This is a genomic window from Streptomyces sp. NPDC057638 (assembly GCF_042800315.1).
GTDB lineage: Bacteria > Actinomycetota > Actinomycetes > Streptomycetales > Streptomycetaceae > Streptomyces.
Genome location: NZ_JBHVHF010000026.1, coordinates 1 through 43694, shown reverse-complemented (window position 1 = coordinate 43694; position 43694 = coordinate 1). Strand labels below are relative to the sequence as shown.

7 protein-coding genes and 1 pseudogene are annotated in these 43694 nt (G+C 72.6%); 5 read left to right on the top strand and 3 right to left on the bottom strand.

Annotated features, from left to right (window positions below; translation table 11 throughout):
• Positions 1-74: 74 nt before the first annotated feature.
• The 3 genes from rfbB to ACFVIM_RS06340 are packed head-to-tail and all read right to left on the bottom strand — an operon-like array spanning position 75 to position 3723.
• Positions 75-1094, bottom strand: coding sequence for a dTDP-glucose 4,6-dehydratase (rfbB, locus tag ACFVIM_RS06350; protein WP_384299195.1), 1020 nt, complete (start codon positions 1092-1094; stop codon positions 75-77).
• Positions 1095-1111: 17 nt separating this feature from the next.
• Positions 1112-2128, bottom strand: coding sequence for an aldo/keto reductase (locus ACFVIM_RS06345; protein ID WP_384299193.1), 1017 nt, complete (start codon positions 2126-2128; stop codon positions 1112-1114).
• The gene (locus tag ACFVIM_RS06340; protein WP_384299191.1) at positions 2125-3723 is read right to left on the bottom strand and encodes an NDP-hexose 2,3-dehydratase family protein; all 1599 of its coding nucleotides are present in this window, start codon (positions 3721-3723) and stop codon (positions 2125-2127) included. Before ACFVIM_RS06340 ends, ACFVIM_RS06345 begins: the two co-directional genes overlap by 4 nt.
• A gap of 233 nt (positions 3724-3956) precedes the next feature.
• On the opposite strand from ACFVIM_RS06340, the gene ACFVIM_RS06335 reads away from it, so the two are divergent.
• The 5 genes and pseudogenes from ACFVIM_RS06335 (at position 3957) to ACFVIM_RS06315 (ending at position 43602) form a co-directional block, all read left to right on the top strand.
• The gene (locus tag ACFVIM_RS06335; RefSeq protein ID WP_384299188.1) at positions 3957-5216 is read left to right on the top strand and encodes a DegT/DnrJ/EryC1/StrS family aminotransferase; all 1260 of its coding nucleotides are present in this window, start codon (positions 3957-3959) and stop codon (positions 5214-5216) included.
• Positions 5217-5308: 92 nt separating this feature from the next.
• Positions 5309-16207, top strand: a complete 10899-nt coding sequence (locus ACFVIM_RS06330) for an SDR family NAD(P)-dependent oxidoreductase (protein ID WP_384299186.1) — start codon at positions 5309-5311, stop codon at positions 16205-16207.
• Positions 16208-16289: 82 nt separating this feature from the next.
• A pseudogene (locus tag ACFVIM_RS06325) lies at positions 16290-21017 on the top strand (SDR family NAD(P)-dependent oxidoreductase); the annotation flags it as partial.
• A gap of 432 nt (positions 21018-21449) precedes the next feature.
• A complete protein-coding gene (locus tag ACFVIM_RS06320; RefSeq protein WP_384299184.1) occupies positions 21450-32216 on the top strand; it encodes a type I polyketide synthase in 10767 nt (3588 codons plus the stop codon).
• 1 nt (position 32217) lies between these two features.
• Positions 32218-43602 (top strand): type I polyketide synthase, encoded by an 11385-nt coding sequence (locus ACFVIM_RS06315; protein WP_384299181.1) that lies wholly within the window; start codon positions 32218-32220, stop codon positions 43600-43602.
• Positions 43603-43694: the final 92 nt, after the last annotated feature.

Here is a 43694-nt window from a genome sequence, read left to right as displayed (position 1 = left end):
GTCCATGGGTCCCTCCCATGGACCGGCCGGGCCCCTGACCTGAGCTGACCTGCCCTGGCGGGGTCGGGCCGTCCTCAGCCCTCCGACGGGCTGTCGCGCAGTGGCTTCCACCAGTGAGGGTGGTCGGCGTACCAGCGGACCGTCGCCGCCAGGCCCTCGTCGAAGCCCGTCGCCGGACGGTAGCCCAGCGCCCTGAGCTTGCCGTCGTCCAGCGAGTACCGCCGGTCGTGGCCCTTGCGGTCGGCTACCCGCCGGACCAGCTCAGGACCGGCGTCCAGGGCCCTCAGCAGCCGCTCGGTCAGCTCCCGGTTGGTCAGCTCGGCCGTGCCCGCGATGTGGTACACCTCGCCCGCCGCGCCGCGCTCCGCCACCAGCTGGATGCCCCGGCAGTGGTCGTCCACATGGATCCAGTCCCGGACGTTCAGCCCGTCCCCGTACAGCGGAACCGGGCGGCCCTCCAGCAGATTGGTCACGAACAGCGGGATGACCTTCTCCGGGTACTGGTACGGGCCGTAGTTGTTGCCGCAGCGGGTGATGCGGACATCCAGCCCGTGGGTGCGCGCGTACGCCAGCGCCATCAGATCGCCGCCCGCCTTGGCCGCCGCGTACGGGGAGTTCGGCGCCAGCGGGGAGTCCTCCGTCCACGAACCGGTGTCGATCGAGCCGTACACCTCGTCCGTGGAGACATGCACCAGACGTGTGCCCGCGTCCAGGCAGGCCGAGGCCAGCCGGTGCGTCCCGACCATGTTGGTCAGCGCGAACACATCGGCCCCGGTGATCGACCGGTCCACATGGGTCTCGGCCGCGAAGTTGACGACCACGTCATGGCCCGGCACGACCGACGCCAGCAGGGCGGTGTCGGTGATGTCGCCATGGACGAAGGTGTACCCGCCCGCCACCGGTTCCAGATTGGCCAGGTTCCCCGCGTACGCCAGCTTGTCCAGGACCGTCACCTCGGCGTCCGCCCAGGCCGGATAGCCCCCGCCGAGGAGGGTGCGCACATAGTGCGAGCCGATGAACCCGGCTCCGCCCGTCACCAGGACACGTGTCACCGCGCCCGAACCTCCGGTCACCTTGTCCGTACCTCCGGTCACCGCGCCCGTACCTCCCGTCACCATGCCCATGCCTCCGGACCCGGGCCACCGTTGCCCAGCGGCGGGAACAGCTCTTCCAGCTCGGCCAGGAAACCCTCGTCGAGCCGCAGTTCCAGCGCCCGCCGGGCGCCGTCGAACTGCTCGGCCGTACGCGGCCCCACCATCACCGACGTCACGCCCGGCCGGTTCAGCACCCAGGCCAGACCCACCTCCGCCGGATCCAGACCCGCCTCCGCGCACAGCTTCTCGTACCGGGTCACCGTGTCGCGGTGCTGCTCCAGCGCCACCATCGCTCGGCCCTGCGCCGTCTTCACCGCCGTACCCGCCGCCAGCTTCCGCAGCGCACCGCCCAGCAGACCACCGTGGAGCGGGGACCAGACCAGCACCCCGATGCCGTACGCCTGCGCCGCCGGTATCAGCTCCAGCTCCACATAACGGGTCACCAGGTTGTACACACACTGCTCCGAGACGACACCCAGGAAATGCCGCTTGCTCGCGGCCTCCTGCGCCTGCGCCAGATGCCAGCCCGCGAAGTTGGACGAGCCGACATAGCGCACCTTGCCCTGCTGGACCAGCACCTCCATGGCACCCCACACCTCCTCCCAGGAGGCCGTGCGGTCCACATGGTGCATCTGGTACAGATCGATCCAGTCCGTACCCAGCCGCCGCAGCGAGTCCTCACAGCTCGCGATGATGTGCCGCGCCGACAGCCCCCGGTCGTTGGGCAGCTCGCTCATCGGGTTGAACACCTTGGTGCCCAGCACCACCCGCTCACGGCGGCCGCCGCCCTGCGCGAACCAGTCGCCGATCAGCTCCTCGGTGAACCCGTTGTGCTGCTGCCAGCCGTAGTGGTTGGCGGTGTCGAAGAGGTTGACCCCGCACTCCAGCGCCTCGTCCATCAGGGCGAACGCCTCGTCGCGGGTGGTGCGCACCCCCAGACTGAGGGTGCCCAGACCCAGCCTGCTCACCTGGAGCGCCGTCCGTCCCAGACGGGTGTACTCCACGGTGCCGCCGTCCTCTGCCGTACCAGTCATTCTCCCGGGACCTCCTCGCCCTTGCCGTTCGCCCCGGAGCCGCCGGTCAGAGCGTGCAGACAGGCGATCAGGCTGCGGGCCTCGATGTTCATGTAATGGCCGTGCCGGAGCAGTCCGGCCAGCTGGTGGAAGGCGACCCAGCGGAACGCCTCGTCCTCGATCTCATGACCGCCCCGCCAGTCGACGATCACATAGCGGTTGACCGCGTGGTGGAAGCGGCCGCCCTCCTCCGAGAGCCTGGTGTCGAAGCGGATCCGGTCCGCCGACGCCCCCAGGACCTCGTCGAGGAAGCGCAGATGCGACGGGCGCGCCCCCGGCGGATAGTTCGACGGCACGCACTGCACCGTCGGCCCCAGCTCCACCTTGTCCACCAGACCCGGCTGGGTACGGGCGTTCACCAGGACGTGCACCACCCCGCCGATCTCGGTGACCAGGAACGCCACCACGCCCTCGGCCACCGGCTCGATCAGCGGCTGGGTCCACCGCCGCACCTCACGGCCCGCCGTGCGGATGTCCACCCCGATGACCCGGAAGTAGCGGCCCTCCTCGTGGACCACTGCGTCATCGGTGCGCTTCCAGCCGCGCAGCGCGTCGAGGGGCACCCGGCGGACCGCGAGACCGGTACATGAGCGCAGCCCGGCCAGCCAGCTCAGGATCTCCCCGGTGGTGTGGAGGGCGCCCGCGGCGTCGGCGCAGGAGCGGAGCAGTGCCGCGGCCAGGCCGCCGCCTCCGCCCCGCCGGACGTTGGTGCCGTCGGTGTCGGTGTCGGTGTCGGCGGCGTCAGCGTCTGCGGTGTCGTCGGCCGAGGGCGCGGTGGTCAGTGGTACCGCGGGCATCTCCGCCGGGTCGGCGCCGCCGAACGGCAGACAGGCCAGGACCGACCGGGAGTCCATGTTGATCGCGTTGTCCTCGGCCAGCAGCCGGTGGATCTGGCCCAGGGTGAGCCAGCGGAAGCCCTCCCGGACCTCCACCTCCTCCGTGACCTCCACCACGATGTTCCGGTTCCGCTTCCGGGCGAACCACGACCCCTGCTCCGACTGGAGCGAGTCGGCCAGCACCCGCCGCCCGGCGGTGTCCTGGAAGTACTCCACATAGGGCACCGCGCCGCCCTGGTGCACCCGGGTGTAGTTGCTCCGGGTCGCCTGCACGGTGGGGGAGAGCTGCACCCCGTTGGGATTGCCCGGCTCGTTCTTCGCCTGCATCAGAAAGTGCAGCACCCCGCCGAACTCCCGGGCGAGCAGCCCCAGGATGCCGATCTCCGGCTGCCGGATCACCGGCTGGTCCCAGCCCGGGACCACACCGTCCACATCCTCGGCGCTCAGCCCCTCCACCGAGAAGAAGCGGCCCGAGTCATGCACGATGTCGCCGGTCTCCGGCACCGAGCCCCACCCGGTCAGCTCACCCAGCGGGATCCGGCGCACCTCCGCGACATCCTCGCGGAGCCGTCGGGCATACCACTCCCACATCTCCCGGTCGCTGGTGGCCACGCCCCCCACCGCGAGCGCCGACACCGCGATCCGGGCGGCGGTCCGCACCGCGTCCTGCCGGTCGGGTGGTCTCAACGGCGATGCCGACGCGGGAAATAGCTGAGCCATGGGAGTTCCCCTCCGGTCGTGCTTTCCCTTTCACCGGCGAGCCTAATAATGGGAAGCGGTGCTGGGAATGCTCTGCACCCCCGTGAATACCTCCAGCCATTCCGGGCAGCATGTTTGTGGCGGATGATAGGGGGGTGGCCCCGACCGTTCCGCCGCCGCTGTGACCAGTGACAGTCATGCATAGGGGTGCGTCCGGTCCGGGTAGGGGTTTTCGATGTACCCATCCGCTCTTTATGCTCCCCTCCGTGTCCCGACTTCCCGTATTCCATGAGCCGTTGCATGTAGGACGCCCCAATATTGGCGACCGTGAAAAACTCCGGGAAAAAATAGACGCCGCACTCGACCGGCGGTGGCTGAGCATGGGGCCACTCGTGCGCGAACTGGAGGAGAAGGTCGCCGAGCTGGCCGGTACCGCGCACTGCGTGGCCACCTGTAACGCGACCATCGCCCTCCAGATCGCCGCCCGCGCCGCGGGCGTCCGTCCCGGTGCCGAGGTGATCGTCCCGGCCTTCACCTGGGTGGCCACTCCGCACGCGCTCGACTGGATCGGCCTCACGCCCGTCTTCTGCGACGTGGACGAGGAGACCGCCAACATCGACCCGCGGCACGCGGAGAAGCTCATCAGCCCCCGTACCGGCGCCATCCTCGGTGTCCACGCCTTCGGCCGCCCCTGCGCGATCGAGGAGCTGACCGAACTGGCCGACCGCCATGGGCTGCCCCTGCTCTTCGACGCCGCCCACGGCATCGGCTCCACCTACCGGGGCCGGCCGATCGGCTCCTTCGGCGACGCCGAGGTCTTCTCCTTCCACGCCACGAAGTTCATCAACAGCTTCGAGGGCGGCGCCCTGGTCACCAATGACCCCGAGATCGCCCGGCGCGCCCGCGCCATGCGCAACTTCGGGATCGACGAGGGACGCGACATCGTCTCCTCCGGCACCAACGCCAAGATGGGCGAGGGCAGCGCCGCCATGGGACTGGTCTCCCTGGAGCTGATCGACACCCTGATCGAGCACAACGCCCACAACCAGCGGTGCTACGAACAGGGCCTGGCCGGGGTGCCCGGTGTCTCGGTGCGCCAGCAGGAGCCCGGCGAGCGCGCCAACCACCAGTACCTCGTCATCGAGGTCGACCAGGAGCGCGCGGGCCTGCACGCCGACGATCTGTTCGCCGTCCTGGAACGCCACAACGTCCTCGCCCGCCGCTACTTCCACCCCGGCTGCCATGAGCTGGCGCCCTACCGGGACCGGCCCGACCTCCACGCCCCGCTGCCACTGCCCCACTCCGAGGCCCTGGCCGAGCGGGTGCTCGCGCTGCCGACGGGTGAGGCCGTCGGCGCTGACGAGATCGACGGCGTCTGCCGCATCATCCGCTGGGCCGTGGAGAACGGCGGCCGTGGTGCCGGTGCTGGTGGCGATGCCGGGAGCGGTGCTCGTGCCGGGAACGGTGGCGACGGTGCCGCCGTCCGGAGCGCCCACGGCGACACAGCGGACTGAATCAACGGGAATCCCGGCTGCACGAGGCGGCCGTGCCACGACGGGCCGGGTCCGCGACACCTGGCCCCCTTACGTACCAACCAGGTTTAGGTGTGCGGATGTCGAACGAAGAGAAGCTTCTCGATTACCTCAAGCGGACCACGGCCGACCTCCGCGAGGCCCGTCGGCGTCTGCACGAAGCCGAGCGGTCGGAGCGCGAGCCGCTCGCGATCGTCGGCATGAGCTGCCGTCTCCCCGGCGGTGTCACCACCCCCGACGAGCTGTGGCGGCTGGTCGCCGACGGCCGGGACGGCATCACCCCCTTCCCGCGCGAGCGCGGCTGGGACGTCGACGGCCTGTACGACCCCGACCCCGACAAGCCCGGCAAGAGCTATGTCCGTGAGGGCGGCTTCCTCGACGGCGTCGCCGACTTCGACGCGGGCTTCTTCGGGATCAGCCCCCGCGAGGCCCTGGCCATGGACCCGCAGCAGCGGCTGCTGCTGGAGGCGTCCTGGGAGGCGCTGGAGGGCGCGGGCATCACCCCCGCCTCGCTGCGCGGCAGCCGCACCGGAGTCTTCGGCGGCGTCATGTACTGCGACTACGGCTCGGGCCCGACCGCCATCCCCGAGGACCTGGAGGCCTACCTCGCGGCGGGCAGTGTCGCCAGCATCGTCTCGGGCCGGGTCTCCTACACGCTGGGCCTGGAGGGTCCGGCGGTGTCGGTGGACACGGCGTGCTCGTCGTCGCTGGTCAGCCTGCATCTGGCGGGTCAGGCGCTGCGGCGGGGTGAGTGCTCGCTCGCCCTCGTCGGCGGTGTGACCGTGATGACCCAGCCCAACATGTTCGTGGAGTACAGCCGCCAGCGGGCCCTCTCCGCCGACGGCCGCTGCAAGGCGTTCTCGGCGGGCGCGGACGGCACCGGCTGGTCGGAGGGTGTGGGCGTGCTGGTGCTGGAGCGTCTCTCCGACGCCCGGCGCAACGGTCATGAGGTGCTGGCCGTGGTACGCGGCTCCGCCGTGAACCAGGACGGCGCCTCCAGCGGCTTCACCGCGCCCAACGGCCCCTCGCAGCAGCGGGTGATCCGTCAGGCGCTGGCGTCGGCGGGCCTGTCGGCCGCTGATGTGGATGTGGTCGAGGCGCACGGCACGGGCACCTCGCTGGGTGACCCGATCGAGGCCCAGGCCGTCATCGCCACCTACGGCCAGGAGCGGCCGGAGGACGGGACCCCGCTGTGGCTGGGTTCGCTGAAGTCGAACATCGGGCACGCCCAGGCGGCGGCGGGTGTCGCGGGTGTCATCAAGATGGTGATGGCGATGCGGCACGGTGTGCTGCCGAAGACGCTGCATGTCGATGAGCCGTCGCCGCATGTGGACTGGTCGGCGGGCGCGGTCGAGCTGCTGACCGAGGCCCGGGAGTGGACCGCGAACGGCCGGGCGCGGCGGGCGGCGGTCTCCTCGTTCGGGATCAGCGGTACGAACGCCCACGTGATCCTCGAAGAGGCTCCCGTGGTTGAGACGACCTCAGAGGGTGCGGAGAGCCCCGAGGCCCCCGAGGTGCCGTCGTCCGTGCTGCTTCCGGCGGTGCCGGTGGTGCTGTCGGGGCGTACGGAGGGTGCGCTGAGGGCGCAGGCCGAACGCCTGGCCGACTTCGTGACCGCGCGGGAGGACCTGGCCCCGCTGGATGTGGCGTTCTCGCTGGCGACCACCCGGTCGGTCTTCGACCACCGGGCCGTGGTCGTCGGCTCCGACCGTGATGAGCTGGTGCGGGGGCTGGCGGCGGTCGCCACAGGGGAGCGCGACGGTGGTACGAGGACCAGCGGTCGTACGGCTGTGGTGTTCTCGGGCCAGGGGAGTCAGCGGGTGGGGATGGGCGCGGAGCTGTACGCGTCGTTCCCGGTGTTCGCCGAGGCGCTGGATGAGGCCATCCAGGCGCTGGGGCTGCCGCTCAAGGAGGTGATGTGGGCTGAGGGCGACACCGACGAGCGTTTGAACCGGACGGGGTTCACTCAGCCCGCGTTGTTCGCGTTCGAGGTGGCGTTGTACCGGCTGTTGGAGTCGTGGGGTCTGCGGCCGGACTTCGTCGCCGGGCACTCGATTGGTGAACTCGTCGCCGCGCATGTGGCGGGTGTGCTGTCGCTCAAGGACGCGGCGGTGCTGGTGGCCGCGCGTGCCCGGCTGATGGACGCCCTCCCCGAGGGTGGTGCGATGGTCGCCATCCAGGCCACCGAGGACGAGGTACGGGAGTACCTGACCGAGTCGGTGAGTATCGCGGCTGTCAACGGCCCCCGCTCGGTTGTCATCTCCGGCGACGAGCAGGCGGTCATGGAGATCGCGGGCCGCTTTGAGCGTTCCACCCGGTTGAAGGTGTCGCACGCGTTCCACTCGCCGCTGATGGACCCGATGCTGGCCGAGTTCCGCAAGATCGCCTCGGAGTTGACGTACGCGGACCCGCGTATCCCGGTCGTCTCCAACGTCACCGGCCAGCTGGCTGAGGTGACGGACGCCGAGTACTGGGTCCGCCATGTCCGCGACGCCGTCCGCTTCCATGACGGTGTGCGCACCCTCGAAGCGCAGGGTGTGACCACCGTCATCGAGGTCGGCCCCCAGGCCGTTCTCTCCGGACTGGTCCGCGAGACCCTCGCCGACAGCGCCGAGGTCATCGCCCTCCAGCGCCGCGACCGCCCCCAGACCACCGCGCTCCTTCAGGGACTCGGCCGGCTCCACACCCGTGGCCTGGACATCGACTGGACCGCGTTCTTCACCGGAACCGGCGCCCACCGCGTCGACCTCCCCACCTACGCCTTCCAGCGTGAGCGTTTCTGGCTCGACGCGTCGGCGTCCACCGGTGACCCGTCCGGGCTGGGGCAGCGCCGCGCCGAGCATCCGCTGCTCGGGGCCGTGCTCGCGCTGCCCGGCAGCGACGGTGTGGTGATGACCGGCCGGCTGTCGCTCGCCACCCATCCCTGGCTCGCCGACCACGCCGTCCTCGGGACGACCATCCTGCCCGGAACCGCCTTCGTCGAACTCGCCCTGCACGCGGGCGACCAGACCGACTGTCCCGTCCTGGACGAGCTGACCATCCAGGCCCCGCTCGTCCTCCCCGACCACGGCGGTGTCGCCGTGCAGGTCGTCGTGGACGGCCCCGACGAGTCCGGTAACCGCCGTCTGCTGATCCACTCCCGCCCTGACTCGGCCTCCGTGGACGAGCCGTGGGCCCGTAACGCCACCGGTGTGCTGACTCCCGTCGCCCCGGCCGGGGCGACGGACCGGCCCGATCCGGGAGTGTGGCCGCCACAGGGCGCGGTCCCCATGTCCGCCGACGGCTTCTACGACCGTCTCACTGAGCGCGGCTTCGGCTACGGGCCCGTCTTCCAGGGCCTGCGGGCCGCCTGGCGGCGCGAGGGCGAACTCTTCGCCGAGGTGGCCCTCCCGGACAGCGCACTCGATGACGCGGCCGCCTTCGGGCTGCATCCCGCGCTGCTCGACGCCGCGCTGCACGTCAGCATCCTCGTGGAGCAGGAGGGCGAGGAGAGCCCGTCGATCCCGTTCTCCTGGAGCGGTGTCCAGCTCCACGCCACCGGGGCCGCCGTGCTGCGGGTGCGGGTCTCCCCGGACGGCCGCTCCATCAGCGTCGCCGACACCCAGGGCGCTCCCGTCGCCGACGTACGCGACATCACCGCCCGCCCGGTCTCGGCGGATCAGCTCGGCGGCGGCGGTACGGGGGAGGAGCGCGAGGCCCTGTACCGGGTCGAGTGGCTCCCGCTGCCCGGCCGGATCACGGCCGCCACCTCCTGGGCGACCCTCGGTGACGACCGTCTCGGTGTGGGCGACGACATCCCCGCCTACCCGGACGTGGCCACCCTCGCCGCCGCCATCGCCGGGGGCACCCCCGCCCCCGAGGCCGTCGTCCTCGGTGCCCGCCACCTCGGTGACACGCCCGACGCGACCGCGTACCTCCCCGACCGGACGCGCTCCTTCACCAGCCGGGTGCTGCCCTTCCTCCAGGAGTGGCTGGCCCATGACGTCCTCGCCACCACCCGGCTGGTCGTCGTCACGAGCGGCGCCGTCGGCGCGGGTCCCAGCACGGCCGACGTGGACGATCTGGCGCAGGCCCCCGTCTGGGGCCTGGTCCGGGCCGCCGCCGAGGAGATGCCCGGCCGGTTCGGACTCCTCGACCTCGACCCCGGTACGGAGGAGCCCGCCCCGGCCCTCCTGGCCGAGGCCCTCGGCAGCCACGAGGGTGAACTGGCCCTGCGCGACGGCCGACCGCTCATGCCCCGGCTGACCACCGTCGAGTCGGCCGTCACCACCGACGACGGCCCCACCCGGCCCGCCTGGGACCCCGCCGCCACCGTGCTGATCACCGGCGGCACCGGCGGGCTCGGCTCCCTGGTCGCCCGCCATCTCGTCGCCCAGCAGGGGGTGCGCCATCTGCTGCTCGTCAGCCGCAGCGGCCTCGCCGCCGACGGCGCGGCCGAACTGGCCGCCGACCTGACCGCGGCCGGTGCCGAGGTCCGGATCGAGGCGTGCGACGTCACCGACACCGACGCCCTGGCCGCCCTGCTCGCCACCGTCCCCGCCGACCGTCCGCTGCGCGGTGTCGTGCACACCGCCGGTATCGCCGAGGGCGGTCTCGTCACCACCCTCTCCCCGGAGTCCATGAAGCGGGTCATGCTGCCGAAGGCCGACGCGGCCTGGAACCTGCATGTCCTCACCCGGGACCTCGATCTGACGGCGTTCGTGATGTTCTCGTCCTCCGGCGGGCTGATCCTCGCCGCCGGACAGGGCGACTACGCCGCCGCCAACGTCTTCCTCGACGCCCTCGCCCAGCACCGCCGCGCCGCGGGCCTGCCCGGTACCTCCCTCGCGTACGCCACCTGGGACCCGCCGGTCGGCCTCACCGCCCAGCTCACCGAGGTGGACCTCAACCGCATCCGCTCCCTGGGCGTACCGGCCATCACGCCCCAGCAGGCGTTCGCCCTGTTCGACCAGGCCCTCACCACCGAACACCACCTGCTGGCGCCGCTCGTCCTCAACACCTCCATCCTGCACACCCGCCGCCGCGGCGCCTGGATCGGCGGCGGCACCGAACTGCCGCCGCTGCTCCGTCCGGCCACGGCCATCGCGCGCCGACCCGCCCGTACGGCGGCGGGCGCCGCGCCCGCCACCGGACCGGGCGGTACGGGCGGCGGACTCGCGGGACAGCTCGCCGCTCTTCCCGAGGCCGAGGCCCGCGCCACCCTGCTGGATCTGGTCCGCAGCCACGCCGCATGGGTGCTCGGCCACTCCTCGCCCGACCCGATCGACCCGGACCGGCCGTTCCTGGAGCTGGGCTATGACTCGCTGACCGCCCTGGAGCTGCGCAACCGGCTCAAGATCGTCAGCGGGGTGCCGCTGCCGACCACCGTGGTCTTCGACTACCCGAGCGCCCGCGCCATCGCCGATCATCTGCTGGAGGAACTCGTCGGCGGCCGCGACGCCCCCGCCACGGCGGGGATTCCCGGGGCGGGCCCGGACGGGTCCGCCGCCACCGATGACGACCCGATCGCCATCGTCGGCATGGCCTGCCGCTACCCCGGCGGCGTCACCGGCCCGGACGACCTGTGGCGACTGGTCGAGAACGGTGTCGACGGCATCTCCGAGTTCCCGGCCGACCGTGGCTGGGACGTGACCAACCTCTACGACCCCGAGCTGTCCCGCCCCGACACCAGCTACGTCCGGCACGGCGGCTTCCTCCATGACGCCGCCCAGTTCGACCCCGGCTTCTTCGGGATCAGCCCCCGTGAGGCCCTGTCGATGGACCCGCAGCAGCGACTGCTGCTGGAGAGCTCCTGGGAGGCCCTGGAGCAGGCGGGCATCCGCCCGTCCACGCTGAAGGGCAGCCCCACCGGTGTCTTCGCCGGGGTGATGTACCACGACTATCTGACCGGCCGCAGCTCCGGCAGTGTCATCGCGGGCCGGGTCTCCTACACCCTGGGCCTGGAGGGCCCGGCCATGTCCGTCGACACGGCGTGCTCGTCGTCGCTGGTCAGCCTGCATCTGGCGGGTCAGGCGCTGCGGCGGGGTGAGTGCTCGCTGGCTCTTGCCGGTGGTGTGGCGGTCATGGCGACACCTGACAGCTTCGTCGAGTTCAGCCGTCAGCGCGGCCTCTCCGCCGATGGGCGCTGCAAGGCGTTCTCGGCGGGCGCGGATGGCACCGGCTGGTCGGAGGGTGTGGGTGTGCTGGTGCTGGAGCGTCTCTCCGACGCCCGCCGCAACGGGCACGACGTCCTCGCCGTCATCCGTGGCTCCGCTGTGAATCAGGATGGTGCGTCCAATGGTCTGACGGCTCCGAACGGCCCCTCGCAGCAGCGGGTGATCCGTCAGGCGCTGGCGTCGGCGGGCCTGTCCACCGCTGATGTGGATGTGGTGGAGGCGCATGGCACGGGGACGACGCTGGGTGATCCGATCGAGGCCCAGGCGGTGCTTGCGACGTATGGTCAGGAGCGTCCTGAGGGTCGGCCGTTGTGGCTGGGTTCGCTGAAGTCGAACATCGGGCACGCCCAGGCGGCGGCGGGTGTCGCGGGTGTCATCAAGATGGTGATGGCGATGCGGCACGGTGTGCTGCCGAAGACGCTGCATGTCGATGAGCCGTCGCCGCATGTCGACTGGTCGGCGGGCGCGGTCGAGCTGCTGACCGAGGCCCGGGAGTGGGAGGCGGACGGCCGCACACGCCGGGCGGGTGTCTCCTCCTTCGGCTTCAGCGGGACGAACGCGCACCTGATCGTGGAGGAGGCTCCCGAGGTCCCCGAGGCCCCTGAGGTGCCGTCGTCTGTGGTGCTTCCGGCGGTGCCGGTGGTGCTGTCGGGGCGTACGGAGGGTGCGCTGAGGTCGCAGGCGGCGCGGCTGGCTGATCTCTTGACCGAGCGCGCGGGGCTGGCCCCGCTGGATGTGGCCTACTCGCAGGCGACCAGCCGGTCGGTGTTCGAGCAGCGGGCGGCCGTGGTCGGTTCCGGCCGTGAGGAACTCCTGGCGTCGCTCGCGGCGGTCGCTGATGGCTCGGTGGCGGGGGTTACGCCTGTCTCGGGTCGTACGGCTGTGGTGTTCTCCGGCCAGGGAAGCCAGCGGGTGGGCATGGGCGCGGAGTTGTACGCGTCGTTCCCCGTGTTCGCCGAGGCTCTGGACGAGGCGATCGAGGCGCTGGGCCTGCCGTTGCGTGAGGTGATGTGGGCTGAGGAGGGTGATCTCAGGCTGCATCGGACGGGGTTCACCCAGCCCGCGTTGTTCGCGTTCGAGGTCGCCCTGTACCGGCTGCTGGAGTCCTGGGGTCTGCGGCCGGACTTCGTCGCCGGGCACTCGATCGGTGAGCTGGTCGCCGCGCATGTGGCGGGTGTGCTGTCGCTGGAGGACGCTGCGGTGCTGGTCGCCGCCCGCGCCCGGCTCATGGAGGCCCTCCCGGCCGGTGGTGCGATGGTCGCCGTCCAGGCCACGGAAGACGAGGTACGGGAGTACCTGACCGAGTCGGTGAGTATCGCGGCTGTCAACGGCCCCCGCTCGGTTGTCATCTCCGGCGAGGAACAAGCGGTCATGGAGATCGCGGCCCGTTTTGAGCGTTCCACGCGGTTGAAGGTGTCGCACGCGTTCCACTCGCCGTTGATGGATCCGATGCTGGCCGAGTTCCGCAAGATCGCCGCGGACCTGACGTACGCGGAGCCGCGTATCCCGGTGGTCTCCAACGTCACGGGTCAGCTGGCTGAGGTGACGGACGCCGAGTACTGGGTCCGTCATGTCCGCGACGCGGTGCGCTTCCATGACGGCCTGGACACCCTCGAAGCCCAGGGTGTGACGACCGTGATCGAGGTCGGCCCCCAGGCTGTCCTCTCCGGTCTCGGTACCGACCGTAACGCCCAGTTCATCCCCGCCCAGCGGCGCGACCGCCCGGAGACGACCGAACTCCTCACCGCCCTCGGCCGCCTCCACAACCACGGCGTCACCCTCGACTGGACGGCGTTCTTCGCCGGAACCGGCGCCCACCGCGTCGACCTCCCCACCTACGCCTTCCAGCACAGCCGGTACTGGGTCAACTCCCTTGACTCGTCCGCCGATGTCGCGGGCGCCGGGCTGGAGTCGGCGGGGCATCCGCTGCTGGGTGCGGTGGTGGCCATGCCGGAGAGCGACGGGGTGATTCTCACCGGGCGTCTCTCCCTGGAGACGCAGCCCTGGCTCGCCGACCACGCCGTCCTGGGGACCGCGCTGCTGCCCGGCACGGCCTTCGTGGAACTGGCCGTGCGCGCGGGTGACGAGGTCGGCTGCCCGGTCGTCGAGGAACTGACCATCGAGGCCCCACTGGTGCTTCCGGACCGTGGCGCGCTGGTCGTCCAGGTCACGGTGGGCGAGCCCGACGCCTCCGGGCTGCGCCCGCTCGCGGTCCACTCCCGGCCCGAACAGGACGGCCTCGACGCGTCCTGGACCCGGCATGCCGGAGGCGCCCTCGCCGCGACCGCCGCGACTCCCGCGCCGTGGGCCGTCGAGAGCTGGCCGCCGCCGGGTGCCACGGCCCTGCCGCTGACCGGCCTCTACGCCGCACTCTCCGAGCAGGGACTCCAGTACGGGCCCGCCTTCCAGGGGCTGCGTGCCGCATGGCGACGCGACGACACCCTGTTCGCCGAGGTCGAACTGCCCGACCACGTCATCGACGGCGGCGCGTACGGGCTGCACCCGGCGCTCCTCGACGCGGCCCTGCACGCCAACCTGGCCGATCCCGGTGAAGGTGGTCAGGACGGCCCCTCGGTGCCGTTCGCCTGGAACGGAGTCCAGGTGCGCGCGGCGGGCGCCACCGCGCTGCGCGTCCGCATCTCCGGTGCGGGGTTCGAGGCCGTCGACCCCTCCGGCGCGCCCGTCGTCTCCGTCGGCTCCCTGTCGACCCGCCCGCTCCCCACGGACCCGCGCCCGTCCGGTGCCGCCGACGGTTCCGGCGACGGCGGGGCCCTGTACGAGGTGACCTGGGTTCCGGCGGCGGACGCCGGTGCCGTGGATACACCTGGCCAGGGCGCCGAGCCGACCTGGGTGACCGTGGCGGCAGCGTCCGAGGGGGCTTTCGCGACAGCGGACGCCCTGGTGGAGGCCGTGGTGGCGGGCCAGGTGCCCGCACCCCGTGTCGTCCTGCTGCCTGTGGCCGGTCACCACCAGGAGTCCGGTTCCGCTGGAGCGCCGGTGGACGTCACCCAGGCGACGCGTACGGCCGTACGGAGCACCCTCGCCGCCCTGCGTACCCTCCTCGCCGAGGAACGGCTCGCCGGTTCCGTCCTGACCGTCCTGACCCATGGCGCGGTCGACACGGGACTGCGGCGGGAAGACGCGTCCCCGACGGCCGGACCGGTTGGTCTGGCCGAGGCGGCGGTGTGGGGGCTCGTACGGTCCGCGCAGGAGGAGGAGCCCGGCCGGGTGGTCCTGCTCGACCAGGACGCCCCCGGCACACCCCCGGCGGCGCTGGCCCTCGCCGCCCTCCGCGGTGAGCCCCAGCTCGCCCTGCGCGGTGACACCGTCCTCGTACCCCGGCTCGCCCGCACCGACGGGACCGACGGGGCTGACAGGGCTGACGGGACGGTGGGTATCGGCGGCTGGGACCCGGACGGAACGGTGCTCATCACGGGAGGCACGGGCGACCTCGGACGTCTCGTCGCCCGCCACCTCGTCACCGAGCACGGCGCGCGCGATCTGCTGCTCGCCGGTCGCCGGGGCGCCACCGCGCCCGGCGCGGCCGAGCTGGTGGCGGAGCTGACCGGGCTCGGCGCCCGGGTCCGCGTCGCGGCCTGCGACACATCCGACCGTGACGCCCTCGCCACCCTGCTGGCCGGGATCCGCGCCGACCGCCGCCTCACCGCCGTGGTCCACGCGGCCGGTGTGCTCGACAACGCCCTGATCGGTGATCTGACCGACGAGCAGATCGAGACCGTGCTGCGCGCCAAGGCCGACAGTGCCTGGCATCTGCACCAGCTCACCCACGCGGACGACCTGGACGGTTTCGTCCTGTTCTCCTCGGCCGCCGGGGTGCTCGGCACCGCGGGTCAGGGGAACTACGCGGCCGCCAACGCCTTCCTGGACGCCCTCGCCCGGCACCGTCAGGCCCTGGGCCTGCCCGGACAGTCCCTTGCCTGGGGGCCCTGGCTGGGCGGTGTCGGTATGGCCGGAACCCTGGCGCAGGCCGACCGCACCCGGATGCGCCGTGGCGGTGTCGGGGCGCTGACGACCGAGGACGGTCTGCGGCTGTTCACCTCGGCCGTGGCGACCGGCCGCGCCGAACTGCTGCCGGTACGCATGGACCCGCGCGCCCTGCGTGCCGCAGGCCCGGACGTCCAGGCCATCCTCCGGGGCCTGGTCCCCGCCACCACCCGCCGTCGCACCGGCACCGGCGGTACGGGCGCGGGCGGCGCCGACGGCCGCGCCCTGGCCGGGCGTCTCGCGGGCCAGCCCGCCGCCGAACGGCTCCACACCGTCGGCGAACTGGTGCGTGCCCATGTCGGAGCCGTCCTCGGCCACGCGGGCGCGGACGCCGTGGACCCCGAGGTGACGTTCCAGCACCTCGGCTTCGACTCCCTGGCGGGCATCGAACTGCGTAACCAGCTCAAGGCCGCCACCGGGCTCCACCTCTCCGCCGCCGTGGTCTTCGACCACCCCACCCCGGCCGCCCTCGCCCGCCATCTGCTGGAGGAGCTGGCCCTCGACGAGACGGCCGCCGACGGGACGGCCGCCGTCCATGCCGTGCCGACCGCCATCGACCAGCTGGAAGCCGCCCTGGCCGCGCTCGCCGGGGGAGCGCTCACCGAGGGCGACCGCACCAGGATCACCGGCCGTCTGGAGGCCCTGGTCCGCACCTGGCACGACAGCGACGGCGCTCGCGGCGGTGCTGGTGGTGCTGGCGCTTCCGTCGGTTCCGTTGCGGGCGAAGCCGACGGCGAGCGGACCGGCGACGACCTCACCGCCGCCACGGACGAGGAACTCTTCCAGCTCCTCGATGACGAGCTGGGGCTCTGACACACCTGTGGCACCTGTGGCACCTCACGAAACGGTAGGACCGATGTCCAACGAGATGTCGAACGCGACGTCGACCGCGACGTCCAACGACGACAAGCTGCGCGACTACCTCCGGCGCGCCACGACGGACCTGCGCGAGACGCGGCGCCGTCTGCGCGAGGCCGAGGAGCTGCGGCACGAGCCGATCGCCGTCATCGGCATGGGCTGCCGGATGCCCGGCGGCATCCGCACCCCCGAGGACCTGTGGGACGTGGTCGCCGAAGGCCGTGACGCCATGTCCCCGTTCCCGGCCGACCGCGGCTGGAACCTGGACGGGCTCTACGACCCCGACCCCGGCAACCCCGGCACCAGCTACGCCCACGCCGGAGGGTTCCTCGACGACATCGCCCACTTCGACGCCGGGCTCTTCGGCATCAACCCGCGCGAGGCCCTGGCCATGGACCCGCAACAGCGGATCCTGCTGGAGCTGACCTGGGAGTCCCTGGAACGCGCCGGACTCGACCCGCTCGCCCTGCGCGACACCCGTACCGGTGTCTTCGCGGGCGCCATGTACCACGACTACAGCACCCGGCCGATGAAGGTCCCCGACGATGTCGAGGGATACCTGATGATCGGCAACTCGGCCGCCGTGCTGTCGGGCCGCGTCGCCTACGCCTTCGGGTTCCAGGGCCCCGCGGTCACCATCGACACCACCTGCTCCTCCTCCCTGGTCACCCTCCACCTGGCGGCCGCCGCGCTGCGCCGGGGCGAGTGCACCCTCGCCGTCGCGGCGGGTGCCACGGTGATGTGCACCCCCGACGTCTACGTCGAGTTCAGCCGCCAGCGGGCCCTCTCCGCCGACGGCCGCTGCAAGGCGTTCGCGGCCGGTGCGGACGGCACGGGCTGGTCCGAGGGCGTCGGCCTGGTCCTGCTGGAGCGCCTCTCCGACGCCCGGCGCAACGGGCATGAGGTGCTGGCCGTCATCCGTGGCTCCGCCGTCAACCAGGACGGTGCCTCCAACGGCCTGACCGCGCCCAACGGGCCCGCCCAGCGCCGCGTCATCCTGGACGCGCTGCGCGACGCCCGGATGAGCCCCGACGAGGTCGACGCCGTCGAGGCCCATGGCACCGGTACCTCGCTCGGTGACCCGATCGAGGCCCAGGCCCTGCTCGCCACCTACGGTCAGGGGCGTCCCGCCGACCGGCCGCTGTGGCTGGGGTCGGTCAAGTCCAACCTGGGTCACACCCAGGCGGCGGCGGGTGTCGCGGGTGTCATCAAGATGGTGATGGCGATGCGGCACGGCGTTCTGCCGAAGACACTGCATGTCGATGAGCCGTCGCCGCACGTGGACTGGTCGGCGGGCGCGGTCGAGCTGCTGACCGAGGCCCGGGAGTGGACCGCGGACGGCCGTGCGCGCCGCGCGGGTGTCTCCTCGTTCGGGATCAGCGGTACCAACGCCCACGTCATCCTCGAAGAAGCCACGACGGAACAGGGCCAGGCCCCTGCGGCGGCATCCGAGGAGTCCGGGGACGCCCCCGCCCTCGCGTGGGTCGTCTCCGGGCGCACGGACGCCGCCCTGCGCGCCCAGGCCGCCACCCTCGCCGAACATCTGGAGGCCCACCCGCAGCTCCTTCCGGCCGATGTCGGATACACCCTGACCACACGGGCGGCGCTGGAGCGGCGTGCTGTGGTGGTGGGGTCCGGGCGTGAGGAGCTGCTCCGGGGGCTGGCGGGAATCGCTGATGGCTCGGTGGCGGGGGTTACGCCTGTCTCGGGTCGTACGGCTGTGGTGTTCTCGGGTCAGGGGAGTCAGCGGGTGGGGATGGGCGCGGAGTTGTACGCGTCGTTCCCGGTGTTCGCGACCGCGCTGGATGAGGCCATCCAGGCGCTGGGGCTGCCGCTCAAGGAGGTGATGTGGGCTGAGGGCGACACCGACGAGCGCTTGAACCGGACCGGGTTCACCCAGCCCGCGTTGTTCGCGTTCGAGGTGGCGCTGTACCGGCTGTTGGAGTCGTGGGGTCTGCGGCCGGACTTCGTCGCCGGGCACTCCATCGGTGAACTCGTCGCCGCGCATGTGGCGGGTGTGCTGTCGCTGGAGGACGCGGCGGTGCTGGTGGCCGCCCGTGCCCGGCTGATGGAGGCCCTTCCGGCCGGTGGTGCGATGGTCGCCGTCCAGGCCACGGAAGACGAGGTACGGGAGTACCTGACCGAGTCGGTGAGTATCGCCGCCGTCAACGGCCCCCGCTCGGTGGTCATCTCCGGCGAGGAACAAGCGGTCACGGACATCGCGGCCCGTTTCGAGCGTTCCACCCGGTTGAAGGTGTCGCACGCGTTCCACTCGCCGTTGATGGATCCGATGCTGGCCGAGTTCCGCAAGATCGCCGCGGAGCTGACGTACGCGGACCCGCTCATCCCGGTCGTCTCCAACGTCACCGGTCAGCTCGCCGACGTCACGGACGCCGAGTACTGGGTCCGCCATGTCCGCGACACCGTCCGCTTCCACGACGGCGTGCGCACGCTCGCCGAACGCGGTGTGCGCCGCTTCGTGGAGGTCGGCCCGGGGCCGGTGCTGTCCGCTCTCGTCCATGAGTGCCCGGAGGCCGAGGGCGCCGTGCGGGTGGCCAGTGTCCGTGGGCGGTTCGCCGAACCCGTGGCCCTGATGCGCGCCCTCGGGGAGCTCCACACCAGCGGGCTCCCGGTCGACTGGCGGGCCGTGTTCACCGCCACCGGCCCGGTCCGGCGGGTCGCCCTGCCCACGTACGCCTTCCAGCGCAAGCGCTACTGGCTCGACGCGATTCCGGCCGAGGGCGCGGAGCCGACGACCGGCCCGGACCCGTTGCGCTACCGGGTCGACTGGCGGCCCGTCGCCCCCAGCCGTGCGGCGCCCGACCTCAACGGGAGCTGGCTCCTGGTGGTTCCCGCCGCGCACAAGGACCACCCCGTCGTCCCCGCCCTCGTCGGCGCCCTCACCCGGCGCGGCGGTCAGCCCTCCGTCCTCGCGGTCGACACCACCGCCGCCACGCTCGACCCCGGGGCCCTCGACGGCCGCGCCGGGGTGCTCTCCCTGCTGGCCCTGGACGACGCGGAACACCCCCGCCACCTCGGTCTCTCCCGAGGTACGGTCGCCACGCTCGCGCTGGTCAGAGCGGTGCGCGGGGTGGCTGACCCCACCGTGCTGTGGACCCTGACCCGTGGTGCGGTCGCCGTCGCGGAGACGGAAGCGGCCAACTGCGAGCAGGCCCAGCTCTGGGGCATGGGCACGGTCCTCGCCCTGGACCACCCGGACAGCTGGGGCGGTCTCATCGACCTGCCCGCCGACGACGCTGCCCCCCTGGCCGACCTGGCCGACCTGGCCGCCGGGGTGCTGGCCGACCCGGGTGGTGAGGACCAGCTCGCCGTACGGGCCGGCGCCGTCCTCGGCCGCCGACTGGTCCCGGCGCCCCGCACCCGGCGGGACGCACCGGCCTGGCGGCCGGACGGCACCGTACTCATCACCGGCGGTACCGGCGCCCTCGGCGCCCACACCGCCCGCTGGCTCGTCCGCCGTGGCGCCCGCCACCTCCTGCTCACCAGCCGTCGCGGCCCCGACGCGCCGGGTGTGGCCGAACTGACCGCCGAACTCACCGCCGAGGGTGCCCAGGTCACCGTCGCGGCCTGTGATGTCGCCGACCGTGACGCCGTCGCCGACCTGCTCGGCCGGGTGCCCGGCGACCGGCCCCTGACCGCCGTCTTCCACGCCGCCGGAGTGATGTACGAGCCCGCCGACATCACCGGCATGACGGCGGACGAGTTCGCCGCCATCAGCGGTTCCAAGATCCTCGGAGCCCGCCATCTGGAGGAACTCCTCGCGGCCCGGACGCTGGACGCCTTCGTCCTCTTCACCTCCGGTGCCGCCGTGTGGGGCAGCGCCGGACAGGCCGCCTACGCCACGGGCAACGCCCATCTGGACGCCCTGGCGCAGCGGCGCCGCTCCCGTGGCCTGGCCGCCACCGCCGTCGCCTGGGGCCCCTGGCGCGGTGGCATGGTCGACGCGGACGCCGAGGCCCAGTTGCGCCGGGCCGGTGTTCCCGCCATGGATCCCGCCCGTGCGCTGGCCGTACTCGGACAGGCCCTGGACGACGGTGAGACGCACCTCGTCGCCGCCGACTTCGACTGGCCGCGCTTCACCGCCGCCTACTCCTTCGCCCGGCCCCGCCCGCTGCTGCGGGCCCTGCCCGGGTCCACCGCCGAAGGCGACGGCGGCGGCTCCCCCGCGACGGCCGGGGCGGGACAGGCGGCCCCCGACCCGGTGTTCGCCGCGCGACTGGCCAGCCTGCCCGGACTGTCCCGTACCGACCAGGAGAAGACCCTCGTCGACCTGGTCACCGAGCAGGCCGCGCGCGTCCTCGGCTATGACCGGGGCGAAGTGGAGCCCGACCGTGCCTTCAAGGACATCGGCTTCGACTCCATGACCGCCGTCGACTACCGGCACCGCCTCTCCGCCGTGCTCGGTCTCGACCTGCCCGCCACCCTGGTCTTCGACCACGCGACCCCCACCGCCCTCGCCCGCCATCTGCGGGGCGAACTGCTCGGCGCCGACGGCGATCCGCTCACCGCCGCCCTCGCCGACCTGGAACGGCTGGAAGCCGCCGTACCGGCGCTCACGGCGGAGGACATCACCCGCCACCGGCTCGCCGCACGGATCCAGGCCCTCGCGGCGCGGATCGGCGACGGGACACCGGACGGGGGAGCGGCCGGGGACGGCGACGAGGGCGATGTCGTCAGCAGGCTTGAGGACGCCAGCGCCGATGACGTCCTCGCCTTCATCGACAGGGAACTCGGGATGAGCTGAGGGCCGGTGGGTGTGGTGTCCGCCCGGCCGCCGCCGGACCGGCACGACCCCTACGACCCGCGATGTGCCGCCGGGGTCCGGTCCCTCTTCAGGTGGGGGACCGGGCCCCGGTGCCCGTTGAGGGGCCCCGTCCGTACGGAGGTTCCGTCCGTACGGAGGTTCCGTGCGGAGCGCCACTCCCGTCCCGTACGAAGGGTTCCGTGTGCGCAGCCGCTCCCGTCCCGTACGGAAGGTCCCGTACGGGCAGCCGCTGCCACCCCGCCCACGGCCCCTAGGAAGAAGCGGTCGTGGCTCCGCGCGGGAGGGGCCGGGGGCCTGAGGGGTGGTCGGCCCTGGCTAGGGGCGACTAGGGGTAGGCGCCCACACCACTGACCCGGGATTCTTAGCCATTGATCACGGTTCGTCATTATCTGCGCGGTGGGGTGACGTGGGGTGCAGGACGAGAAGAAGGTTCTCGACTACCTCAAGAAGGTAAGCGCTGAGCTGCATCAGACGCGTCAGCGGCTGCGGCAGGTCGAAAGCCAGGAGCAGGAGCCGATCGCGATCGTCGCGATGAGCTGCCGCTACCCGGGAGGGGTGCGATCCCCGGAGGACCTGTGGCAGCTCGTCGCCACGGGCCGGGACGCCATCGGCCCGTTCCCCGAGGACCGGGGCTGGAACCTGGAGGAACTCCTCCATCCGGACCGGGACCGCCCAGGGACGTCCTACGTCCGCGAAGGCGGCTTCCTCGATGACATCGCCGACTTCGACCCCGGCTTCTTCGGGATCAGTCCGCGTGAGGCCCTGGCCATGGACCCCCAGCAGCGGCTCGTCCTGGAAGTGGCCTGGGAGGCGTTCGAGCGCGCGGGCATCGACCCGCAGACGCTGCGCGGCGCCCCCGTCGGCGTCTTCACCGGCTCCGGCGGACATGAGTACGGCGAACTCGTCGCCACCCGGCCCGAGGTCGCCGAGGCGTACATGATGACCGGCAGCTCCGGCTCCGTCATCACCGGCCGTGTCTCCTACACGCTGGGCCTGGAGGGCCCGGCGATGACTGTGGACACCGCCTGCTCCTCCTCCCTCGTCGCCATGCACCTGGCCTGCCACGCACTGCGTCGCCAGGAGTGTTCGCTGGCGCTGGCGGGCGGTGTCGCGCTGCTGGTCAAGCCCGAACCGTTCGTCGCCTTCAGCCGTCAGGGCGGCCTCGCCGCCGACGGCCGCTGCAAGCCGTTCTCCGACAGCGCCGACGGCACCGGCTGGTCCGAGGGTGTCGGCGTGCTGATGCTGGAGCGCCTCTCCGACGCCCGGCGCAACGGGCATGAGGTGCTGGCCGTCATCCGTGGCTCCGCCGTCAACCAGGACGGCGCCTCCAACGGCCTGACCGCGCCCAACGGGCCCGCCCAGCGCGGTGTCATCCGGCAGGCCCTCGTCAACGCCCGGCTGACCGCCGGTGACATCGACGTGGTCGAAGGGCACGGGACGGGCACCACCCTCGGTGACCCGATCGAGGCCCAGGCCGTCCTCGCGACCTACGGTCAGGGACGTCCCGCCGACCGGCCGCTGTGGCTCGGTTCGCTCAAGTCCAACCTGGGTCACACCCAGGCGGCGGCCGGTGTCGCGGGCGTCATCAAGATGGTCATGGCGATGCGGCACGGTGTGCTGCCCAAGACCCTGCATGTGAGCGAGCCGTCCTCGCACGTGGACTGGTCGGCGGGCGCGGTCGAGCTGCTGACCGAGGCCCGGGAGTGGACGGCGGACGGCCGTGCGCGCCGCGCGGGTGTCTCGTCCTTCGGCGCCAGTGGCACCAACGCCCATGTGATCATCGAGGAGGCCCCGGCCCCGGCCGCGCCCGAGGAGTCCGCGCCGACCACGGGCGGCAGCCGCGCGCTGGGCTTCCCGCCGCCGTTCCTGGTCTCGGGCAAGACTCCCGAGGCCCTGCGCGGTCAGGCCCGCGCGCTCCTCGACCTCCTCGACGCGCGCCCCGGACCCGACGTCGCCGATCTCACTGATCTCTCCTACTCCCTGGCCACCAGCCGCGCCGCCTTTGAGCAGCGGGCCTCCGTGGTGGCGGAGGACCGTGCCGGTCTGGTGCGGGCCCTGTCGGCGCTGGACGCGGGCGAGTCGGCGTCAGGTCTGTCCGTGGGCTCTCCCATGGGCGGCAAGGTCGCTGTGGTGTTCTCGGGGCAGGGAAGCCAGCGGGTGGGGATGGGCGCGGAGCTGTACGCGTCGTTCCTCGTGTTCGCCGAGGCTCTGGACGAGGCCATTGAGGCGCTGGGCCTGCCGTTGCGTGAGGTGATGTGGGCTGAGGAGGGTGATCTCAGGCTGCATCGGACGGGGTTCACCCAGCCCGCGTTGTTCGCGTTCGAGGTGGCGTTGTATCGCCTGTTGGAGTCCTGGGGTCTGCGGCCGGACTTCGTCGCCGGACACTCCATCGGTGAACTCGTCGCCGCGCATGTGGCGGGTGTCCTGTCCCTCAAGGACGCGGCGGTGCTGGTCGCCGCCCGCGCCCGGCTGATGGACGCCCTCCCGGCCGGTGGTGCGATGGTCGCCATCCAGGCCACCGAGGACGAGGTACGGGAGCACCTGACCGACACGGTGAGTATCGCCGCCGTCAACGGCCCCCGTTCCGTCGTCATCTCCGGCGACGAGCAGGCCGTCACGGAGATCGCGGCCCGTTTTGAGCGTTCCACGCGGCTGAAGGTGTCGCACGCGTTCCACTCGCCGTTGATGGACCCGATGCTGGCCGAGTTCCGCAAGATCGCCGCGGACCTCACGTACGCGGACCCGCTTATCCCGGTCGTCTCCAACGTCACCGGCCAGCTGGCTGAGGTGACGGATGCCGAGTACTGGGTCCGTCATGTCCGCGACGCCGTCCGCTTCCATGACGGCCTGGACACCCTCGAAGCCCAGGGTGTCACCACCGTGATCGAGGTCGGCCCCCAGGCCGTCCTCTCCGGTCTCGGCACCGACCGTAACGCCCAGTTCATCCCCACCCAGCGGCGCGACCGCCCGGAGACGACCGAACTCCTCACCGCCCTCGGCCGCCTCCACAACCACGGCGTCACCCTCGACTGGACCGCGTTCTTCGCCGGAACCGGCACCCACCGCGTCGACCTCCCCACCTACGCCTTCCAGCGCAAGCGTTACTGGGTGAACCCGGCCCTGCCCGCTGGCGACGCGGCCTCCATCGGGCTGCGCCCCATCGACCACCCGCTGCTCAGCGCGGTCGTGCCGCTGGCCGACTCCGACGGCGTCGTCCTCACCGGACGGCTCAGCACCCGTACCCACCCCTGGCTCGCCGACCATGCCGTCATGGGCACCGTGCTCCTGCCGGGCACCGGGTTCGTGGAACTCGCCGTGCGCGCGGGTGACGAGGTCGGCTGCCCGGTCATCGAGGAGCTGACGATCGAGGCGCCGCTGGTCTTCTCCCAGCGGGCCGGGATCACGCTCCAGGTCGTCGTGGGCCCGGCGGGCGCGGCGGGCGCTCGTTCCGTCGCCGTCTACTCCCGTGACGAGGACAGCGGTGCCGTGGACGCGGGGCCCTGGCTCCGGCATGCCGAGGGCCTTCTGGTCCCCGCCCGGTCCGACGCCGACACGGGCGAGGACCTGACCGTCTGGCCGCCGCGCGACGCCACGGCGCTCACCGTCGACGGCCTCTACGAGCGGCTGACGGAACAGGGCTTCGCCTACGGGCCCGTGTTCCAGGGCCTGCGGGCCGCCTGGCGGCGCGGCCAGGACCTCTTCGCCGAGATCGTGCTCCCCGCCGACTCCGCCTCCGACGCCGCCGCCTTCGGTGTCCACCCGGCGCTGCTGGACGCGGCGCTCCAGACCCGCTTCCTGGACACCGGAGGAGCCGACGGCAAGGGCATGGGGGAGACCTCCATCCCCTTCGCCTGGAACCGGGTCACCGTGCACGCGGCGGGCGCCAGCTCCGTACGCGTCCAGGTCTCCCCGCACGGCGCCGGACTGACGATGACGGTCGCCGACACCACGGGCGCGCCCGTCGCCACGGTGAAGTCGCTGGTCGCGCGCCCCGTCTCGCCCGAGCAGCTCCAGGCGTTCCGGGGCACCGAGGACTCGCTCTACCGGGTCGGATGGGTGCCCGCGCCCGCCGCCGCGCCCCTGGCGGGCGCCGCCGACGGCACGGCCGAGTACACCCTGCTGCACTGCCCCGCGCCCGACGCCGACGCCGACCAGCCCGCGCGGGTCCGCGCCGCGACCCACCACGTCCTCTCCGCCCTCCAGCGGTGGCAGGGCCCCGGACGGCTCGTCGTCGTCACCCGTGGCGCGGTCGCCGTTGCCACGGGTACGGGTACGGCTACGGGTACGGAAGGCGACGGCGGACACCCCGGCGTCACCGATCTGGCCGGAGCGGCGGTCTGGGGACTCGTACGGTCCGCACAGGCCGAGGCCCCGGGCCGGTATGTCCTGGTGGACCTGGACGACGACCCCGCCTCGCCGGACGCCGAGCGGGCCATCGCCGCCGCCGTCGCCCTCGGTGAGCCCGAGGTGGCCATCCGCGCGGGCGAGCCGCGCGCCCCCCGGCTGGAGGCGGTGCCCGCCGTCGCCGAGACCGACGGGAGCGCCCCCTGGGACGCCACCGGTACGGTGCTGATCACCGGCGGCACCGGCGGGCTCGGCTCCCTGGTCGCCCGTCACCTGGTCACCCAGCACGGCGTCCGCCAGCTGCTGCTCACCAGCCGCAGCGGCCTCGCCGCCGACGGCGCGGCCGAACTGGCCGCCGAACTCGCCGAGTCCGGCGCGACGGTCCGGGTCGAGGCGTGCGACGTCGCCGACCGGGACGCGCTCGCCGCCCTCCTCGCCGCCATCGACCCCGCCCATCCGCTGACCGGCGTCGTCCACACGGCGGGTGTCGCCGACAACGGCGTCATCGGCGCCATGACACCCGACCAGCTCGACTACGTCCTGCGCCCCAAGGTCGACGCGGCCTGGCACCTGCACGAACTGACCCGTGAGCTGCCGCTGACCGCGTTCGTCCTGTTCTCCTCGTCGTCCTGCGTGGTCGACGGCCCGGGCCAGGGCAACTACGCCGCCGCGAACCTGTTCCTCAACGCCCTCGCCGAGCGGCGCGCGGCCGCCGGACTGCCCGCCCGCGCCATCGCCTGGGGCCTGTGGGGCGGTGAACACGGCATGATCCAGCGGCTCAAGAAGGCCGATGTCCTGCGCGTCAACCGCTGGGGCATGATCGAGCTCAGCACGGACGAAGGGCTGCGGCTCTTCGACCGCGCCCTCGCCTGTGACACCCCCGCGCCCGTCGCGATCCACCTCGACAAGACGGCCATCCAGCACCGCACCGAGGGCATACCCGCCGTCTTCCGCGGCCTGGTGCGCGCCGCGGCGACCCGGAAGACCGCCACGACCGGCGCCACGGCCGCCGCCGACGCCACGGCCGGTGACGCGCCCGCCCTCGCCGTACGGCTGGCCGGGCTGCCCGACGGTGAACGCGACCGTGCCGTCCTGGAACTGGTGCGCGCCGAGGTCGCCGCCGTCCTCGGCCATGACTCCGCCGGCCAGATCGAACCGGGGCGCGCGTTCCAGGAGATGGGCTTCGACTCCCTCACCGCCGTCGAACTCCGCAACCGCCTCCAGAGCACGACGGGCCTGCGCGTCCCCGCCACCGTCGTCTTCGACTACCCCAGCTCGCGCGCCCTGGCCGACTTCCTGCGCGCCGAGGTCTCCGGCACCGACGACACCCACGCCGTCATCGCCGCCGCCCCGGACGGCGCCGCCGACGACGACCCCATCGCCATCGTCGGCATGGCCTGCCGCTACCCCGGTGGTGTCACCGACCCCGAGGGTCTCTGGCAGCTCGTCGTCGACCAGGTCGACGGCATCAGCGCCGACCCGCCCACCGACCGTGGCTGGCACCTGGAACGGCTCTACGACGCCGAGCTGTCCCGCCCCGAGACCACGTACGTCCTCGACGGCGGATTCCTCTACGACGCCGCCGACTTCGACCCCGACTTCTTCGGCATCAGCCCGCGCGAGGCCCACCGGCTCGACCCGCAGCTGCGGGTGCTGCTGGAGGCGTCCTGGGAGGCGTTCGAGCGGGCCGGGATCGCGCCCGGCACCCTCAAGGGCAGCCAGACGGGCGTGTACGCGGGCCTGATGCACCACGACTACGTCACCAGCGCCATCCAGGGCAGCACCATCTCCGGCCGGGTCTCCTACACCCTGGGGCTGGAAGGCCCCTCGGTCACGGTCGACACCGCCTGCTCCTCCTCCCTGGTCGCGCTGCACTTCGCGGCCCAGGGACTGCGGCGCGGTGAGTGCTCGCTCGCCTTGGCGGGCGGTGTGTCCGTGATGGCGACGCCGGACATGTTCACCGAGTTCAGCCGCCAGGGAGCGCTCTCCCGCGACGGCCGCTGCAAGGCGTTCTCCGCCGCCGCGGACGGGACCAGCTGGGGCGAGGGCGTCGGTGTCCTCGTACTCGAACGGCTCTCCGACGCCCGCCGCAACGGGCACGACGTCCTCGCCGTCATCCGTGGCTCCGCCGTCAACCAGGACGGTGCCTCCAACGGCTTCACCGCGCCCAACGGCCCCTCGCAGCAGCGCGTGATCCGCCAGGCGCTCGGCACTGCCGGACTCGGCCCCGTCGACATCGACATCGTCGAGGCCCATGGCACCGGCACCTCGCTCGGTGACCCGATCGAGGCCCAGGCCCTGATCGCCACCTACGGCCAGGGACGCGCCGAGGGCCGGCCGCTGTGGCTCGGTTCGCTGAAGTCCAACATCGGCCACACCCAGGCCGCGTCCGGTGTCGCCAGCGTCATCAAGATGGTCATGGCGATGCGGAACGGTGTGATGCCCGCGACCCTGCATGTCGATGAGCCGTCGCCGCATGTCGACTGGTCGGCGGGCGCGGTCGAGCTGCTGACCGAGGCCCGGGCATGGGAGGCGGACGGCCGTGCGCGCCGCGCGGGCGTGTCGTCCTTCGGTCTGAGCGGAACCAACGCCCATGTGATCCTGGAGGAGGCTCCCGAGGTCTCCGAGACCCCCGAGACGCCGTTGTCTGTGGTGCTTCCGGCGGTGCCGGTGGTGCTGTCGGGGCGTACGGAGGGTGCGCTGAGGGCGCAGGCGGCGCGCTTGGCCGACCTTCTCGCCGAGCACCCGGAGCTGGCCCCGCTGGATGTGGCCTATTCGCAGGCGACCAGCCGGTCGGTGTTCGAGCAGCGGGCGGCCGTGGTCGGCTCCGGCCGTGAGGAACTCCTGGCGGTGCTCGCGGCGGTCGCTGATGGCTCGGTGGCAGGGGTTACGCCTGTCTCGGGTCGTACGGCCGTGGTCTTCTCCGGCCAGGGGAGTCAGCGGGTGGGGATGGGCGCGGAGCTGTACGCGTCGTTCCCCGTGTTCGCCGAGGCGCTGGATGAGGCCATTGAGGCGCTGGGCCTGCCCCTGCGGGAGGTCATGTGGCCGGAAGGCGATGACGAGCGTTTGAACCGCACCGGGTTCACCCAGCCCGCGTTGTTCGCGTTCGAGGTCGCCCTCTACCGGCTGCTGGAGTCCTGGGGCCTGCGGCCGGACTTCGTCGCCGGACACTCCATCGGCGAACTCGTCGCCGCGCATGTGGCGGGTGTGCTGTCGCTGAAGGACGCGGCGGTGCTGGTGGCCGCCCGTGCCCGGCTGATGGACGCCCTCCCCGAGGGTGGTGCGATGGTCGCCGTCCAGGCCACCGAGGACGACGTACGGGAGCACCTCACCGGGCACGAGTCGGTGAGTATCGCCGCTGTCAACGGCCCCCGTTCCGTCGTCATCTCCGGCGACGAACAAGCGGTCACGGAGATCGCGGCCCGTTTTGAGCGTTCCACGCGGCTGAAGGTGTCCCACGCCTTCCACTCGCCGCTGATGGACCCGATGCTGGCCGAGTTCCGCAAGATCGCCGCGGACCTCACGTACGCGGACCCGCGTATCCCGGTGGTCTCCAACGTCACGGGTCAGCTGGCTGAGGTGACGGACGCCGAGTACTGGGTGCGCCATGTCCGCGACGCCGTCCGCTTCGCGGATGGCCTGAACACCCTGCACACCAAGGGCGTGACGACGTTCATCGAGGTCGGCCCCCAGGCCGTTCTCTCCGGACTGGTCCGCGAGACCCTCGCCGACAGCGCCGAGGTCATCGCCCTCCAGCGCCGCGACCGCCCCCAGACCACCGCGCTCCTTCAGGGCCTCGCCCAGTTCCACACCCGTGGCCTGGACATCGACTGGACCGCGTTCTTCACCGGAACCGGCGCCCACCGCGTCAACCTCCCCACCTACGCCTTCCAGCGCGACCGCTACTGGATGGACTCCGACGGCGGAGCGCCGGATGTGGAGCGGGCCGGGCTGGAGGTGGCGGGGCATCCGCTGCTGGGTGCCGTGGTGGGGCTGCCCGCGACCGGGGGACTCGTCCTCACCGGGCGGCTGTCGCGCGAGGCGCAGCCGTGGCTGGTCGACCACGCGGTGCTGGACACCGTCCTGTTGCCCGGTACGGCCTTCGTGGAGATGGCGATACGGGCGGGAGACGAGACGGGCTGCACCCTGCTGGAGGAGCTGACGCTGCACGCGCCGCTCGTCCTGCCCGAACGCCGTGGCGTGGCCCTCCAGGTCACCGTCGACGGTCCCGGCACCGACGGCCGCCGTCCCTTCCAGATCTACTCGCGCCCCGAGGACCCGGGCACCGACGCCGTGTGGACGCTGCACGCCGAGGGCACGCTCGCCACCGGCGGCGGCACGGCCGGGGCGACGGGCATGGAGGTCTGGCCCCCGGCGGGCGCCACCCCCGTCCCGCTCGACGGCCTCTACGACCGACTCACCGAGCATGGATTCGGCTACGGCCCGACCTTCCAGGCCGTGCGTGCCGTGTGGCGGCGCGAGGGTGAACTCTTCGCCGAGATCGCACTGCCGGACGGGGCGGCCGGGGACGCGGCCGAGTTCGGTCTGCACCCCGCGCTGCTGGACGCCACCCTGCACACCAAGTTCTTCCTGACCGATGAGCAGTCCGCCGCCGACGGACCGTCGATCCCCTTCGCGTGGAACGGCGTACGTCTGCATGCCGCCGGGGCGACCCTCCTGAGGGTCAAGGTCGTCCCCGGGGGCACGGACACGGACGCCGTACGGATCGTCGCCGCCGACGGTTCGGGCACCCCGGTCCTGACGGTCGACTCGCTGGTGACCCGCGTGGTCTCAGCCGACCGGCTCGGTTCCGCCGACGCCGTACCGGACGCCGCGCACCCGTCGCTGTTCCGGGTGACCTGGTCTGACCTATCCGATGTGTCCGGTACGGAGACCGGGTGGGAGAGCCACGAGGTCGTCACCGACCCCGCCGCGCCCGTCCCGGACCGTGTCCGTACGGCCACACACGCGGTCCTCGCCGCCCTCCAGGCCCGGATGTCCGACGATTCCGACGATTCGGCCGTCTCTGTCGCCTCCGCCGACTCCTTCGAGAACGGCGACGGCACCGGGACGAATCCTCTGGTCGTCCTCACCCGGGGCGCCGTCACCGTCGGCGCGGGCGATCCCGTCACCGACCTGGCCGGTGCCGCCGTGTGGGGCATGGTCCGCTCGGCGCAGGCCGAGACCCCGGGCCATTTCGTCCTCGCCGACCTGGACGACGACCCCGCCTCGCGGGCGGCGCTCGCCGCCGCCGTCGCGACGGGTGAGCCGCAGTTCGCCATCCGCGCGGGCCGGATCAGCGTGCCGCGCCTGGCCCGTGTCACGGCCGAGGAGGCCGCCCCGGCCGCCGGGAGCCCGGACCCGGAGTCCTGGCCGGCCGGTACGGGAACCGTCCTGGTCACCGGCGGCACCGGAGGGCTCGGTTCCCTGATCGCCCAGCATCTGGTCACCCGCCACGGCGTCCGCCGACTGCTGCTGACCAGCCGCAGCGGGATGGCCGCCGAGGGCGCGGCCGAACTGGTCGCCGAACTGACCGCCTCGGGCGCCGAGGTCGAGGTGGCCGCGTGCGATGTCGCCGACCGGGACGCGCTCGCCGCCCTCCTCGCCGCCATCGACCCCGCCCATCCGCTCACGGCCGTCGTCCACACCGCCGGAGTCTCCGCCAACGGAGTGATCGGCGCGCTCAGCCCCGAGCAGGTCGACTACGTCCTCGGACCCAAGGTCGACGCGGCCTGGCACCTGCACGAACTGACCCGTGAGCTGCCGCTGACCGCGTTCGTGCTGTACTCCTCGTCGTCCTGTGTGGTCGACGGTCCGGGGCAGGGCAACTACGCCGCCGCGAACCTGTTCCTCAGCGCGCTGGCCGAGTACCGCACCGCTGCCGGACTGCCCGCCCACGCCCTCGCCTGGGGCCTGTGGGGCGAGCAGCGCGGCATGATCCAGGGCCTGACCGCCAGGGACGTCGAACGCACCCGCCGCTGGGGCATGAACGAACTCACCGCCGCCGACGGTACGGAACTGTTCGACCTGGCCACCCGCACCGCGCTGCCCGCGCTGATGCCGGTACACCTGGACCCGGCCGTGATCCGCGACCGCGTCGGTGGAGTGCCGCACATGCTGCGCGCCCTGGCCGGGACGGCGCCCGGCCGCCGTACCCCCGTCCGGGCCCGTGCGGGCGCGGGCACCGGGAGCGCCGAGGGTCCCGGTCTCGCCGAGCGCCTGGCCGGTCTCAGCGACGCCGAGCGCGCCCGTACCGTGCTCGACCTGGTCCGCACCCACACGGCCGCCGTCCTCGGGCACAGCTCGGCCGACGCCGTGGACCCGGACCGCGCGTTCCAGGAGATGGGCTTCGACTCGCTCGGCGGAGTGGAACTCCGTAACCGTCTCAAGGCCGCCACCGGGCTCCCGGTCCGCGCCACCGCCGTCTTCGACCACCCCACCTCCCGCGCCCTGGCCGACGCCCTGCTCGCGCAGGTGGCGCCCACCGACAGCGGGTCCGACACCACCACCGCCGAGCAGGTGCGCAAGGCACTCCAGGACATCCCCCTGAAGCGGCTGCGCGACGCGGGACTCCTCGACGGCCTGCTGGAACTCGCCGGGGTCAGCGTCTCCGACACCGACGACCTCGACGGGCCGGGAGCGGGCTTCCTCGATGTCCTCGACGGCATCGACGAACTCGACACCGACAGCCTGATCAGCATGGCCCTTGAGGGTTCGGCGGCGGACGGCGCCGATGACCTGACTGGCGATCTGTCAGATCTGGGTGACCTGGGTGATCTGGACGGCATCGGTGACGCGGATGACTTCGGCGACGACGACTACCAGGAGGCGTGACGTGACGACAGGCAACGAACAGAAGATCGTCGCGGCGCTCCGCTCGTCGGTCAAGGAGACGGAACGGCTGCGCGAGCAGGTCCGCAGGCTGACCACGGCCGCCCGGGAACCGATCGCCATCGTCGGCATCGGCTGCCGCTACCCGGGCGGCATCACCGGCCCCGACAGCCTGTGGCAACTCGTGGCCGAGGGCCGGGACGGCGTCTCCGGCTTCCCCGAGGACCGCGGCTGGGACACCGGCCGGCTGTACGACCCGGAGCTGAGCCGCCCCGGCACCAGCTATGTCCGCGAAGGCGGCTTCCTCCACGAGGCCGCCCGCTTCGACCCCGAGTTCTTCGGCATCAGCCCGCGCGAGGCCCAGGCCATGGACCCGCAGCAGCGGCTGCTGCTGGAGACCTCCTGGGAGGCGCTGGAACGGGCCGGCATCCCGCCCGCCACCCTCAAGGGCACCCCGACCGGGGTGTTCGCCGGGGTGATGTACCACGACTACGCGATGAGCGGCATCTCCGGCAGCATCGTCTCCGGCCGGGTCTCCTACACCCTGGGGCTGGAAGGCCCCTCCGTCACCGTCGACACCGCCTGCTCCTCCTCGCTGGTCACCCTCCATCTGGCGGCCCAGGCACTGCGCCAGCGCGAATGCACCCTCGCCCTCGCGGGCGGGGTCGCCGTGATGTCCACACCCGACATGTTCGTGGAGTTCAGCCGTCAGGGCGCGCTCGCCCGGTCCGGCCGCTGCCGCTCCTTCGCCGCCTCGGCCGACGGCACGGGCTGGTCGGAGGGCGTGGGTGTGCTGGTGCTCGAACGCCTGTCGGACGCCCGGCGCAACGGCCATCAGATCCTCGCCGTACTGCGCGGCTCCGCCGTCAACCAGGACGGCGCCAGCAACGGCCTCTCCGCGCCCAACGGCCCCGCCCAGGAACGCGTCATCCGGCAGGCCCTCGCCAACGCCCGCGTCTCCGCCGACCAGATCGACACCGTCGAGGCCCACGGCACGGGCACCACCCTCGGCGACCCGATCGAGGCCCAGGCCCTCCTCGCCACCTACGGTCAGGAACGCCCCGCCGACCGGCCGCTGTGGCTGGGCTCGCTCAAGTCCAACCTGGGTCACACCCAGGCGGCGGCCGGTGTCGCGGGCGTCATCAAGATGGTGATGGCCATGCGGCACGGCGTCCTGCCCAGGACGCTCCATGTCGACGAGCCCAACCCGCATGTCGACTGGGACTCCGGTGCCGTCTCGCTCCTCACGGAGGCCCGCCCCTGGGAACGCGGCGGCCACCCCCGCCGCGCGGGCATCTCCTCGTTCGGTATGAGCGGCACCAACGCCCACATCATCGTGGAGGAACCGCCCGCCGAGCCCTCCACCAACCCCGCCGACCCGTCGGCCGCCCCCGCCGCCTCCCCTCCGCCCCCGGCCGTACCGCTGCTGCTCTCCGCCCGCAGCGCCCCGGCCCTGCGGGCGCAGGCGGAGCGGCTGACGGACGATCTCGCTGGGCGTGGGGAGTTCTCGCCGCTTGATCTGGCGTTCTCGCTGGCGACCAGCCGGGCAGTGTTCGAGCGGCGTGCCGTTGTCGTGGGCTCGGACCGCGAGGAACTCCTGCGGGGGCTGGCGGCGGTCGCTGACGGTACGGAGGCGGGTGTGACACCTGCTGCCGGTCGTATGGCCGTGGTGTTCTCCGGTCAGGGAAGCCAGCGGGTGGGGATGGGCGCGGAGCTGTACGCGTCGTTCCCGGTGTTCGCGACCGCGCTGGACGAGGCCATTGAGGCGCTGGGCCTGCCGTTGCGTGAGGTGATGTGGGCTGAGGAGGGTGATCTCAGGCTGCATCGGACGGGGTTCACCCAGCCCGCGGTGTTCGCGTTCGAGGTGGCGTTGTATCGCCTGTTGGAGTCGTGGGGTCTGCGGCCGGACTTCGTCGCCGGGCACTCGATCGGTGAGCTGGTCGCCGCGCATGTGGCGGGTGTGCTGTCGCTCAAGGACGCGGCGGTGCTGGTGGCCGCGCGTGCCCGGCTCATGGAGGCCCTCCCCGAGGGTGGTGCGATGGTCGCCATCCAGGCCACGGAAGACGACGTACGCAAGCACCTCACCGACACGGTGAGCATCGCCGCCGTCAACGGCCCCCGTTCCGTCGTCGTCTCCGGCGAGGAACAAGCGGTCATGGAGATCGCGGGTCGCTTTGAGCGTTCCACGCGGCTGAAGGTGTCGCACGCGTTCCACTCGCCGCTGATGGATCCGATGCTGGCCGAGTTCCGCAAGATCGCCGCGGAGCTGACGTACGCGGAGCCGCGTATCCCGGTGGTCTCCAACGTCACCGGCCAGCTGGCTGAGGTGACGGACGCCGAGTACTGGGTCCGTCATGTCCGCGACGCGGTGCGCTTCCATGACGGCCTGGACACCCTCGAAGCCCAGGGTGTCACCACCGTGATCGAGGTCGGCCCCCAGGCCGTTCTCTCCGGCCTCGGCACCGACCGTAACGCCCAGTTCATCCCCACCCAGCGGCGCGACCGCCCCGAGACGACCGAACTCCTCACCGCCCTCGGCCAGCTCCACAACCACGGCCTGGACATCGACTGGACCGCGTTCTTCACCGGAACCGGCGCCCACCGCGTCGACCTCCCCACCTACGCCTTCCAGCACCAGCACTACTGGCTCACCGTCCCCGAGGCGGGTACCGATGTCTCCGAGGCCGGGCTTGACCCGGCCGGGCACCCGCTGTTGCGCGCCGCCGTGCGCCCGGCCGACTCCGAGCAGATCGTCCTCACCGGGCGGCTCAGCGTCCGCACCCACCCCTGGCTCGCCGACCACACCGTGTCCGGTGCCGTGCTCTTCCCCGGCACCGGGTTCGTGGAACTCGCCGTCCGCGCGGGTGACGAGGTCGGCTGCCCGGTCATCGAGGACCTGACCATCGAGGCCCCGCTGGTCCTCACCGACGACGGCGGTACGGTCCTCCAGGTCATCGCCCGCGCCGACACGGATCCCGCGCGGAGCAACGGCCGGCACCATGTGGTCGAGATCTACTCGCGTCCCGACGACCCCACCGCCGACCTGCCCTGGACGCGCCACGCGTCCGGAGTGCTGCGCCCGGCCGCGCCCGGTACCGGCACGGTGGAGAGCGGCGATCTCACCGTATGGCCGCCGGTCGGCGCCGAGCCGCTGAACCTCACCCTGGCGGAGGCGTACGACACCCTCGCCGACCACGGACTGGGCTACGGACACACCTTCCAGGGCCTGCGCCGAGTCTGGCGCCGCGACGGCGACCTGTTCGCCGAGATCGCCCTGCCCGAGGACGCCGCCGAGGCGGCGGGGGAGTTCGCCCTCCACCCGGCCCTCCTCGACGCCGCTCTGCACCCCCTCGCGCTCGACACCGCCGACCGTGGCGAGGACACCTCCGCCGAAGGCCCCCATCTGCCGTTCGCGTGGAGCGGTGTCACGCTGCACGCCACCGGGGCCACCGCCGTACGCGTACGCCTGCGGCCCCTCGGCCCCACGACCGTCGCCCTGGAGATCGCGGACGCCGAGGGCGTGCCCGTGGCCACCGTCGAATCGCTGGCCGCCCGTCCGGTCGCCCTCGACCCGCGCCCGTCGGCGGGCTCGCGGCACGACGCCCTCTTCCGGCTGGACTGGGTCCCCGTACCGCTCTCCGGCCAGACTCCCGTCGCGGACGGCGGCACCACCGTACGATCGGCCGCCGATCTCACCGCCCTCGCGGACCCACCGCGCACGCTCGTTCTCGACTGCCGTCCCACGGCCGACGAGGACCGCCTCGACGCCGCGACCGTACGCCGTGTCACCCACCGGGTCCTGGAGACCATGCGGACCTGGCTGGCCGAGGAACGCTTCCAGGCCACCAGCCTGATCGTCACCACGCGCGGCGCCGTGGCCCGGCCCGGCGAGGACGACCTCACCGACCCGGCGGGAGCGGCTGTCTGGGGGCTGGTGCGTTCCGCGCAGCTGGAGAACCCCGGCCGTATCGTCCTCGCCGACCTGGACGACCACCCCGGCTCCGCCGCGCTGCTGCCCACCCTCGGCACCCCGCCCGAGTCCGAGTTGCTGATCCGCGCCGGAGTCGCCTACGGCGCCCGCCTCACCCGGTTCCGTCCCGACGGCGTACCGACCCGCGCGACTGACACCTCCACCGACGGTACGACGGCGGCCTTCGGCCCCGACGGTACGGTGCTGATCACGGGCGCCACGGGCACGCTCGGCCGTCTCGTCGCCCAGCACCTCGTCACCGCCCACGGCGTGCGCCACCTGCTGCTCACCAGCCGCCGTGGCCCCGACGCCCCCGGTGCGCGCGATCTCCACGACCGGCTCACCGCACTCGGCGCCGACGTACGGATCGCCGCCTGCGACACCGCCGACCGTGAGGCCCTCGCCGCTCTCCTGGCGGACATCCCCGGCGAACACCCGCTGCGCGGTGTCGTCCACGCGGCGGGCGTCCTGGCCGACGGCGTCCTCAGCTCGCTGGACACCGACCGCCTCGACCGGGTACTGCGGCCGAAGGCCGACGCCGCCTGGCAGCTGCACGAGCTGACCCGGGAACTGCCGCTCACCGCCTTCGTCCTCTTCTCCTCGGTCGCGGGCACCTTCGGCGCGCCCGGCCAGGCCAACTACGCCGCCGCCAACGCCTATCTGGACGCCCTCGCCCACCGCCGCCGGGCCCTCGGACTGCCCGCGTCGTCCCTGGCCTGGGGGCCGTGGGCCGAGGACAGCGAGGCCGGGGCGGGGATGGCGGGCGCGCTCGCCGACCAGGACCGCTCGCGGCTCACCCGCTCCGGGCTGGTGCCGCTCACGGCGGACGACGGCCTGGCGCTCCTCGACACCGCCACCGCCGGTACCAGTGACACGAACGCGGCACTCCTGGCCGCCCGGCTCGACCTGGCCTCGCTGCGGACCGGGCCGACCGGAGAACTCCCGGCGCTCTTCCACGGCCTGCCCGACGCCACCGCCACCCGCCGACGGTCCGCGTCCGGACGCGCTCCCGCCGCCGGATTCACCGACCGGCTGCGCCGGATGCCCGGCGCCGAACGCCCGGCCGCCGTCACGGAACTGATCCGGACCCAGGCCGCCACCGTCCTCGGCTATGCCTCCGGCGTCCAGGTGGACACCGGCCGTGCCTTCCAGGACCTCGGCTTCGACTCCCTGACGGCGGTCGAGTTCCGCAACGGCCTGGCCTCGGCCACAGGACTGCGGCTCCCGGCGACCCTCGTCTTCGACTATCCCGACATCGCCACCCTCGCCCAGCACCTGCTCGACCAGCTCACCGAACCGGCCGAACAGCGGACCGGCGCGTCTGACACCTCCGGCGCGCCCGGCCGACGCCGTGACGAGCGCACGGACGACGAGCCGCTCGCCATCGTCGGCGTCGCCTGCCGTCTCCCGGGCGGCGTCGAGAGCCCCGAGGACCTGTGGCGACTGGTCGCCGAGGGCCGTGAAGGCGTCACCGGCTTCCCCACCGACCGTGGCTGGGACACCGCCCGCCTCTACGACCCCGAGGGCTCCCGCCCGCACACCACATACGTCAGGGAAGGCGGCTTCCTCCACGGCGCCGCCGAGTTCGACCCCGGCTTCTTCGGCATCAGCCCGCGCGAGGCCGAGGAGATGGACCCGCAGCAGCGGCAACTCCTCGAAACCTCCTGGGAGGCCCTGGAACGGGCGGGCATCCGGCCCGCCACCCTGCGCGGTACCGACACCGGTGTCTTCGCCGGGGTGATGTACCACGACTACCCGACCGGCGCGAGCGCGGGAAGCATCGTCTCGGGCCGGGTCTCCTACACGCTGGGCCTGGAGGGTCCGGCGGTGTCGGTGGACACGGCGTGCTCGTCGTCGCTGGTCAGCCTGCATCTGGCGGGTCAGGCGCTGCGGCGGGGTGAGTGCTCGCTCGCCCTCGTCGGCGGTGTGACCGTGATGGCCACACCGGACACCTTCGTCGAGTTCAGCCGCCAGCGCGGCCTCTCTCCCGATGGGCGCTGCAAGGCGTTCTCGGCGGGTGCGGATGGCACCGGCTGGTCGGAGGGTGTGGGTGTGCTGGTGCTGGAGCGGCTGTCGGATGCCCGGCGCCATGGTCATGAGGTGCTGGCTGTGGTGCGTGGTTCGGCGGTGAATCAGGATGGTGCGTCGAATGGTCTGACGGCTCCGAACGGCCCGTCGCAGCAGCGGGTGATCCGTCAGGCGCTGGCGTCGGCGGGCCTGTCCACCGCTGATGTGGATGTGGTGGAGGCGCATGGTACGGGGACGACGCTGGGTGATCCGATCGAGGCCCAGGCGGTGCTTGCGACGTATGGTCAGGGGCGTCCTGAGGGTCGGCCGTTGTGGCTGGGTTCGCTGAAGTCGAACATCGGGCACGCCCAGGCGGCGGCGGGTGTCGCGGGTGTCATCAAGATGGTGATGGCGATGCGGCACGGTGTCCTGCCGAAGACGCTGCATGTCGATGAGCCGTCGCCGCATGTCGACTGGTCGGCGGGCGCGGTCGAGCTGCTGACCGAGGCCCGGGCATGGGAGGCGGACGGCCGCACACGCCGGGCGGGTGTCTCCTCGTTCGGGATCAGCGGTACCAACGCCCATGTCATCCTCGAAGAAGCCCCCCCAGCTGAGTCGGCTGCGCCCGCAGCGCCGTCGACCGGCCTGCCCGCCGTGCCCGTCCTCCTGTCAGGCCGCACGGAAACCGCCCTCCGGGCGCAGGCCGCACGCCTGGCCGACCTCCTCACCGAGAACCCCGACCTGACCCCACTGGACGTGGCCTACTCCCAGGCCACCACCCGGTCCGTGTTCGAACAGCGCGCCGTGGTGGTCGGCTCCGCCCGCGAGGAACTCCTCAAGGGCCTGGAGGCGGTCGCTGACGGTACGGAGACGGGGATTACGCCTGTCTCGGGTCGTACGGCCATGGTGTTCTCCGGCCAGGGAAGCCAGCGTGCGGGCATGGGCGCGGAGCTGTACGCGTCGTTCCCCGTCTTCGCTGGTGCGCTGGACGAGGCCATCCAGGCGCTCGGCCTGCCCCTGCGTGAGGTGATGTGGGCCGAGGAGGGTGACCTCAGGCTGAACCGCACGGGGTTCACCCAGCCCGCGTTGTTCGCGTTCGAGGTGGCGTTGTATCGCCTGCTGGAGTCATGGGGGGTGCGGCCTGACTTTGTGGCCGGGCACTCCATCGGTGAACTCGTCGCCGCGCATGTGGCGGGTGTGCTGTCGCTGAAGGACGCGGCGGTACTGGTGGCCGCCCGTGCCCGGCTGATGGAGGCCCTCCCGGCCGGTGGTGCGATGGTCGCCATCCAGGCCACCGAAGACGACGTACGCGAACACCTCACCGACACGGTGAGCGTCGCCGCTGTCAACGGCCCCCGTTCCGTCGTCATCTCCGGCGAGGAGCAGGCTGTGACGGAGATCGCGGCCCGTTTCGAGCGTTCCACGCGGTTGAAGGTGTCGCACGCGTTCCACTCGCCGCTGATGGATCCGATGCTGGCCGAGTTCCGCAAGATCGCCGCAGAGCTGACGTACGCGGAGCCGCGTATCCCGGTGGTCTCCAACGTCACGGGTCAGCTCGCCGACGTCACCGACGCCGAGTACTGGGTCCGCCATGTCCGCGACGCGGTGCGCTTCCATGACGGCCTGGACACCCTCGAAGCCCAGGGTGTGACGACCGTGATCGAGGTCGGCCCCCAGGCTGTCCTCTCCGGCCTCGGTACCGACCGTAACGCCCAGTTCATTCCCACTCAGCGCCGCGACCGCCCCGAGACCGCCGAACTCCTCACCGCCCTCGGCCGCCTCCACAACCACGGCGTCACCCTCGACTGGACCGCGTTCTTCGCCGGAACCGGCGCCCACCGCGTCGACCTCCCCACCTACGCCTTCCAGCGCGACCGCTACTGGATGGACCCCACATCCGGCCACGGCGCTCCGGCCACCCTGGGCCAGGTTCCCGTCACCCATCCCCTCCTGGGCGCCGCCATCGCACTGCCCGACAGCGGCGGCCTCGCCCTCACCGGACGTATCAGCACCCACACCCACCCCTGGATCACCGACCACACGGTCCACGGCACCACCCTCCTCCCCGGCACCGCACTCATCGAACTCGCCCTCCACGCCGGAACCCACACCCACACACCCCACCTCGAAGAACTCACCATCCACACCCCCCTCACCCTCCCCCACCACCACACACCCCTCGCCCTCCACATCACCCTCACCACCCCCGACACCCACCACCACCGCACGGTACGGGTGTTCTCCCGCCCGGAGACGGGTGGAGCGGCGGGGCTGGACGAGCAGGAGTGGACCCTGCACGCCGAGGGAGTGCTCGCGCCGGAGCCGTCCGCCGAGGAGGAGACGGCCGCCGGGCTGGGGGAGAGCTGGCCGCCCACGGGGGCCACGCCCGTACCGCTGGAGGGCTTCTACGCCGACCTCGACGCGCTGGGACTGGAGTACGGGCCGGTCTTCCGCGCCCTCCGGGCCGCGTGGCGGGATACCGACGCCCTCTACGGTGAGGTGGCCCTGCCCGAGGAGACGTCCGGTGACGCGGCCGCGTACGGCGTGCATCCCGCGCTGCTCGACGCGGCCCTGCACACGAGCTTCCTCGAACGGGGCTCGGACCCGGAATCCCCGGCCGGCCCGTCGATCCCCTTCGCGTGGAACGGCGTACGTCTGCACGCGACCGGCGCCACCACGCTCCGGGTCCGGGTGACAGCGGCTGGTTCCGGGCTGCGCCTGGACGCGGTGGATCCCGAGGGCGCGCCGGTCATCACCGTGGCGTCGCTGGTGGCCCGGCCCGTCTCGGCGGAGCAGCTGTCCGCGGCCTCCTCCGTCGCCCACCGCTCCCTCTTCCAGGTGAGCTGGCTGTCGGTTCCGGGCACGCCCGCCGGAGCCCAGGTTTCCCCCACGTCGGGCTGGGCCACGCTCGGCGGGGACGGCCTGGGGCTCGGCCACCCGGAGCTGTCGGCCGTCCTGGACGCGGGGGGCACGGCACCTGCCGTCGCCGTCCTCGGCTGCGCCACCGACGCCGGTGAGCCGATGCCGACCCGGGTCCGTACCGCGACGGAATCCGTCCTGGCCGCACTCCAGTCCTGGTCGGACGAGGAACGGCTGGACCGGTCCCGACTGCTGGTGGTCACGCGGGGCGCCGTCGCGACCCGGCCCGGCGAGGACGTCGGCGATCTGCCGGGAACCGCGGTGTGGGGGCTGGTGCGTTCCGCGCAGGCCGAGAACCCGGACCGGTTCGTCCTGGTCGACCTGGACGACGACCCCCGCTCGTCGGCCGCCCTCGCCACCGCCGCCGCCATGGACGAGCCGCAACTCGCGATCCGTGGCGGCGAGATCCTGGTGCCCCGGCTGACCCGGGCGGACGCGCACACCGCGTCCGACGACCCGACGGGCCCGGACCCGGCCGTCGCACCCTGGGACGGCGACGGCACGGTACTCATCACGGGCGGTACGGGAGGTCTGGGCAGCCTTGTCGCCCGTCATCTCGTCACCGAACACGGCGTACGGCACCTCCTTCTCACCAGCCGCCGGGGCATGGCGGCCGAGGGCGCGGCGGAACTGGCCGCGGAACTGGCGGAGTCGGGCGCCCGGGTCCGTATCGAGCCGTGCGATGTCGGCGACCGGCGGGCGCTCGCGGCCCTGCTCGACAGCGTCGATCCGGAGCATCCGCTCACAGGTGTCGTCCACACGGCGGGCGTCGCCGCGAACGCGGTGGTCGGCGCGCTGACCCCCGAGTACCTCGACCATGTGCTCGGTCCGAAGGCCGACGCGGCCTGGCATCTGCACGAGCTGACCCGGGAACTGCCGCTGACCGCGTTCGTCCTGTTCTCGTCGTCCTCCAGTGTGGTCGACGGTCCCGGCCAGGGCAGCTACGCGGCGGCCAACCTGTTCCTCGGCGGCCTCGCCGAGCACCGCGCCGCGTCCGGGCTGCCCGCCCGCTCCCTGGCCTGGGGCCTGTGGGGCGAGGGGCACGGCATGGTCCGGGGGCTGAAGACGGCCGATGTCGAACGCATCCGCCGCTGGGGCATGACGGAGCTGAGCGCGGCCGACGGTCTTGAGCTGTTCGACGCCGCGCTGCGGCGGCCGGTCCCGGCCACACTGCCCGCGCACCTCGATCCGGTGGTGATCCGGGACCGGGCCGACGGGGTTCCGCCGCTGCTGCGGGAACTGGTCCGTACCGTCGCCCCCGTACGCCGGGCCGCCGCCCGTGTCACGGCGGCGGGTGCCGAGACGGGCGTACCGCTGACGCGGCGCCTCGCCGGTCTGACAGGTGAGGACCGGGAACGTGTCGTGGTCGACCTCGTCCGAACCCATGTGGCGGCCGTACTGGGCCATGACGGCCCCGAGGCGATCGAGCCCGACCGCCCCTTCCTGGAGCTGGGCTTCGACTCGCTGGGGGCGGTGGAACTGCGCAACCGGCTCAAGGGCGCGGCAGGCGTGCCCATGCCCGCCACCATCGTCTTCGACCACCCCAGCGCGCGTGACCTCGCCGTCTGGATCCTGGCGGAGCTGGGGGACACCGACACGGACACCGCGACCGGGAACGCCGGGAGCGGCGGCCAGGACCGGGCCAGGACCTCACCCGACCCGGCCGGGGAGTCGCTCAGCGCGATCTTCCGCCAGGCCATCGCCCGGGACCGGCTCGACCAGGGCGTGACCATCCTCGACCTGGCCGCCCAACTCCGCCCCACCTACACCAGCCCCGACGAACTGACCGCGCCGCCGTCGGCCATCCGCCTGGCGACCGGACCCGAGGCATCCGGGCTGTTCTGCTTCCCCTCGCCCGCGGCCATGGGCGGCGCCCACCAGTTCGCCCGGCTCGCCTCCGCGATGCGCGGCACGCGGGACGTCTCCGCCATACCGCTGCCCGGCTTCGCGGACGACGAGAGCCTGCCCGCGGCCTTCGCCACCGTGGTGGAGGGCAGCGCCCGCCAGATCCGCGACGCGGCGGGCGACCGGCCGTATGTCCTGCTCGGCTACTCGGCGGGCGGCATCTTCGCCCACGCCACCGCGCGCCATCTGGAACGGACCGGCACCGGTCCACGGGCCGTCGTCCTGCTGGACACCTACCACCCGAAGACCGAAGGACTGGTCGGGCTGATCGCCCAGATGTTCGCCAGCCTTTTCGAGAAGGAGGCCCTCTTCGGCCCGTTCACCAACGCGCGCCTGACGGCCATGGCCTGGTACGGGCAGCTGATGGAGGACTGCGCCCTGGACCCCATCGAGGCACCTATCCTCTTCGCCCGCCCCCGGGAATGGGCGGGCGAGGGCGAGACAGCCCCGCCCACCGACGCCTGGCGCACCTCGTGGGACACGGCACACACCACGATCGATGTCGAGGGCGACCACCTGACCATGGTCGAATCCCAGGCCCACCTCACGGCCGAGGCTGTCAACGCGTGGCTGGAGTCCCTGGAGTGACGCGATGAGTGAGCGTGTGAGGGGTCGGCCGGTCGGCTGACGGCTTACGTGTCAACTCGTGTGATGGGGTGGGGCCGGGCTCTTGTTGAGCC

Excerpts from the sequence above, each read along its gene's own strand:
- ACFVIM_RS06345 (WP_384299193.1), bottom strand. The coding sequence starts at position 2,128 with ATGACTGGTACGGCAGAGGACGGCGGCACCGTGGAGTACACCCGTCTG.
- ACFVIM_RS06340 (WP_384299191.1), bottom strand. The coding sequence starts at position 3,723 with ATGGCTCAGCTATTTCCCGCGTCGGCATCGCCGTTGAGACCACCCGAC.
- ACFVIM_RS06335 (WP_384299188.1), top strand. The coding sequence starts at position 3,957 with ATGCTCCCCTCCGTGTCCCGACTTCCCGTATTCCATGAGCCGTTGCAT.